This is a genomic window from Achromobacter sp. (assembly GCF_032113835.1).
Classification (GTDB): domain Bacteria; phylum Pseudomonadota; class Gammaproteobacteria; order Burkholderiales; family Burkholderiaceae_B; genus Achromobacter.
In genome coordinates, this window is record NZ_DAMCTG010000002.1 from 1 (window position 1) to 55,175 (window position 55,175).

Annotated in this window: 55 protein-coding genes and 2 pseudogenes (1 of these 57 running past the window's edge); 32 read left to right on the top strand and 25 right to left on the bottom strand. The window is 65.0% G+C overall.

Translation table 11 applies throughout. The features are described 5' to 3' along the window. Positions 1-1,466: amidohydrolase (locus RT697_RS00940; RefSeq protein ID WP_313696574.1), on the top strand; the 1,466-nt coding region annotated here is incomplete at its 5' end. Between the two features lie 75 nt (positions 1,467-1,541). Here the strand turns inward: RT697_RS00940 and RT697_RS00945 are convergent. The 9 genes and pseudogenes from RT697_RS00945 to RT697_RS00985 all read right to left on the bottom strand — a co-directional run bounded on the left by RT697_RS00945 (position 1,542) and on the right by RT697_RS00985 (position 12,167). Beyond that, entirely contained in the window at positions 1,542-2,552 is a 1,011-nt protein-coding gene (locus tag RT697_RS00945) for a tripartite tricarboxylate transporter substrate binding protein (RefSeq protein WP_313696575.1), read from the bottom strand. 140 nt (positions 2,553-2,692) lie between these two features. Further along, positions 2,693-3,013, bottom strand: a pseudogene (locus RT697_RS00950) (DUF6708 domain-containing protein); the annotation flags it as partial. Further along, positions 2,935-3,489 carry a DUF6708 domain-containing protein gene (locus tag RT697_RS00955; RefSeq protein WP_313696576.1) on the bottom strand — a complete coding sequence of 185 codons (555 nt, stop codon included), beginning with the start codon at positions 3,487-3,489 and terminating at the stop codon, positions 2,935-2,937. The pseudogene RT697_RS00950 and the gene RT697_RS00955, both read right to left, overlap by 79 nt. Positions 3,490-3,582: 93 nt before the next feature. Then, a complete protein-coding gene (locus RT697_RS00960; protein WP_313696577.1) occupies positions 3,583-4,449 on the bottom strand; it encodes a DUF6708 domain-containing protein in 867 nt (288 codons plus the stop codon). A gap of 27 nt (positions 4,450-4,476) precedes the next feature. After that, positions 4,477-5,298 carry a DUF6708 domain-containing protein gene (locus RT697_RS00965; RefSeq protein WP_313696578.1) on the bottom strand — a complete coding sequence of 274 codons (822 nt, stop codon included), beginning with the start codon at positions 5,296-5,298 and terminating at the stop codon, positions 4,477-4,479. Further along, a complete protein-coding gene (locus tag RT697_RS00970) occupies positions 5,298-8,573 on the bottom strand; it encodes a T6SS effector BTH_I2691 family protein (RefSeq protein ID WP_313696579.1) in 3,276 nt (1,091 codons plus the stop codon). The genes RT697_RS00965 and RT697_RS00970 overlap by 1 nt, the downstream gene beginning before the upstream one ends. Positions 8,574-8,932: 359 nt before the next feature. Next, positions 8,933-10,045 (bottom strand): cyclic nucleotide-binding domain-containing protein, encoded by a 1,113-nt coding sequence (locus tag RT697_RS00975; RefSeq protein WP_313696580.1) that lies wholly within the window; start codon positions 10,043-10,045, stop codon positions 8,933-8,935. Between the two features lie 165 nt (positions 10,046-10,210). Continuing rightward, positions 10,211-11,137: an AraC family transcriptional regulator gene (locus RT697_RS00980; protein WP_313696581.1), complete on the bottom strand. Its 927-nt coding sequence runs from the start codon at positions 11,135-11,137 to the stop codon at positions 10,211-10,213. A gap of 130 nt (positions 11,138-11,267) precedes the next feature. After that, positions 11,268-12,167: an alpha/beta hydrolase gene (locus tag RT697_RS00985; RefSeq protein ID WP_313696582.1), complete on the bottom strand. Its 900-nt coding sequence runs from the start codon at positions 12,165-12,167 to the stop codon at positions 11,268-11,270. Positions 12,168-12,257: 90 nt separating this feature from the next. On the opposite strand from RT697_RS00985, the gene RT697_RS00990 reads away from it, so the two are divergent. The 4 genes from RT697_RS00990 to RT697_RS01005 are packed head-to-tail and all read left to right on the top strand — an operon-like array spanning position 12,258 to position 15,626. Next, on the top strand, positions 12,258-12,644 hold the full coding sequence (locus tag RT697_RS00990) for a MerR family transcriptional regulator (RefSeq protein WP_313696583.1): 387 nt from the start codon (positions 12,258-12,260) through the stop codon (positions 12,642-12,644). Positions 12,645-12,694: 50 nt separating this feature from the next. Beyond that, positions 12,695-14,443 carry a sulfate permease gene (locus tag RT697_RS00995; protein WP_313696584.1) on the top strand — a complete coding sequence of 583 codons (1,749 nt, stop codon included), beginning with the start codon at positions 12,695-12,697 and terminating at the stop codon, positions 14,441-14,443. After that, positions 14,440-14,916, top strand: coding sequence for a DUF1801 domain-containing protein (locus RT697_RS01000; protein ID WP_313696585.1), 477 nt, complete (start codon positions 14,440-14,442; stop codon positions 14,914-14,916). Before RT697_RS00995 ends, RT697_RS01000 begins: the two co-directional genes overlap by 4 nt. Positions 14,917-14,951: 35 nt before the next feature. After that, complete coding sequence (locus RT697_RS01005; RefSeq protein WP_313696586.1) at positions 14,952-15,626, top strand: HD domain-containing protein; 675 nt, start codon at positions 14,952-14,954, stop codon at positions 15,624-15,626. Between the two features lie 55 nt (positions 15,627-15,681). Here RT697_RS01005 and RT697_RS01010 read toward each other — a convergent pair whose 3' ends face one another. Next, positions 15,682-16,176 carry an OmpA family protein gene (locus RT697_RS01010; protein ID WP_313696587.1) on the bottom strand — a complete coding sequence of 165 codons (495 nt, stop codon included), beginning with the start codon at positions 16,174-16,176 and terminating at the stop codon, positions 15,682-15,684. 273 nt (positions 16,177-16,449) lie between these two features. Between RT697_RS01010 and RT697_RS01015 the strand changes: the two genes are divergently transcribed. From RT697_RS01015 to RT697_RS01030, 4 genes and pseudogenes are all read left to right on the top strand, one after another. Next, positions 16,450-16,821: a helix-turn-helix transcriptional regulator gene (locus RT697_RS01015; protein WP_313696588.1), complete on the top strand. Its 372-nt coding sequence runs from the start codon at positions 16,450-16,452 to the stop codon at positions 16,819-16,821. A 331-nt stretch (positions 16,822-17,152) separates the two neighbouring features. Further along, positions 17,153-17,662 (top strand): annotated as a pseudogene (locus RT697_RS01020) (aromatic alcohol reductase); the annotation flags it as partial. 171 nt (positions 17,663-17,833) lie between these two features. Next, positions 17,834-19,099, top strand: a complete 1,266-nt coding sequence (locus RT697_RS01025) for a sulfite oxidase (protein ID WP_313696589.1) — start codon at positions 17,834-17,836, stop codon at positions 19,097-19,099. A gap of 14 nt (positions 19,100-19,113) precedes the next feature. Then, positions 19,114-19,491 carry a cytochrome c gene (locus RT697_RS01030; RefSeq protein WP_313696590.1) on the top strand — a complete coding sequence of 126 codons (378 nt, stop codon included), beginning with the start codon at positions 19,114-19,116 and terminating at the stop codon, positions 19,489-19,491. Between the two features lie 66 nt (positions 19,492-19,557). Here RT697_RS01030 and RT697_RS01035 read toward each other — a convergent pair whose 3' ends face one another. Then, complete coding sequence (locus RT697_RS01035; RefSeq protein ID WP_313696591.1) at positions 19,558-19,935, bottom strand: VOC family protein; 378 nt, start codon at positions 19,933-19,935, stop codon at positions 19,558-19,560. A gap of 241 nt (positions 19,936-20,176) precedes the next feature. On the opposite strand from RT697_RS01035, the gene RT697_RS01040 reads away from it, so the two are divergent. Then, entirely contained in the window at positions 20,177-20,833 is a 657-nt protein-coding gene (locus RT697_RS01040; RefSeq protein WP_313696592.1) for a hypothetical protein, read from the top strand. A 6-nt stretch (positions 20,834-20,839) separates the two neighbouring features. Here RT697_RS01040 and RT697_RS01045 read toward each other — a convergent pair whose 3' ends face one another. After that, positions 20,840-21,169, bottom strand: coding sequence for a YciI family protein (locus RT697_RS01045; protein ID WP_312428980.1), 330 nt, complete (start codon positions 21,167-21,169; stop codon positions 20,840-20,842). 203 nt (positions 21,170-21,372) lie between these two features. Between RT697_RS01045 and RT697_RS01050 the strand changes: the two genes are divergently transcribed. Both RT697_RS01050 and RT697_RS01055 read left to right on the top strand, forming a co-directional pair. Then, positions 21,373-21,978, top strand: a complete 606-nt coding sequence (locus RT697_RS01050; RefSeq protein WP_313696593.1) for a hypothetical protein — start codon at positions 21,373-21,375, stop codon at positions 21,976-21,978. Positions 21,979-21,983: 5 nt separating this feature from the next. Next, a complete protein-coding gene (locus RT697_RS01055; RefSeq protein WP_313696594.1) occupies positions 21,984-22,802 on the top strand; it encodes an alpha/beta hydrolase in 819 nt (272 codons plus the stop codon). Between the two features lie 13 nt (positions 22,803-22,815). On the opposite strand, the gene RT697_RS01060 is transcribed toward RT697_RS01055, so the two are convergent. Together RT697_RS01060 and RT697_RS01065 are read right to left on the bottom strand one after the other, a co-directional pair. Then, positions 22,816-23,367 carry a sugar O-acetyltransferase gene (locus tag RT697_RS01060; RefSeq protein ID WP_313696595.1) on the bottom strand — a complete coding sequence of 184 codons (552 nt, stop codon included), beginning with the start codon at positions 23,365-23,367 and terminating at the stop codon, positions 22,816-22,818. 46 nt (positions 23,368-23,413) lie between these two features. Continuing rightward, a complete protein-coding gene (locus RT697_RS01065) occupies positions 23,414-24,556 on the bottom strand; it encodes a citrate/2-methylcitrate synthase (protein ID WP_313696596.1) in 1,143 nt (380 codons plus the stop codon). Between the two features lie 130 nt (positions 24,557-24,686). Between RT697_RS01065 and RT697_RS01070 the strand changes: the two genes are divergently transcribed. From RT697_RS01070 to RT697_RS01085, 4 genes are all read left to right on the top strand, one after another. Beyond that, the gene (locus tag RT697_RS01070) at positions 24,687-25,640 is read left to right on the top strand and encodes a 2-hydroxyacid dehydrogenase (protein WP_313696597.1); all 954 of its coding nucleotides are present in this window, start codon (positions 24,687-24,689) and stop codon (positions 25,638-25,640) included. Between the two features lie 27 nt (positions 25,641-25,667). Then, positions 25,668-26,366: a fumarylacetoacetate hydrolase family protein gene (locus tag RT697_RS01075; RefSeq protein ID WP_313696598.1), complete on the top strand. Its 699-nt coding sequence runs from the start codon at positions 25,668-25,670 to the stop codon at positions 26,364-26,366. A gap of 58 nt (positions 26,367-26,424) precedes the next feature. Then, entirely contained in the window at positions 26,425-27,189 is a 765-nt protein-coding gene (locus RT697_RS01080) for an SDR family oxidoreductase (RefSeq protein ID WP_313696599.1), read from the top strand. A gap of 82 nt (positions 27,190-27,271) precedes the next feature. Further along, entirely contained in the window at positions 27,272-28,246 is a 975-nt protein-coding gene (locus RT697_RS01085; protein ID WP_313696600.1) for a tripartite tricarboxylate transporter substrate binding protein, read from the top strand. Between the two features lie 121 nt (positions 28,247-28,367). Here RT697_RS01085 and RT697_RS01090 read toward each other — a convergent pair whose 3' ends face one another. Next, the gene (locus RT697_RS01090) at positions 28,368-29,111 is read right to left on the bottom strand and encodes an IclR family transcriptional regulator (RefSeq protein ID WP_409517387.1); all 744 of its coding nucleotides are present in this window, start codon (positions 29,109-29,111) and stop codon (positions 28,368-28,370) included. A gap of 94 nt (positions 29,112-29,205) precedes the next feature. Here RT697_RS01090 and RT697_RS01095 point away from each other — a divergent pair, with 94 nt between their 5' ends. The 8 genes from RT697_RS01095 (at position 29,206) to RT697_RS01130 (ending at position 37,101) form a co-directional block, all read left to right on the top strand. Then, positions 29,206-30,174: a tripartite tricarboxylate transporter substrate binding protein gene (locus RT697_RS01095; protein WP_313696602.1), complete on the top strand. Its 969-nt coding sequence runs from the start codon at positions 29,206-29,208 to the stop codon at positions 30,172-30,174. A gap of 6 nt (positions 30,175-30,180) precedes the next feature. Then, complete coding sequence (locus RT697_RS01100) at positions 30,181-31,047, top strand: amidohydrolase family protein (RefSeq protein WP_313696603.1); 867 nt, start codon at positions 30,181-30,183, stop codon at positions 31,045-31,047. 26 nt (positions 31,048-31,073) lie between these two features. Next, a complete protein-coding gene (locus tag RT697_RS01105) occupies positions 31,074-32,069 on the top strand; it encodes a tripartite tricarboxylate transporter substrate binding protein (protein ID WP_313696604.1) in 996 nt (331 codons plus the stop codon). A gap of 40 nt (positions 32,070-32,109) precedes the next feature. Further along, a complete protein-coding gene (locus tag RT697_RS01110; protein WP_313696605.1) occupies positions 32,110-32,793 on the top strand; it encodes an RraA family protein in 684 nt (227 codons plus the stop codon). Continuing rightward, positions 32,790-33,737 (top strand): NAD(P)-dependent oxidoreductase, encoded by a 948-nt coding sequence (locus RT697_RS01115; RefSeq protein ID WP_313696606.1) that lies wholly within the window; start codon positions 32,790-32,792, stop codon positions 33,735-33,737. Before RT697_RS01110 ends, RT697_RS01115 begins: the two co-directional genes overlap by 4 nt. 77 nt (positions 33,738-33,814) lie before the next feature. Further along, positions 33,815-34,822 carry a tripartite tricarboxylate transporter substrate binding protein gene (locus tag RT697_RS01120; RefSeq protein ID WP_313696607.1) on the top strand — a complete coding sequence of 336 codons (1,008 nt, stop codon included), beginning with the start codon at positions 33,815-33,817 and terminating at the stop codon, positions 34,820-34,822. Between the two features lie 15 nt (positions 34,823-34,837). Beyond that, positions 34,838-35,752, top strand: coding sequence for an SMP-30/gluconolactonase/LRE family protein (locus RT697_RS01125; protein WP_313696608.1), 915 nt, complete (start codon positions 34,838-34,840; stop codon positions 35,750-35,752). Between the two features lie 443 nt (positions 35,753-36,195). Further along, a complete protein-coding gene (locus RT697_RS01130; protein ID WP_409517390.1) occupies positions 36,196-37,101 on the top strand; it encodes a hypothetical protein in 906 nt (301 codons plus the stop codon). A 35-nt stretch (positions 37,102-37,136) separates the two neighbouring features. Here the strand turns inward: RT697_RS01130 and RT697_RS01135 are convergent, their stop codons facing one another. The 4 genes from RT697_RS01135 to proP form a co-directional block, all read right to left on the bottom strand. Continuing rightward, positions 37,137-38,300 (bottom strand): GGDEF domain-containing protein, encoded by a 1,164-nt coding sequence (locus RT697_RS01135; RefSeq protein ID WP_313696610.1) that lies wholly within the window; start codon positions 38,298-38,300, stop codon positions 37,137-37,139. 242 nt (positions 38,301-38,542) lie between these two features. After that, positions 38,543-39,022: a VOC family protein gene (locus RT697_RS01140; RefSeq protein WP_312429000.1), complete on the bottom strand. Its 480-nt coding sequence runs from the start codon at positions 39,020-39,022 to the stop codon at positions 38,543-38,545. Between the two features lie 121 nt (positions 39,023-39,143). Further along, positions 39,144-40,022: a PhzF family phenazine biosynthesis protein gene (locus RT697_RS01145; RefSeq protein ID WP_313696611.1), complete on the bottom strand. Its 879-nt coding sequence runs from the start codon at positions 40,020-40,022 to the stop codon at positions 39,144-39,146. Between the two features lie 11 nt (positions 40,023-40,033). After that, on the bottom strand, positions 40,034-41,566 hold the full coding sequence (gene proP / locus RT697_RS01150; RefSeq protein WP_313696612.1) for a glycine betaine/L-proline transporter ProP: 1,533 nt from the start codon (positions 41,564-41,566) through the stop codon (positions 40,034-40,036). A 134-nt stretch (positions 41,567-41,700) separates the two neighbouring features. On the opposite strand from proP, the gene RT697_RS01155 reads away from it, so the two are divergent. After that, positions 41,701-42,159, top strand: a complete 459-nt coding sequence (locus RT697_RS01155) for a MaoC family dehydratase (protein ID WP_313696613.1) — start codon at positions 41,701-41,703, stop codon at positions 42,157-42,159. A gap of 47 nt (positions 42,160-42,206) precedes the next feature. Here the strand turns inward: RT697_RS01155 and RT697_RS01160 are convergent, their stop codons facing one another. Beyond that, entirely contained in the window at positions 42,207-42,611 is a 405-nt protein-coding gene (locus RT697_RS01160; protein WP_313696614.1) for a RidA family protein, read from the bottom strand. A gap of 144 nt (positions 42,612-42,755) precedes the next feature. Between RT697_RS01160 and RT697_RS01165 the strand changes: the two genes are divergently transcribed. Beyond that, positions 42,756-43,673, top strand: a complete 918-nt coding sequence (locus tag RT697_RS01165) for a LysR family transcriptional regulator (protein WP_313696615.1) — start codon at positions 42,756-42,758, stop codon at positions 43,671-43,673. 24 nt (positions 43,674-43,697) lie between these two features. Here the strand turns inward: RT697_RS01165 and RT697_RS01170 are convergent, their stop codons facing one another. Next, entirely contained in the window at positions 43,698-44,582 is an 885-nt protein-coding gene (locus RT697_RS01170) for a LysR family transcriptional regulator (protein ID WP_313696616.1), read from the bottom strand. Between the two features lie 156 nt (positions 44,583-44,738). Between RT697_RS01170 and RT697_RS01175 the strand changes: the two genes are divergently transcribed. Continuing rightward, complete coding sequence (locus tag RT697_RS01175; RefSeq protein ID WP_313696617.1) at positions 44,739-45,725, top strand: tripartite tricarboxylate transporter substrate binding protein; 987 nt, start codon at positions 44,739-44,741, stop codon at positions 45,723-45,725. A 65-nt stretch (positions 45,726-45,790) separates the two neighbouring features. Further along, complete coding sequence (locus RT697_RS01180; protein ID WP_313696618.1) at positions 45,791-46,123, top strand: cupin domain-containing protein; 333 nt, start codon at positions 45,791-45,793, stop codon at positions 46,121-46,123. Between the two features lie 78 nt (positions 46,124-46,201). On the opposite strand, the gene RT697_RS01185 is transcribed toward RT697_RS01180, so the two are convergent. Beyond that, positions 46,202-46,768: a type 1 glutamine amidotransferase domain-containing protein gene (locus tag RT697_RS01185; RefSeq protein ID WP_313696619.1), complete on the bottom strand. Its 567-nt coding sequence runs from the start codon at positions 46,766-46,768 to the stop codon at positions 46,202-46,204. Positions 46,769-46,956: 188 nt separating this feature from the next. Here RT697_RS01185 and RT697_RS01190 point away from each other — a divergent pair, with 188 nt between their 5' ends. Then, entirely contained in the window at positions 46,957-47,271 is a 315-nt protein-coding gene (locus RT697_RS01190; RefSeq protein ID WP_313696620.1) for a hypothetical protein, read from the top strand. A gap of 19 nt (positions 47,272-47,290) precedes the next feature. On the opposite strand, the gene RT697_RS01195 is transcribed toward RT697_RS01190, so the two are convergent. From RT697_RS01195 to RT697_RS01205, 3 genes are all read right to left on the bottom strand, one after another. Next, positions 47,291-48,622, bottom strand: a complete 1,332-nt coding sequence (locus RT697_RS01195) for a sorbosone dehydrogenase family protein (RefSeq protein ID WP_313696621.1) — start codon at positions 48,620-48,622, stop codon at positions 47,291-47,293. Then, the gene (locus RT697_RS01200) at positions 48,619-49,047 is read right to left on the bottom strand and encodes a DUF2231 domain-containing protein (RefSeq protein ID WP_313696622.1); all 429 of its coding nucleotides are present in this window, start codon (positions 49,045-49,047) and stop codon (positions 48,619-48,621) included. Before RT697_RS01200 ends, RT697_RS01195 begins: the two co-directional genes overlap by 4 nt. A gap of 98 nt (positions 49,048-49,145) precedes the next feature. Further along, positions 49,146-50,600 carry an efflux transporter outer membrane subunit gene (locus RT697_RS01205; protein ID WP_313696623.1) on the bottom strand — a complete coding sequence of 485 codons (1,455 nt, stop codon included), beginning with the start codon at positions 50,598-50,600 and terminating at the stop codon, positions 49,146-49,148. A gap of 89 nt (positions 50,601-50,689) precedes the next feature. Here RT697_RS01205 and RT697_RS01210 point away from each other — a divergent pair, with 89 nt between their 5' ends. From RT697_RS01210 to RT697_RS01220, 3 genes are all read left to right on the top strand, one after another. Beyond that, positions 50,690-51,307 carry a TetR/AcrR family transcriptional regulator gene (locus RT697_RS01210; RefSeq protein ID WP_175121340.1) on the top strand — a complete coding sequence of 206 codons (618 nt, stop codon included), beginning with the start codon at positions 50,690-50,692 and terminating at the stop codon, positions 51,305-51,307. A 74-nt stretch (positions 51,308-51,381) separates the two neighbouring features. Next, on the top strand, positions 51,382-52,488 hold the full coding sequence (locus RT697_RS01215) for an efflux RND transporter periplasmic adaptor subunit (protein WP_313696624.1): 1,107 nt from the start codon (positions 51,382-51,384) through the stop codon (positions 52,486-52,488). After that, positions 52,488-55,175 carry the 5' portion of an efflux RND transporter permease subunit gene (locus RT697_RS01220; protein WP_313696625.1) on the top strand. The gene runs 417 nt beyond the window's last position, so the window shows 2,688 of its 3,105 coding nt (coding positions 1-2,688); it begins with the start codon at positions 52,488-52,490; its stop codon lies beyond the right edge, outside the window. Before RT697_RS01215 ends, RT697_RS01220 begins: the two co-directional genes overlap by 1 nt.

A 55,175-nucleotide genomic window follows, 5' to 3' on the forward strand; every position in this document is an offset into this window, starting at 1 on the left:
CGCCTGTGTTCATCCTGCACCTGTACGACCGCGCCCTGCTCAACGCCGCCGCCCTGCGCGCGGTCGGCTACGACAAGAACACCCCCGCGCCTCCCGGCGGCGAGATCGTGCGGGACTCGGCCGGCAATCCGACCGGGCTGCTGCTTGCCAAGCCCAACGCATCGATCCTGTACGCCACGCTGGCCAAGGGTCCCAAGCTGCCCTTCGAATACCAGGTCAATTCCACGCGCCATTTCATGCGCGACCTGAACCGCCTGGGCGTCACCGGCGCCATCGATGCGGGCGGCGGTAACCAGAACTACCCCGAGGACTATCAGGTCATCCAGCAACTGGCCGACGCCGACCAGCTGACGATCCGCCTGGCCTACAACCTCTTCACCCAGAAGCCCAAGCAGGAAAAGGAAGACTTCCTGAACTGGACGGCCACCTCGCAGTACAAGCAAGGCACCGACTACTTCCGCCACAACGGCGCAGGCGAAATGCTGGTGTTTTCGGCGGCCGACTTCGAAGATTTCCGCCAGCCACGGCCCGAGATGGGGCCCGAGATGGAAGGCGACCTCGAGGAAGTCGTGCGCATCCTGGCGCAGAACCGCTGGCCCTGGCGCATGCACGCCACCTATGACGAAACCATCTCGCGCTCGCTGGACGTCTTCGAGCGCGTGAACAAGGACGTGCCGCTGGCCGGGCTGAACTGGTTCTTCGACCACGCCGAGACGATCTCGGAACGCTCCATCGACCGTATCGCCGCGCTGGGCGGCGGCGTGGCCGTGCAGCACCGCATGGCCTACCAGGGCGAATACTTCGTCGAACGCTACGGCGCCGGGGCTGCCGAGGCCACGCCGCCCGTCAAACGCATGCTTGAGAAAGGCGTCAACGTATCGGCGGGCACCGATGCCACCCGCGTTGCCTCCTACAACCCGTGGGTGTCGCTGTCGTGGTTGATCACGGGCAAGACGGTGGGCGGCCTGCGCCTGACCCCGCAACGCAACTGCCTGGACCGCGACGCCGCCCTGCGCATGTGGACCGAGAACGTCACCTGGTTCTCGAACGAACAGGGCAAAAAGGGCCGCATCGCCGTCGGCCAGCTTGCCGACCTGATCGTGCCCGATCGCGATTTCTTCTCGTGCCCCGAATCCGACATCGCCGACACCAGCAGCCTGCTTACCGTCGTGGGCGGCAAGGTAGTCTGGGGCGCGGGCGAATTCTCCGAACACGACGAGGCGGCCCCGCCGCCCGCCATGCCCGACTGGTCGCCCACGCGCCTGTTCGGCGGCTACGGCGCCTGGGGCGACAACGAGGGCAAGCCTTTGCAAGCCACCCTGCGCGAAGCGGCCGCCGCCTGCGCGTGCGCCAACGACTGCAATGTCCACGGCCACCAGCACGCCGGCGCCTGGGCCAGCAAGCTGCCCATCTCCGACCTGAAGGGGTTCTGGGGCGCGCTGGGCTGCGCCTGCTGGGCCGTCTGACGATGCATTGCGCGGCCGGGGCATGCCCTCGGCCGCGTCGACTTTTTCAGGACGTCCGGGTCATGCTGCTTCCCGCTAATTGACCGTGATGCCGCCCTCACGGATGACCTTTGCCCACTGCTCGATCTCGGCGTTCAGACGCGCCTTCGACGCTTCCACATCAAGCGCGTCAGCGTAAACGCCCTGCTGCAGCAACTGCGCCTTCGCATCATCCTTGGACAGCGCCGTAGTCAGCGCCTTGTTGATCTTGGCAACGATGGGAGCCGGCGTGCCAGCCGGCGCCATCACACCGAAGAGCGAACTGACGTTGAAGCCGCTGAACCCTTGTTCCTCGGCAGTGGGAATGTCTGGCAGCATCGAGACGCGTTGGGGCGTGAGCACGGCCAACGGACGCAACTGGCCTGATTTGATAAACGAGATTGCGGCGGGAACCGTCTCGGTCATCGTCTCGACCTGGCCCCCGACAAGATCCGTCATGGCCGGACCGCTGCCGCGATAGGCCACGTGCACAATGTTGACACCCGCGATCTGCTTGAACAGCTCCATCGCCATGCGCTGCGGCGCGCCGGCGCCCGACGAGGCGAAGTTGAGCTTCCCCGGATTCGCCTTGGCGTAGGTCACCAGTTCGGACAGCGATTTGATCGGCAGCTTGGGATTGACCACGGCCACCAGCGGCACGAAGCCAACCACGCCGGCGGGCGCGAAGTCCTTGCGCAGGTCGTATGGGATGGTGTCCTTCTCAAGGGTCGCCATGACCGAGTGCGAGGTCAGCGCGCCCATCAGGAGGGTGTAGCCGTCGGGCGCGGCCCGCGCCACCTCGGCAGCGCCAATGTTTCCGCCAGCGCCGCCCCGGTTCTCGATCACAACCTGGCCGCCGATCTCATCGCTCAGGCGCTGGCCCACGATGCGCCCGATCACGTCGGTCGCGCCTCCCGGCGGGTACGGAATGATCAGGCGGATGGGTTTGCTGGGGTAGCTGTCGGCGGCCTGCGCGGAGGCAAAGCTGGGGACGGCGAATGCGGCAGCCGCGATGAAAGTAGCCGCGACAATGTTGATGCGCCTGCGCACAGCGTGCTTACAGATCATGATTGTCTCCCGATGCGTTCTTATGGCTGAAAGCTTTAGACGCATATTCGCAAACTCTCGCCTGCGCAAAGAGAAAAAACTTTATGGTCTGTCCACAAAATCCTTGCGGGTCTTAGGGCATTTGGATGAGGAGAGGCGCCTTAGGGTGCGGTGCGCGACTCGAGATCCATATCAGCCGGCCATTGGACTTTGGGCGCTAGCCGCAGGCCCGGGTCTAAAGTCGGAACTTCATTGTTCCAATCACGCGGTGGGTACGGATACTTCGGCAATGCCTCGGCCCCCAGATTCATGTACGCGCGAGCCATGGCCCACATGTGTTCACCATTGGCGTTGCTGCCAGCCAGTTGGAAACGGTCAACGACGTGATTGGTGCCCGGCGCGACTACGGCCACATCAACGCCCCAGGCGAACATCGGCACACCGCTGGGACTCGGGGCCATGCGACTCCACGCTTCTGCTCGGAGATCTTTCCAATTGAAGACGCTTGGAAAGACCCGCCACCCTTTCCAGTTATAGGCCCGCCGCGGTGAAAACGATAGACGTAGACTTTGCCGCGCTTGCGATTGAAGCGGACTGGTTCGCCCCGAGGGGGAGCAGTGCCGGTGCGCACCATTCCGATGCTCCCGAGTACCGTTCCAATTGCCAAGAGTGTCATAAAAATAAACAAAACTGGCTGGCTAGCGAATGCGCGGCTCCCAAGGTCAATGAAGAATATCTTTACGGTAGCAACCACTATAAAAAATGTTAGTAGAGCAAACATAAAAATTACTGTTCGATTCAAGTTCCGCGAACCGCTTAACTCGAAATAAGTTTCGTTCACGAAATTTGGGCAGCGCCCCGTATGGTGAAGTGGGAGTTCAGGTAGTACCTGCGGCAGCGGGAGGTCGGCTTTCCAACCCTCGGTTGGCTTGTCCAACAGTTTTGAAATACCGGCCATTATTTTTTTTCGATCTTCTCTTTATCTATAAAGTTCGCTCTATGCCCATTCGTGCCCCTGGTTGAACCGCGCAGCGCCAAATCAACGGTGTGCTCAACCATTCTCAGATTGCACCGGGCATGGCGCGGTCCGAGACTCCCTGTCCATATCTTCAGGCCATTGGACTTTGGGCGCTAAACGCAAGGCCAAGTGGTAGGACGGCACATCGTTGTTCCAATCACGAGGCGGATTTGGATACTGGGGTAATGCCTCCGGCCCCTGGTTCATGAAGCCGCGCGCCATGGCCCACATGTGTTCGCCGTTGGCGTTGCTGCCGGCAAGCTGGAAGCGGTCAATGACGCGATTGGTGTGCGGTGCCACCACAGCAATATCCACGCCCCATGCGAAGATCGGCACACCGCTGGGACTCGGTGCCTTGCGGCTCCAGGCTTCGGCTCGGAGGTCATTCCAGTCGAAAGCCTCCGGGCGAACACCCCAACCTTTTCGACTGATCGGTCCGCCGCTGTGAAAGCGGTACACGTAAACTCTGCCGCGCTTGCGATTGAATCGAATGGGTTCGTCTCGCGGGCGCAGAATGCCCGATCGGAGCATCCCAATGCCGCCGATCACAATGCCAATTGCGAGGATTAAAGTCAGAAAAAACCAAAATGGTTCTGTTTTGAGTTCTCTCGTGCTCAACGTCATGATCAAAGCGATCGAACATGGAAACACGCCAAGCGCGGAAAGAACTACAACGGTTCGATTCAACAGTCTTGAAGTGTGAAGCTCCAGGCAGATGTCGTTGGCGAAATTGGGAGGAAACCCGATAGTTGGCAAAGGTTCATTCGGCGGAGATGCCGGTGGAGGCAGATCGGCTTTCCACCCCTTGGTTGGCTTGTCCAACAGCTTTTTTGAAATACCGGCTATTGATTTTTTCACGCCCTTTTCTTTATCAATAAAGTTCGATTTATGCCCATCCATGCCCCTGGTTGATTGCGGATCACCATATCAACGGGGTGCGCAACCATTCTGAGATTGCACCGCGCCAGGCGCGGTCCGAGACTCCTTGTCCATATCTTCAGGCCATTGGACTTTGGGCGCCAAGCGCAAGGCCAAGTGGTAGGACGGCACATCGTTGTTCCAATCACGAGGCGGATTTGGATACTGGGGTAACGCCTCCGGCCCCTGGTTCATGAAAGCGCGCGCCATGGCCCACATGTGTTCGCCATCGGCATTGCTTCCAGCCAATTGAAAGCGGTCAATGACTTGATTGGTTCCGGGAGCCACCACTGCGAGATCAACACCCCGGGCAAAAATAGGCACCCCGCTTGGCGTTGGGCTTATCCGGCTCCACGCTTCCGCGCGCAAGTCTTCCCAATTGAAGACGATGGGATGGATTCCCCAACCTTTGCGGCTTATCGGTCCGCCGCTGTGAAATCGATACACATAGACCTTGCCGCGCTTTCGATTGAAGCGAATCGGTTCGTCCCGTGGGGGTGCAATGCCTGTACGAAGCATTGCGACAGCACCGAGGCCCATGCCGAAGGCCATGCTCAGAGTCAGAAGAAAACTAAGTGGATTTGTTTTGAGTTCTCTTACACTCAACGTCATAAGTAAAACAATTGCACATGGAACGACAGCAAAGGCGCAGAGCACTACTATTGTGCGGTTTATGAGCCGTGAAGTATGCAACTCTAAACAGATATCGCTAGCGAAATTGGGAGGTTTACCGATGGGCGGCAGCTTTTCAGTCGGAGGGCAACAAGGTGGTGGCAAATCGGCGCGCCAACCTGTAGTGGGCTTATCCAATTGAGGTTTAGTTGCTCTCATTATTTAACCACCACAATTTCCATTTGCGCCATCATCTCGGGGTCGTAGTCGTGTGGAAAATAATCAACTAACACTTTCGCAGCATCCATATCATTAACTATTGATAATTCTATGTTCCCCTCAATAATCAAGAAATTTGTTTTGTTTCCATCCGCAGCCGTAATCTCCTTCTCAGTGATGGTTGGATGCGTGCTTTCAGGAAGGTAATCCAATCGCCTCAATCGGGTGCTCATCTCGTCCGATTTCGGAACGCCGTTCGGTTGACCACCAGAGGCCAGCACTTGCTCGCCTGAGTAGCGCTTTACGCTAAGTTGCCACCTGTAAGCCGCTCGGGACGACTCAAATCTGGGAAGGACTATTCGATATTTCAGGCGCGGAATAACCGCGGGTCCCGCGTCCATGCCTCCCATGGCGGCCGCCATTCCCTCGTAGTGCGTTAAACGCACTTCCCAGTCAAAAGCCAGATATACATCTACGCCAATGACAGCGGCGTTCAATGCGGCCACTGCAGAATTTGCATCGGCAAACTTGTGGTTCTTAGCCATTCCAAAGTAACTGTAATAACTCCATCGCTCCAGAGGAGACGACTCGTCCTCCTCGCCGTATTTCCAGAATACATACGCTAGTACGCCGGCAAGAATCGCCCATCCGACGGGTCCGAGAATCCATACTGAACTCAAGATCGCTGTTGAACCAGCGTAAACCGCGTACGACGTGATAACGGCGCCAAACGTATATAGAGCGAAAGCTTTGAAATACGATTTTTGAGCCGATATCCCGCCCGCAGCTGCTGCGCGTCCTGCAGCCTTCCAGGTGGCGATTGCATCAATGAATCCGGAGAACGCGCCCAGTATTCCTCCAAGACGCGACAGTGCCGTACCAGCATTAGCGATCCGGCTGATGGCACCGCTCCCGGCCGCAGGCGCGCGCAGGACCTTCCTCGCTTGTTCAGCACTGCCATTCATCGCGATTCCCGCCGCCTCAATACTTCCCCCCAACACCCCGAGCGACGCCGAATACACCGCCAGCACGGCTTCCTCGTGTTTGGCTCCGAAAGTGACATCCACGGCCTCAACCGATTTGCGCAAACCCTGCGATAGCAGGTACGTGCCGCCAACGGCAATCAGAAGTTCAGCGCTTCCGACCGTTCCGCGGGCAATCGCGGCAGCGCTCCGCGCGCCCCTCAATCCGGTCCGCGCGAGCTCGCCAGCCCGCAACGCGCTAAGCTGAACACCAGCTAATGCCTTGCGTGCCCCCGGCTCCAGCGTGCCCGCGAGCACCTTGAGTTCGCTCAGCGCTTCGCCGGCCCGGCGCGTAGCGTCTCCGATAACCTTCCCCGTTTGCTGGGAGGCATCCTTGACGACGTCGCCGAAGCGCGCTCGCAAGTCACTGGCCTTGCCTTCGACCCAGAACACGACTTCAACCATCTGTTCCGCGAGTTTCGGATCGCTCAGGGCCAGACTGAGGACGCCCGCTGTCAGCACAGATCGCACCTGCTTGTGCGCCTTTCCGGTCGCCTGCGCGATGGCAGCCGCAAGCCTGTTGCGGTCTTCCCCGATCTGCTTGCACATCAATGTGTAGAACTCGCCCAGCTTCATCTGAACGGCGACCTGGGTCATGTACGTGCGCGAGTACAGCAAGAGCGATGCGCTGTTGACACGCGTGGCGACGTTGCGCACGCCGGCATCGACCTTCAGTTCCAGTCGGCTCACCGCACTGTTGTAAGCCGCCAGCACACTGGCGATCGCGTCCTGGACGTTGGGCCAGATGAGTTTTTCACCCAGGTCGCTACTGTTGATGATCTTGGTGACCGGGGCGTAGAGCTTCCCGAAGTCGTTCCAATCCAGTTCGCCCTGATTGCTGAACGTGGGAACCAGGCTTTGCATCAGGTCTTTGTCGAGCGCGAGCAGCGTTTTGAAGACGATGCTTTCACCATCCTTGATCCAGGCTTCCCAAGCGCGCGCCGACGGCCCGGTGACCGGTTGAATGTTGCCCTCGGAATCGGGTTTGGGCGTTGCTTCGGTGATGCCGCCGCTCAGGCACAGCTCCATCGTGCGGATGTAACCCAATACTGAGTACGCGTTTTGCGCATCGTAGTCAAAGTGCTCCGCCACACGGAACATCGCGTTGTTGAGGATCTGGTCTGTGTAGAGTTCGGCCAGCTTATCTACTTGCGTCTGCAACAGCGCCTTGTGCGCTTCGAACGCCGTCTCCCAACTGGCGCGCGCGGCCTCGTCATATCGCTCATCAAGGCGCGCAAGCAGTTTTTCAGCCTTGTGCTCGACCTGTTCGGCTCGCTCGAGAGCGGGATCGCGGTATACGGGCGGCCCGGGCGTTCCACCGTGGTCAGCATAGGGACTGTCGGCGACGGCGTTGTCCGCGGCCACCTTGCAGAGTTCGCGCAGGCGTTTGAGGCTTTCGGAGGTGAAGAACTTGTAGTTGTTGAGCGGCTCTGCCTCGTAAGCCTGTCGCTCCCTTTGCCAGCCCAGGCGCTGATGATTGATTTCCTGGACCAACCCAATTGGGTCTGGCAGGACCAGCGCCAACACGCCATTCGGCAACTGCTCTTGCTGTGTCTGAGTTCGGACGAAACCCTGCAGCGCGTTCAAGCGATGATTGCGCGAGCAAAAGCCGTGCACGCTCACAAAATCGCCGATGGTGGGCGTGGCGTATTCCAGCACCTGCTGATCGACGAGAAGCCTCTGCTCCGTCATCGCGATGCCTACTTTCGCGGGATCCTCGCGAGCAGTCTTTAAATCCAGTTCATGGAACCTGGCACCCACTGGCGACTTTTCGTCCGCGGAGCTTTGAAGATAGCGGTTCAATACCCGGTCGGACCATGGATCGCTGGAGAAAGCTATCCACGCGGTCTTGAACAGTTTGGTATCGATGTTGATGAACGAAGCGGGGACGTCGTGGTCCCGGTGTATGCATTTTTCGCTCAACGCTTCAGGGGCTGCCCGCGGCATGGAAAATGGGTTGAACTGGCGAAGCGCCCCTTCGGGCGTCACCTGATAGGCCTGCCACTCCCGCTTGTCGAGCAGGACATAGAGATACCCTTCGCGCAGCGTACGCGGCTGGTCCAGCCGCATCGGTACGGCAACCAGATCGCCGCCGCCGGCAAACGGCCGCTTTGATGTAGCGGTGGGCGTGGGCGCATAGGCAGATCGCAGCGGAAGAATCGGCAGGCCGGTACGCTCGCAGGCTTTGCATGTGTCCGTAGGGTTGGGGACAGCATGGCGCATCGCCTGGCCCAAGGTCGTGCTGACGCTCATAAGTTCCTTTGCTTGGCGCAGTGTGGCAGTTGTCGGTGATGACCTATCGCCTCAATGCAAACCCTGTGCCAACTTGCAAGCGTCTTTTCCGTTGTTCTTTCTTATCAACCGCTTATGCGTGCTTCATCGACAAACATGGCGATCTCTACGTCGCAGTAGCAGCGAAAGTGTTTTTATCAACGGAAGTTCGGGCCATTTGTGGCCCGTTATTCATTAGTGGTTTGAAAACAAACAAAAAAAAACGGGCCAGATTTGGCCCGGATGAGCCAAAGTTGGCCCGATCATCCATATCGAGACGCGTCGCAGATCTGCTGTGCCGCACGCCTTTTCATCCTGGCGAAAGTCGATCCGCCCCGCCCTCAATGCGCCGACGCATCCAAAAACCGATGCACCACCCGCACGGCAGCGGCGCCCTCGGCAATGCTCGCCAGCACATGCTTCACCGACCCAGCACGCGCCGCCCCCACCGCAAACACGCCCGGCTGCGAGCTTTCGTAATCCCGAGCCTGCATCGACCCCGCTGCGGCACGGCCCGTATGGATACAGCCTTGGTCGTCCGTGTCCAGCCACCCGTCCAGCCAGGCGGTATTGGCTTGAAAAGTCACCCCATCCGAAGCGCCTTCCTGCCCCCCCGTTGCCACGATGAGGCTGCGCGCCTCGACCAGCCGTCCGTCGTCCAGCCACACCCGATAGGGATAACAGCCGCCGTCGAACCGGCTGACCGTGCGCAGCGGCAGCACGTGGGCACCGAAGCGCTTGCTCTGATCCTCGGCGCGGCGCAGCAGCGGGCCTTCGCATAATCCGCTGATCGTGCCCGGGAAGCCCTTCAACACGTCCAGCCCGGGCGCGTCGCCACAGGCCAGCGAGCCGCCCACCAGCAATGTCTGAAGCCCCTCGGAGGCGGCATAGGCGGCGGCTGCCAACCCAGCCGGCCCGCCGCCGATTACCGCCAGGTCCATGACGGGATCTTCCTGCGTGCCTCTCGTCACTGAGCGCAGGATGGCGCCCCCGTACGGCCGCCGCCGCAGATACCCGATACGTCGCAGCATGAACGCGCGCAGGATGATCTCCGCCAGCGGCCGTTCGGTGAGGATCAGCGCTTCGAGTGCTGCGCGGCTCAGCCGCAGCAGGCGGCTGGCGGTGTTGGCGCGCACCGTGACCGCATTCGGCCGGTCGGTGAAGAGGTCCAGGCTGCCCGTGAATTCGCCATCTCGATGAATGAGCAAACTGCGCAACGCGCCGCCAGCTTCGGCCTCCAGCACTTCGGCATAACCCTGGAGCAGGATGTAGAACGCGGCTTCGCGATCACCGCTGTTGAGCAGAACACGGCCCGGCTCGGCCGACATTTCTTCGCCGTAGGGCGCGGCGCGTTCGATCAGCGCGCGTGGCAGCATCGGAAACGCCTGCGCATGCAGGGCGGCCAGATCGGGCGGAAGGTTGGCTGGCGCGGCGCCGGCGGCAAGAACACGCATGGAACGCTTTCGGAACATCCGGGATGGGTGGAAGGTATTCCATCAAGATAGCGCCGCGGCGCGGGCACGTCTTGCCCACTTGCGTCCTGCTTTGTATGAAAGCGCACCGGCCGCGTCCGCGCCAGCGTGCTGCGCCCTGCCGGTTGCCGGCGTCCGAGCGCTACTTCAGGCCCCGTATTCCCTGCGCCACGCCCCCGGCGCCACCCCCACCACACTGGTGAAAACGCGCGTCATATGCGCCTGGTCGGCAAAGCCGCACAAGAGCGCAACGTCGGTGATCGATCGGCCCGGCGACCGCAGCAGCTCCTGCGCCTTCTGCACCCGCTGCTCCAGCAGCCACCGATGCGGCGTGGTGCCCACCGTCTGACGGAACGCCTTGATGAAGTAACTGCGGGACAGATTGCAGGCCTCGGCGATGTCCGCAATGGAAGCGTCCTCGCGCAGCGACGCCAGCAGCATGTCCTTGGCCCGCGCCTCCAGTTTGCGGGACAGCACGCGGGCTCCGCCCGAGTCCGCCCAGCCGCTGGTTGCCCCGGCCCCGTATTGCGTCAGCAGATGCGTGCCGAGGGCCAGACTCAAATGATCCACGAAGAGGCCGCTCGTCTGCGAGGGGTCGGCCACGACGCCCGCCAACACCTGCGACAGATGGCCCAGCACCGGATCCGGCTGCCCATTGCGTGGCAACAGGCTGCTGACACGCGGACCGCCCTTCTCGTCGTTGATGCGTTCGATGAACGCGCGGGACATCTCGACCAGAAGGAAATCGAAGCCGCCTTGCAGGTCGGCGCGGTAATCGTCGGTGAAGTCTCGGATGTAGATCGAGCCCGCGTCAAAATCGTGCGTCGACGCATGATTGCCCTGCAGGATGCGGCGTCTATGGCCGCCTCGCAGCGCCACGCCCACGAGAAACCCGCGGTCCGACGCCGGCGTTTCCACGCTGCCGAACTGAGCGGATTCGGTGCGCTTGCGGTAGAACGTCAGTCCGCCTCCGTGGAACTCCTGATTCACGGCCAGCTTGCTGGCCGAGCAGCCCAGCGTGTCGGTGGACCGCGCGGGCGTGGGTTCGGGAATCAGGAGCTGGGAGGCGGGCATTAAAGCGGTCCAAATCGGGGCAAACGCATTTCGGGGTCGAAGATAGCAGGCGATGCTGCTACGCAACAAGCAACATTTGGCAAAAGCGCCAGGTGCGAGCGCAGCCAGCCCCCCGAGGCCATCCGACCCGTCAGCGTGTCACGACGCTGTCAACAAACGCAGCCAGATCCCGGTTGAACCTGTCCGCCTCCTCCATGAACGGCGCGTGCCCGGATGCCGCATAGACCTTGCTGCGCACGTGCGGGTTCAGTTCCCTTGCCCGTTCGATCGAGGGTGACGGCTGCACCAGCGCGTCCTTCGCACCGTAGATCAGCAGCAAAGGCTTGCGCGCCGAGCCGAGGCCGCGCGCCGCCGCGACTGTCATCGACTGCACGGCGGCCTGCATGTCGAATGACGCCACGGCGGCATTGGCCAGAAGCCGTTGGAACGTGACGTCATCGGGCCGTTGCGCAAAACACAGACCGATGAATTCACGCTCCGCGTCCAGGTGGGTTTTCAGGTCGGACGACACCATGTCCCGGTATAGCGCGGGATGCGGCGCGATCTGCTTGGCGTCCAGCTCGATCACGCCCCCCACATAGACGGCCCCCGCAATCTGCGCATCGCCGTAGGCGGCCAGATAGTTGGTCGTCACCGCGGCGCCCAGCGACCAGCCGACGACGACGGGATTTCGCGCGCCGGTCGCTTTGATCACCGCGGCCAGATCGTCCGCCCAGCGCTGGCCGTCGGTGTACGCCGCCGCATCCACCGGCTTGCCCGACAGGCCGTGGCCCCGCAGGTCATAGGTGATCAGCCGATATCGTTGCAGCGCCGGGCTGGCGAGCTGGGCCGCCCAATTGAGGTGGCTGCCCAGCAGCCCGTGCACGAAGACGACCGGCGGGCCATCGGCATTGCCGGCCTCCTGGACGGCGAGCGTCACGCCATCCGGCGCCGTCACGGTGTACTGCCGGGACTGGGCGTGCGCGGCCGCCGAGAGCGCGATGAACAAGGCCGCCGCCGCGACGTGGCGGAAAAAGGTTCTGCGTTGCATGGATGTGGCATCCGGAGGATTGGAGGGAGCGCCAGTTTCAACCCTCACACCTATGTCAAGGTCAAGCGCCAATCTGCTACGCTTTCCCGCATGAAAACGCCCGCGCCTCAAACCCCCATGTCAATCGGCGAGCTTGCCCGCAAAACGGGCGCAAGCCTGCGTTCGCTGCGCCACTACGACGACCAGGGCCTGCTTGCATCGGGCCGGGCGGACAACGGGTATCGCACCTTTCCCGCCGCCGCCATCACGCAGGTCCGGCAGATCCAGCGCCTGATCGCTTCCGGCTTCACGCTGGCGGAAATCCGCGGGTTTCCCGATTGCATGCGTCTGATCGAAGGCGCGGCGGCCTGCCCGGAAACGTCCGAGGTGCAGCGCCGGCGGTTGGCGTCCGTGGAACGCCAGATCGCCGACCTCGAGCGCCGCCGCGCACGGCTGCGCGAGATGCTGGAAGATACCGCCCCCCCTTCCCCGCCATGATGCGCGGCGAAGCCCCCAACCCGTAGCGCACGCGTTCATACCGGGATTCCATGGCTACCTCGACGCCCCGCTCCCCCGCCAGACATGCGCCGCACTGGCTACGCTGGCTGCCCGGCCTGGCGCTGCTGAAGTCCTACCAGGCCGCCTGGCTGCCCAAGGACATCGCGGCCGGCCTCGTGCTGACGACCATGCTCGTGCCGGTCGGCATCGCCTACGCCGAAGCCTCGGGCGTTCCTGGCGTCTACGGACTGTACGCCACCATCATTCCCATGCTGGCCTACGCGCTGTTCGGCCCGAGCCGCATCCTGGTGCTCGGGCCCGATTCCGCGTTGGCCGCGCCCATCCTGGCGGTCGTGCTCAGCGTATCCAACGGCGACCCGATGCGCGCCATCGCCGCAGCCAGCATGATGGCCGTCGTCTCGGGACTGTTCTGCATCGTGCTGGGGTTGATGCGGTTGGGGTTCATCACCGAACTGCTGTCCAAGCCCATCCGCTACGGCTATATGAACGGCATCGCATTGACCGTGCTGGTCAGCCAGCTGCCCAAGCTGTTCGACATCTCCATCGACGACGCCGGTCCGCTGCAGGAAATGCAGCAACTGGCGCTGGCCATCGCCGACGGTCAGACCCATTGGCCAAGCTTCGCGATCGGCGCGGCAAGCCTGGCCGTGATTCTGCTGCTCAAGCGCTTCGATCGCATACCGGGCATCCTGATTGCCGTGATCCTCGCCACGCTCGCGGTCCAGCTGTTCAGCCTGGACGCCGAAGGCGTGAAGGTGCTGGGCGAGATTCCGCAGGGATTGCCCAGCTTCGCCTGGCCTTGGCTCAGCAACGCCGACCTCGTCAAGATCGTGCTGGGCGGCTGCGCGGTGGCGCTGATTGCCTTTGCCGACACCAGCGTGCTGTCACGCACCTATGCCGCACGCACCCACACGCGGGTGGATCCGAACCAGGAGATGGTGGGTCTGGGCGTGGCGAACCTGGCCGCAGGCTTTTTCCAGGGCTTTCCGATCAGCAGCAGCGCGTCGCGCACGCCCGTGGCCGAAGCGGCCGGTTCGCGCACGCAGCTTACCGGCGTCGTCGGCGCACTGGCCGTGGCCGCGCTGCTGATCGCCGCGCCGAACCTGCTGCGCCATCTGCCCAACAGCGCGCTGGCCGCAGTCGTGATCGCCGCCGCGATCGGCCTGTTCGAATTCAAGGACCTGCGGCGCATCTACCGCATCCAGCAATGGGAGTTCTGGCTTTCCATGCTGTGCTTTGCCGCGGTCGCGGTATTCGGCGCGATTCCGGGCATCTGCCTGGCGGTGGTCATCGCGGTCATCGAATTCTTGTGGGACGGCTGGCGTCCGCACTTCGCGGTGCTGGGCCGCGTGCCCAACCTTCGCGGCTATCACGACCTGAAGCGCTACCCGAATGCCGCGCTGATCGACGGACTGGTGCTGTTCCGCTGGGATGCGCCGCTCTTCTTCGCCAACGCCGAACTCTTCCAGCAGCGCCTGCTCGAAGCCGTGGAGGCATCGCCCACGCCCGTGCGGCGCGTGGTTGTAGCCGCCGAACCGGTCACCAGCGTCGACGTGACCTCCGCCGACATGCTGCGCGAACTGTGCGAGACACTGTCGCGCGAAGGCATCGCGCTGCATTTCGCGGAAATGAAGGATCCCGTGCGGGATAAGCTCAAGCGTTTTGAGCTGTCCCGCCTGTTCAGCGACGACCATTTTCATCCGACGATCGGCAGCGCGGTAGACGACTATCTGGGGCGGGAAGACCCGTTCCCGGACCACAAGGAGCGCCATCCATGACGCAAGACGCCAAATCCGCACCGGCCCGAAAGACCGGCAAGCCGCGCAAAGCCGAAACGCAAGCGGCGCCCGGCGGCGTCGTCCTGCTCTCGGGCGGCAACCCTCAGATTCCGAAGGGCGATGGCGACGAACCCGTGCAGGCCTACATCGCCGCCTTGCCCGGCTGGAAATCGCCCATCGGCAAACGCATCGACGCCCTGGTCGAAGCGGCTGTCCCGGGCGTCGCCAAGGCGGTCAAATGGAATTCGCCTTTCTACGGGCGCCCGGGCGAAGGCTGGTTCCTGAGCCTGCACTGCTTCACCAAGTACATCAAGGTGACGTTCTTTCAGGGCGCATCGCTGCAGCCCACCCCAACTGGCAATTCGAAGTATCCGCAGGTGCGCTACCTGGACATACACGAAGGTGAATTCGACGAAGCGCAGTTTTCGGACTGGGTCCGGCAAGCCAGCAACTTGCCGGGCGAAAAATTGTGAATGGCGCCGTGCCGCGCCCAGACGGACCCAAGAAGATGTTGAACCCCGTACCAACCGGCAGACTGGAAAAGCAACTCGCCTTCCTGCGCGAGATCGATCGGCTCAAAACGGTAGTGCGTCAATCGCCGCTGCTGGACAAGAGCCGCAAGGAAAACTCCGCTGAACATTCGTGGCATCTCGCGATGTACGCGCTTGTCTTGAGCGAATACGCCAGCGGCGCCGTGGACACGACGCGCGTCATGCAGATGCTGCTGTTGCACGACATTGTCGAGATCGACGTCGGGGATGTCCCCCTCAACGGCGCGACCGGCCACGACATCCAGGCCGCCAAGGAATCCGAGGCCGCGGCGCGCCTGTTCGGCCTGCTGCCCGCGCCGCAGGGCAAGGCCTTCCTGACGCTGTGGCACGAGTTCGAGCGGGCCGAGACCGACGACGCCAGATTCGCCAAGGCGCTGGACCGCTTTCAGCCCTTGCTGATCAACGTCTTCACGGAAGGCGGGACGTGGACCGAAAGCGGTGTTTCGTTGGAACAGGTCTTTGCGCGATATGGCCCGGCCATCCAGCGTGGCGCCCCGCAACTATGGGCGGTGTGCGAGGAATGGGTGACGCGGCACTTTGCGGCGGACGGGTCGCGCGGCGCCGCGACTGGTACGCCCGGAACGGTCCAGGTGCCCTGCCCCACATGCAACGGCACCGGCAAGATCGAGTGACCCCGCTGCGCGACGTGCGGCGTAGCGGGCAAGGTCGTGCCGCGCGAGAGCCGCGCTAGGGCCTGCCCGCCGCTGTGATCACGATCTCCACGCGCCGGTTCTTGGCCCGGCCTTCCGGGGTCGAGTTGCTGGCCACCGGCCGCGCCTCGCCGAACCCGTCCGCGGAAACCGAATTTGGCGATATGCCCTTGGCGATCAGATAACGCGCCACGTTATCCGCCCGCGCGGATGACAGTTCGAGATTGGAGGGAAACTGCCGCTTCAATGCCGGCCCGATGGGCTCGTTGTCGGTGAACCCTTCGACGACGATCTGCTTGCCCTGCAGATTTGAAAGCGTGGGCGCAATCTTGGCCAGCGTCCTCTCGCCGCCGGGACTGAGACTCCACCCGCCTTCGGGAAACAGAATCTCGTTCACCATGGTGACCTTCAGTTCGTTCTGCAATTGCGTAATCTGCACTTGGTCGCCGCGCAGTTCGGCCGAGAGCTGCTTATTGAGGGCGGAGTATTCCGCTGCCAGCTGCGCCTCTTTGTCGTAGGTCTGCTTCGTCACGCAACCCGAAACCGCCAATACTACGCACAGCGCCAGGAGAGTTTTGTGTAGTCTCATTGCGATTCTCCGTCAGGTTTGTAAGCCAAATAAAAAGAGGCCTCTCCTTCCGTTGGCTTAGGTAATATCCGAAGGCACATCACTCCGATTTCTGCCAGGCAGGAAGCGCGCTAGCAGATTCTCGCAACTACCCGCGAAGAATAAGCACAAGTGAATGACGCCACTACTCATATGACGCCAACCCCGGTCCCGCCCGACAGGCTTCCCGGCGTACAAGTGCCTGCAGCGGAATCAGACGCGGGCACGGACAGCGATTATCTGGCCGCCGTCATCTCGCACATACGCGTCCAGATGCAGGCCGGCGCCGTCTCGATCGACCGCACGGCCAAGGCGATGGGCACCAGCGTGCGCACGTTGCAGCGCGTGCTGCGCCGCGACGGCGGCGTCAGTTTTCGTGAGTTGTCCAATACCGCGCGCCTGCGTCTTGCTCAAGACCTGCTGCGCGAAAGCACCGTTTCCATCACGCAGATCGCCATGGACTCTGGTTATTCCACACCGGCTAATTTTTCCCGGGCGTTTAGGAAAGCGAGCGGCGTCGCGCCGCACGAGTACCGGCAGGACGCGATGGCGAGTACTGTCGCCCCGTGACGATCATCACGCCGCCAACACGGGCCGGCTGCTATCCAGCACCCACTGCACGAACGCCTTCACCGCCGCTGTCGCACGCGCCTGGGGATAGACAATCGAAAGCAGCACCGGCTCGCACCGCGTCCGCCAAGACCTCACGCAAGCGGCCGCTGCGCAGATGCGGAGACGCCGCCAGCGCTGACAGTTGAATCAGGCCCAGCCCCTCCAGGCCGCAATGCAGATACGCCTCGGTCTCGTTGACCGCATAGCGGCTTGGCAAAACCATGGACACGTTTTCACCGTCGACTCGGAAATTTGTCCATGAGCCAATCCCGACGATAGATCTTGCGCCGACCTGTTGCGTGCGCAGCGCACCACCGAATGGATCATCATTTCGACCGGCATGTTCACCAGCTTCCTGTTCGAGCCCGCATTCGGCGTGGTGGATCTGGCCAACAATACGGTGAACGCGCTGGGCAGCCTGGACAATGGGGTCACGCTGACCACGGCCGAAGACATCGGCGCGCTTACCGCCGAGATCCTGTGCACACAGCCCCGCATCGCCAACCAGGTCGTGCATGTCGCGGGCGACACCGTCACGTATCGCGAGGTCGCGGATGCCTTGGACCGCTTACTGGAGGGCAAGGTCACGCGGTGCGAATGGCCGGTGCCGGAACTTCTGCGCGCACTGGCGGCTGAGCCCGGCGATGCGATGCGCAAGTATCGCGCGGTGTTCGCACCGGGCCGTGGCGTGGCATGGGACAAGGCGCGAACCTTCAATGCCGCGCGCGGCATTGCAGTTTGCAGCGTCGAACAATGGCTGCGTGAACACCGGGACGACATCCGTTCTGCGCAGTCCTGAACCCAATATCCGAAACTCTTATATCTGAAAAGACCGTAAACCTATAGTTCTTTAGAACCCGTTGACATAAAGAGGGGCTTTGCCGATGATGCGGAAGGCCGCAAGCGCTGGGCCGCCATAAGCACAACACCGCGCTCGCGCTGCGGGACGCGGCAACCAGAGAGGCAAGCCATGGAGACAACCCCACGTAACCCCGCACGGCGCCGCCTGTTGGCCGGCAGCGCCAGCGCCCTGGCCGCGGCCGGTCTGGGCGCCACCGGCATCGCGCGCGCCAGCGATGCGCCCGCCAAACCCGCCGCCGCACCCGCAGCTGCGGCCGCAGCCAAACCCGCGGCCGCATCCACGGCCAAGCCGCTGCCGCCTTACGCGGCGTGGAAGGACGCCGACAGCGTCATCGTGCACAGCGCCAACACCATCGAGACGCGCCGCAGCGCCTTTGGCGACGGCATCATCACACCGTCGCGCCAGCTCTATGTGCGCAACAACCTGCCGCCGCCGGACGCGGCCATCCTGGACGACCGTGACGGCTGGAAGGTCGAAATCCAGGGCGTCAAGCAGCCGCGCACGCTGACCGTGGGCGACCTGAAGACGCTGGGCGTGGAATCGATTGCGACGGTGCTGCAGTGTTCAGGCAACGGCCGGGGCTTCTTCCCCCACAAACCCAGCGGCACGCCGTGGGAAGTGGGTGCGGCAGGCTGCGTGATGTGGACGGGGGTGCCGGTGCGCACGCTCGTGGAATATCTGGGCGGGCTTGATGGCACGCCCGCCTTCATGACGGGCACCGGCGGCGAAGTGCTGCCCGAAGGCCTGGATCCGAAATCGCTGCTGGTGGAACGCTCGGTCCCGCGCGAGGCCATGCAGGACGCCATGCTGGCCTGGGAGATGAACGGCGAACCGCTGTCGCTGGCGCACGGCGGCCCGTTGCGGCTCATCGTGCCGGGCTACACCGGCGTGAACAACGTCAAGTACATCAAGCGGCTGGCGTTCACCGCCGAGCAAAGTCCCGCAAAGATCCAGCAGACCGGTTATCGCCTGACGCCGATGGACGCCAAGCCCAGCCCCGATCAACCCTCGGTCTGGGCGATGGAACCCAAGTCGTGGATCAACGCGCCGGGCGCAAACGGTCAGGCATTGAAGGCCGGACGCGTGGTGGTGCGCGGCGTGGCGTTTGGAGGCATGCACGCGGTCAAGCGCGTGGATGTGTCCATCGATGGCGGCAAGACCTGGAAGCAGGCCGCGCTGATCGGACCGGATCTCGGCAAATATGCATGGCGCCAGTTCGCGCTGCCGGTGGAGCTGACAGCGGGCCAGCACATGCTGGTCAGCCGCGTCGAAGACACGCAAGGCAACGTGCAGGTGGAGAACCGGTTCGAGAACGCGCCGGGCTACATCAACAGCAGTTGGCGCGACCACGGTCTGGCCATCAACGTGTCTTGAGGATGGCGGAATCGATGCACAACCGTTTCTTCAAGCCGAACCCCGCATCCCGCCGCCTGACCGGGCGGCGGACGCGCAACCTCTGCGCGGCGGGCCTGTCGTTGATTGCGGGCGCCACGGCTTGGGCGGCGGAACCGCCCAATGCCGAGGCGGGCCGCGCCCTGTTCCTGAAGTCGACCACCCCGGCCTGTGCCGTCTGTCACACCTTGGCCGATGCCGGCGCAGCCGGGACCATCGGGCCCAACCTCGATGAACTGAAACCCGACGCCAACCGCGTCACGCAGGCCGTGCGCAACGGGATCGGCGTCATGCCGGCTTACGAGGCGTTAAGTGACGCGGAGGTGCAGGCGTTGGCGCAGTATGTGTCGGCCGCCACCGGAGCGGCGCAGTAGCCGGCGCGCAAGCTACCGCAGAAACACCGCCGGGCAGCCCTGCGCTGCCCGGCTCCGGTGAGCGTGTCAGATCACCTGACCCACATCGATGCGATTGCCGTCCGGGTCCTCGAACACGAACGCCCTCAGGCCGTAATCCTTGTCCTGCAGGCTTTTCACGATCCGTAAGCCGTACTGCTGGCACACGGCAAACAGCGCATCGACGTCGTCGACCATCATGTGGGCCACATTGAACTTTGCGGCTTGATGGCCGGGCTGCAAGGTCAGATGCAGCTCGCCCTGATCGCGCTTCAGGATCATGAAGCCGACGGGACTGCCGTTCTCGAAGGTTTTGGTGAAGCCCAGGACGTTGGTGTAGAAATCGTGGGCGCGGCGCATGTCCTTGACGGGCAGCATTGCTGCAATCCGTCCAAAGCGGACACCGTGGTTGACGTTTTGGGTCATGGTGAAGACTCTGGTTGCGAAGCCGCACTCACCTCCAGACGGTGCTGGTCAAAATTCACGCGCTTCAAGGTTTGGATCAGCAGGACGGTGCCCACGACGCGCAATCTATCCGCATCCCGCGTCCTGCGCAACCGTGCGGCTTGCGCAGCGATGAACGCAGCCGCCGCCATGGTAGGCTCTTTGCCTGCCAGACCTCGCCGGCCACACAGCCCGGCCGGCCTCCTCCGACAAAGCGATCCTCATGATGCTGCGACCGTTCCATCTGCTGCTTGCCGCGCTGGCGCTATCGCCCGCCCTCCATGCCCAACCCGCTGAAAAAGGCTCCGCCTGGACGCCCCCTGGCCCCACCGCATGCCGCTTTTCGGGCTGGACGACCAATGACAAGCCGGCCATCCCGGTGCGCGCATCGGCGACCGCCAGCGGCAAGCAGGTTGGCGCGCTGCCCACGACGCGTGGCGACAGTCCGGATCCCGAGGTTGACCTGTACAGCGTCACCTTCGACGTGACCGAGGCGCGCGATGGTTGGCTGAAAATCAAGAACGCCAGCGACGCCATGAGCGGCAGCGACCGCAGCCCGCCGCGGCCCGTCTATCAGGGCGAAGGCTGGATCGCCGCCAGGGACGCGCAGGTCGGCATCCAATCGGCGCGGGGTTACGCCCGCCCGGACGCCGGCAGCGAACGGCTGCTGGACCTGGGCGACGACTGGTTGACCGAACGCGCCACCTTGCGCGGCATCGTGGCCTGCGACGGCGAATGGCTGCTGCTCGATTACGAGATGCGCAACAGCGCCACATGGGAACGCCTGGCCGAAAAAGACCGCACGCGCGGACGCGCATGGTTTCGCGGCGTGTGCGCGTCGTCCGAGACGACTTGCGACATGCGGTCGGTCGATCAGTAACGGACGCTACCGCCGTTCCAGCGGCCACACTTCCACGACGCCGTGCGCCACCGCACACGGCGTGCGGGACACCTTCTCGATGGCCTCGGCCAAATCGGCCGCTTCGATGACGGCAAAGCCTGCGAGCGGCAGCGGCGCGTTCAGGTACGGTCCCTGCGCCGTTTCGACGCCCGCCGCGTCCGGATTGCGCACCTGCACCGGCGTCCCCGCAACGCCCATCAGCACGCCCGCGTCCTGCAGGGCGGCATCGTGCGCATGGGCAGCATCGCGAATGGCTTTGTCCGTGCGGTCATAGCCCTGCTGATCGCCATAACCGATCGTGATGAACATTGGCATGGTCTTCTCCTGTGACGTGGCGGGCGCGCTCCGCCCGTCCCGCAGGTTTTAACACTGCCCCAATGCATGCGTGTCCGGCCGCCGCGCGGGTCGCAAGCGCTGCGCGACCCGTTCGGCATTACCCGTCATCCGGGCTGTTTCAGCCTTGACACGTTACCGACCAACCAATAGATTGGCCCGACGCTTAGCCTAGTCAGACGCCCATGCTCCCTACCCCGATCGCCCCAACAGGCGCAGCCAGAACCGACAATGCCGGGGATGCGTACCGCACCGAACGCGTGGGCGCCCAACTGCGGGCGGATCGCGTCGCGCGCACGCCGCCGACGCCGTTCCAGCGCATCTACGCCACGCGCGCCCCGGCCCTGCCGGCCAGTGCCGCGCAACGCCCCCGGGTTCCCGCAGATCACAACGTAGCGCCGCCAGCGGAACTGCTGCACGACGACTACACGGCGCACTGCTTGAAGCTTGCCGTCCAGGCGTTTCACGCGCAGCTGGCAAGGCTGGACGCGCGGACGGCTGCGGCGAATCAGGCCGTGAAAGACGAACAGACCCGCCTTGAAGCGCGTGCCGAGGCGGAGCACGATCTGGGCACGATCGACGCGCTGCTGCTGCTCCAGTCGTATCGGAATGCCGCCGGGATCCCTGCCGTGCTCGCGCCCGCGCTGCCGGCCGTCACGGGCGCATCGCCGCTGACAGTCGCGCCGGTTGCCGCGGCCGCCAAGGCACGGAGCGCAGCGGAACATGCCGGCGTCGCCGACTACACGCCCCGCAGGCCACGCAAGCCCATCCCTGACGACCTGTCCCGATAGCCTTTATGCTCGAACTCCCCCACACCTTTCTCATCGAAGGCAACGCCATCCGGTGGAGCAAGCTTGGCAACGGTCCCCCGCTGGTCGCCATCCATGGCACGCCGTTCTCGTCACAGGTGTGGCGCAGGATCATCCCGCTGCTCGCCGACCGCAGAACCGTCTATTACTTTGATTTGGCGGGCTACGGCGCCTCCGAGATGCGGGACGGCCAGGACGTGTCGCTGGGTGTGCAGAACCGGATACTGGCGGCGCTATTCAACGAATGGCAACTGGACCGCCCGGATGTCCTGGCCCACGACTTCGGCGGTGCGACGGCGCTGCGCGCGTACTACCTGAACGGGCTGCGCTACGCATCGCTGACGATCTTCGATGCGGTGGCGCTGGCGCCGTGGGGTTCGCCCTTTGTGCAGCATTTCCGCCAGCACGAGGCCGCGTTTTCCGGCATGCCGGATTACATGCACCGGGCGCTGTTGAAAGCCTACCTGCAGACGGCCGCGCACAATCCGTTATCGGATGAGGCGCTGGACGTGTACAGCCACCCGTGGCTGGGACCCGTCGGCCAGCCGGCGTTCTACCGGCAGATCGCGCAAATGGATCAGAAGTACACCGACGAGGTGCAGGGTCTGTACGGTCGCATGGATTGCCCGGTGCAGGTGCTGTGGGGCGAAGAGGACGCGTGGATCCCGCACGAGCGCGGCGAAACCCTGGCGGCATTGATTTCGGACCGGCCGTTGATATCCGTGCCGAATGCCGGTCATCTTGTGCAGGAAGACCGTCCCGAAGCCATCGTGGCCGCGGTATTCAAGCAGCTTGGCGAGCGCTGAGCGGAGCGTCCTCCTACCCCCTCACCCGCGCCGGATTTCCCACCACCTTCGCCCCTGCCGGCACGTCGCGCGTGACCACGCTGCCCGCGCCGATGATGGCGTCATCCCCTACCGTGACCCCCGGCAGGATGATCGCGCCGCCGCCAATCCACACCTGTTTGCCGATGTGCACGGGACGCCCGAACTCCAGCATCGCGCGGCGCTGCTCGGCGTCGTGCGGATGGTCTGCCGTGTAGATCTGCACGGCCGGGCCGATCTGCGTGCCATCGCCGATCGTGACTTGCACGACGTCAAGGATCACGCAGTTGAAATTCATGAAGACGTTCGTGCCCAGCGAGATGTTGTAGCCGTAATCGCAATGAAACGGCGGGCGGATCAACGCGCCCTCGCCCACGCTGGCAAGGCGTTCGCGCAGGAGCGCGTGCCATTGTTCGGGCGGCTCGCCCAGCAAGGCGTTGTACCGCTTCATCCATGCGCTGGCGGCAAGCTGGTCCGCCTGGATCTCGTCGTCGGCAGCCGTGTAGAGGTCTCCTGCCAGCATCCTTTGCTTCTGTGTACGTGTCATGGTTGATCTCCTGTCCGGATCAGCCAGCATACCGAAGATCGCCGGCCTAGGCCGCCTGCGGCACGACACCCACGTAACGTCCGCGCGGCCGGATGACTTGCGCCACGCTGAGCTGCTCCAGGCAATGCGCCAGCAGGCCGATGCTGCGCGCGGTGGCAAACAGCCCGAAGGCCGCGTCGTCCGGCAGTCCGCAGTGCGCCGCCAGCGCGGCCAGCGCCACGTCGATGTTGGGATGCAGGCCAGTCAGTTGCGTGGCCTTGCCGATGAAGCGCGTAATGACCTCGGCTGGTTCGAACAAGGCCAGCAGCGCCGCCGCGCGCGGATCGCCATCCGGATACAGATGATGGCCGAAGCCCGCCAACGGCAATCCCGTGGACAGGTAATGCGCGATCACCTGATCCTCGCCCTGGCGCGCCACGTCGTCGAACAGCGCCTTGACGCGGCCGGAAGCGTCGCCATGCAACGGCCCGGACAAGGTGGTCAGCCCCGACAACAGGCACGCCGGCAGCGATGCGCCGGTGGATGCCGCAATGCGCGCGGCAAACGCGGAGCTGGTCAGTTCGTGGTCCACCAAAAGGACCATCGCGGTGCGCAGCAGTTCGGCAGCCTGCGGCGACAGCTTCCAGGCCTGCGCAAACCGCAGATGCAGCGGCCGCTTGCCGGGTTGCGCGCCAAAGGCGTTGGCCAGCTGTCCGACCAGGCTCTGGCATTCGGTGTGCAGAACGCGTGTCATGCGGCCGTGCGTGGAGTGGCCGGTGGCGGCCAACGCGGCCAGTGACGTGAACGCCGCGACGCGGCCCGGCGATGCCACGCGCGCCGTACAAGAAAAATCCGCCTGCTGGTCCGAGCTCCACAGCAATTGCGCAGCCTCTTCCAGACTGGCCGAACCGGCCAGCGTGACCGCGTCATGGCCGCGGTAGTACAGGCGTTGACGATGAAAGGTGGAGATTGCGGTGGGAATGCTGGGCTCGGCGCCAAACAGCGTGTTGGTGGCCAGCGTTTCGTGCTTGCGGCCAGCCTGCTTGCGCTTGGCCAGCCCCGCGACGTCTTCGGCGCGGTAAAGGCTGCGGCGAGTGTCGGCCGGGTCCGCCATGACCTCCAGCTTGCCGCGGCTGACGTAGGCGTAGATGGTCTGCGGCCGCACGCCCAGCTGGCTGCACGCTTCGGCCATTGAAATCCAGGTGCCCATGATCTTCTGTAGCAAAGTTTATATGTTGATTTTATAGATCAATATTGCTTTACAAATCAATCATTAAATACCATGGACTCCATGTTCAACGCGGACCCGCAGCCGGTCCCCCCATCAGAGCCGAACCAATATGAAGCCTCAGGTCCTGCAACTCAATCCCATCCTGATCCCGGCGGTCAATGACGAGCTTGCCTCGCTGTACCAGGTGCACAAGTTCTTCGAAGTTTCCGATCAGGCCGCCTGGCTGCGCGAGCACGGCGCTCACATCCAAGCCGTCATCACCGGCGGCCACACCGGCATCTCGCGCGACATGCTGGAACAGCTTCCCGGCGTGAAGGTGGTGGCGGTCAATGGCGTGGGCACCGACGCGGTGGACCTGGCGTATTGTCGCGGCCGCGGCCTGCCGGTCACCGCCACGCTGGGCGCGTTGACCGAAGACGTCGCCGACCTGGCGATCGGCCTGCTGATCGCCGCCTGCCGCAACCTCTGCGCGGGCGATCGCTTCGTGCGCGAGGGCCTGTGGGAGCAGTTTCCCTCGCCCAGCGCCATTCCGCTGGCGCGCCGCTTCAGCGGCATGCGCGTGGGCATCGTGGGCATGGGCCGCGTAGGCCGCGCCGTCGCCACGCGGGCGGCGGCCTTCGGCTGCCAGATCCGCTACACCGACCTGCGCGCCATGGACGACGTGCCGCATGAATTCGTACCGGACCTGATCGCACTGGCCCGCGCGTCGGACGCGCTGGTGCTGTGCGCCGCCGCCGACAAGGCCGAGGGCATCGTCAATGCCGCCGTGCTGGACGCGCTGGGTCCGCAGGGCTTCGTGGTCAACGTCGCGCGCGGCCGGTTGGTCAACGAGGCCGATCTGACCGAGGCGCTGGTCGCCGGCCGCATCGCGGGCGCGGGACTGGACGTCTTTGTGGACGAGCCCCGCGTGCCGCAGGCGCTGCGCCAGTCCGATCGCACCACGCTGCAGGCGCACCGCGCCAGCGCCACGTGGGAGACGCGCGCCGCGATGGGCCAGATGGTGCTGGACAGCATCGCGCAAGCCCTGGCCGGCGAGCGCCCGGCGATGAGCCTGACGACCTGAGCCACCCGGCGCGCATAGAAGATGTCCATGACAGACCTCGCCTTTCCCGTCCTCGCGCCGACCACGTTGCCGATCGCCGGCAGCGCAGCGCGCTTTCCCGTCGCGCGCGTGTTCTGCATCGGCCGCAACTATCGCTGGCTGCCTGACGAACCGCGCCCGGCCGAGATGCCGGCGTGGTTCATGAAGCCCGCCAGCGCGGTGTTCCCGGCCAGCGGCGCATTGCCCTATCCCGCGGACACGGCGGACTACTGCCATGAGATCGAGCTGGTCGTGGCGATTGGCCGCGGCGGCAAGGACATCGCTGCCGATGACGTCGAAGCCCGCCATATCTGGGGTTACGCAGCGGGGCTGGACATGACGCGACGCGATCTGCAGCAGCAGGCCAAGCGCGCGGGCGGTCCGTGGGAGCCCGCCAAGGCCTTCGATCATTCCGCGCCGTGCACCGCCATTGTGCCTGCTGACGCGTGCGGCCATCCGCGCGAAGGCGCGCTGTGGTTGTCCGTCAATGGAGAAGACCGCCAGCGCGCCGACGTAGCCGGCCTGCTGTGGTCCGTGCCAGAGCTGGTGGCGATGCTGTCGCGATCCGTGGCCCTGGCGCCGGGTGACCTGGTCTTCACCGGCACGCCCGCAGGCGTCGGTTCTTTGGCGCCGGGCGACGTCGTCAGCGCGGGCGTGACCGGCATCGGGGACCTGACCATGACCGTTGCCGCGCCCCGCGACGCCTGACACGTATTCCGATTCTTTCCACATCAACCGCCATCCAATCCGCCCGAGGAGCCATCCCTTGAACGACAGCACCACCCAGAAAATTGCGCTTGTCACCGGCGCCGGCAGCGGCGTCGGCCGCGTCACCGCCATCGCCTTGCTGAACGACGGCTGGACCGTCGTGCTGGCCGGCCGCCGCGCCGATCCCCTGCAGTCGCTGCAGGCCGAGGCCACCGCGCGCGGCCAGACCGCGCTGGCCGTGCCCACTGACGTCACCCGCCCCGAAAGCGTCGAAGCGCTGTTCAACACCATCGAAAGCCGCTTCGGCCGGCTGGACCTGCTGTTCAACAACGCCGGCGTCAACGCGCCCGCCGTGCCGATGGACGAACTGCCGCTGGAAAAGTGGTTCAACGCCATCAACACCAATGTGACGGGCGTCTATCTGTGCGCGCGCGCCGCCTTCAAGCTCATGCGCCGCCAGACGCCGCAGGGCGGCCGCATCATCAACAACGGCTCCATTTCCGCGCACACGCCGCGTCCCTTTACCGCGCCCTACACCGCCAGCAAGCATGCGGTCACGGGCCTGACCAAGTCGCTCGCGCTGGACGGCCGCGCCTACAACATCGTGGCCGGCCAGATCGACATCGGCAACGCGATGACGGAGCTGTCCGAGCGCATGACGCGCGGCGTGCTGCAAGCCAATGGCACGGTGGCGCCGGAACCCATGATGGACGCCGTCCACGTCGCGAAAGCCGTGCGCCACATGGCGTCGCTGCCCCTGGACGCCAACGTCCTGACCATGACCGTCATGGCCAGCGCCATGCCCTTCGCCGGGCGCGGCTGAGGCCTTATCCGCGCCCCGGGGTGCAGCACACCCGGGGCGCCTCACAGAGTTGACTGAAGTTGACCACCCCGAGGAGACAAGCATGACCTTCACCACGCTGGCCAAGACCCTGGCCTTTTCGGCAGCCCTTGCCGCCGTGCCCGGCCTGGCCGCGGCGCAGAACTACCCCACCCGTCCCATCAGCATCATCGTGCCGGCCCCGCCGGGCGGCGGCATCGACATGATTGCGCGCGTCGTCGGCGAAAAGCTGTCGCAGTCGCTCGGCCAGCCCGTCATCGTCGACAACCGGCCGGGCGCCTCCAACAACCTGGGCACCGCGCTGCTCGCCAACGCCAAGCCCGACGGCTACACCATCGGCATCGTGGGCGGCAGCCACAACATCAACAAGTACCTGTTCAAGAATCTGGGCTGGGATCCGCAAAAGAGCTTCGAGCCCATCGTCTACACCCATGAAATTCCGCTGGTGTTCTCGGTCTATCCCAAGATCCCGCCCAAGACGCTGCCGGAACTGGTGGACTGGATGAAGGCGCATCCCGACGAAGCCAAGGTCGCCACGTCGGGCCGCGGCAGCGCGCAGGAAATGGCCGCCGAGATGTTCCGCATGGTCAGCGGCGCGCCGATGCTGCTGATCCCGTACAAGGGCTCGTCCGCCGCGCACCCCGACCTGCTGGCCGGCCGCACGGTGCTGTACATCGACACGCTGAGCGCCATGCAGGAACAGGTCAAGGCCGGCAACGTGCGCGCCGTCGCGGTGTCGACGGCCAATCGCACCAAGGCCCTGCCCGACGTGCCGACCGCGCAGGAGCAAGGCCTGAAGGGTTACGACGCCAACACCAATGGCGGCTTCCTTGCGCCGGCAGGTACGCCCAAGGAGATCGTCGCCAAGCTCAACGCCGAGATCAACGCGGTCCTCAAGCAGCCGGCCGTGCGCGCCAAGCTGGAAGCCGCGGGCATCGAAGTCCAGGGCGGCACGCCGCAGGAGTACGCGGCGGTCATCCAGTCGGACCTGGACAAGTGGGGCAAGGTGGTGAAGGAAGCGAAGATCGAGGCAGAGTGATATCCGCCACGCATGCAAACGGGCGCGGCTAAGCCGTTGCCCTTTGCGTGTGCAGGGACGCGGTCCGATGGAGCCCGGATCGCGTCCTTTCTGTTTTTGGCGCAAGAACCCCGGGCTGGCACTACGCCGTCCGCCGCAATCCCATCAGCGACCGTGACAGCCGGCTCGCCGCCGCAAGCACCGGCTCCTTGAGATCAAGCAGCACGCTTTCGGTCAGGCGCGAGATCGGCCCCGAGATGCAGATGGCGCCCTGCAGCGTCCAGTTGATGCCGTAGACCGGCGCCGAAATGCTGGAGACCTCGGCATCGCGCTCGCCCAGCGAAATCATGTAGCCCGCGCGGCGCACGGATTCATAGGGCTCGCCCGGTTCGCCGGAAAACGCCAGCAGCACCCGCCCCGGACTGCCCAGCTCAAGCGGCAGCGCCGCCCCCACCCGCACGTGATGCCGGATGGACTTGGGGCCTTCAACCCGCGCCATGCAGATGCGCTGCTTGCCCTCGCGCACGTAGAACGTGGCGCTTTCTCCCGTAGCCGCCGACAGCTCGCGCAGCACCGGCTGCACGATCTCCGCAATGTTGAACGTGGCCTGGTAGCAGGCGCCCAGCCATCCGGCCGCGCGCGCCAGGCGCCATGTGCCGTCCTCCCGTTGCGCCAGGTAGTCGTCCATGGCCAGGGTGCGCGCCAGACGCAACACGGTTGAGCGATGGCAGCCGGTCCGCCGGCTGAGTTCGGCCAGCGACAGGTGCGTGTCGTCCACGCCGAACGCGGCAAGGATGCTCATTGCGCGGCGCACCGCCACAACGCCTTCTTCTACCGGGGCGTCGTCCGGGTTTCCGCCCGGATTCGGAGCCGATTCATCGTTCATGGTACGCAACATGTTCCGCTATACGAACCTACATTGTATTGAGCGGAACACGAATTCACAATGCCTCCACCAAAACAATTATTCGGAGACAACGATGAAGCAGATCGCGCGCGTCCTGTCGGGCCTGGCCCTGGTGTGCATGAGCAGCCTGAGCGCCGCTCAGGACTATCCCAACAAACCCATCCGCCTGATCGTCCCCTTCCCGCCCGGCGGCGGCACCGATGTGCTGGCGCGCGAGGCCGCGATCAAGGTCGGCGCCAACACCGGCTGGAACATCGTCACGGAAAACCGCCCGGGATCGGGCGGCAACATCGGGGTCGACACGGTGGCCAAGGCGGCGCCGGACGGCTACACGCTCGTGTTGGGACAGACCAGCAACCTGGCGATCAACCCGACCCTGTACGCCAAGCTGCCCTACGACCCCGAAAAAGACCTCGCCGCCATCGGGCTGGTCGCGGACGCGCCGCTGGTGATCGTGGTGCCGGCGACCTCGCCGCTCAAGTCTTTCGAGGACATGATCGCCGCCGCCAAAGCCAAGCCCGGCGCGTTGAACTACGCCAGCTCGGGCAACGGCACCGTGGCGCATCTGGCGGCCGTGCAGTTGCAGAATGCGGCCGGCATCAAGCTCACCCACATTCCGTACAAGGGCGCGGCGCAGGCCTCCAATGATCTGATCGGCGGGCAGATCGACATGTACTTGTCGTCGGTACCCACGCTGATTGGCCACGTGCGCAACGGCAAGATGCGGGCGCTGGCGGTGACCTCGACGCAGCGCGTGCCTGACATGCCCGACGTACCCACCGTCGCCGAGCGCGGCTTTCCCGGCTTTGAGGCGGTGACCTGGTTCGGCCTGGCGGCGCCCGCCGGCACGCCGGCCGACATCGTGCAGCGCCTGAATGCGGAGTTCAACAAGGCGCTGCAGGCCAAAGACCTGAGCCTGAAGTACCAGGAGCAAGGCGCGCGGGTGCTGACCAGTTCGCCCGAGGCATTCGCCACGCTGATCCACGACGACCGCATCCGCTGGGGCAAGATCGTCAAGGACTCGGGCGCGAAGGTCGAGTGATCCGCCATGCAAGCCCGCTACCCGTATTCCAGCGGCGCGTCGCGCTCCGCCATTGCCGTGCCGGACGGCGCGTGCGACTGCCACATCCACGCGTATGACGCGCGCTACCCCGCCGCGCCCGGCGCAAGGTTGTCGCCGCCGGACGCCACGATGGCGCAGTACCGCGAGATCCAGGCCCGGTTGGGAACGCAGCGGGCCGTGCTGGTCACGCCTTCCACCTACGGGGCGGACAACCGTCCGATGCTGGACGCGATGGCGCAGTTGGGCGGGCAGGCGCGCGGGGTGGCGGTGATCGATGGCAGCGAGACCGATGCGCAGCTTCAGGCCATGCGCGACGCGGGCGTGCGCGGCATCCGTCTCAATCTTTCCCTGGGCGTGACCAGTTCCGCCAGCCAGATCGTGCCGCTGGCGCAACGCGTCGCACCGCTGGGTTGGCATCTGCAACTGCTGATGGCGCCCGACCAGCTGGCAGAGCTGGCGCCGGTACTGCAGGACCTGCCCGCACCCATCGTGTTCGACCACATGGCGCGGCTTGCGCCGCACGATGCCGGCGCGCATCCGGCCCACGCCCTGGTGCTGCGGCTGCTCGAACGCGGCCGCGCGTGGATCAAGCTGTCCGGCGGCTACATCGTCAGCCCGCGGCATTCCGTTGAAGACCCGGCGCTGGACGCGCTGGCCCGCAGTTATCTGGACGCCAATCTCGAGCGCGTGGTGTGGGGCAGCGACTGGCCGCATGCCTCGGCGTCGGCCGGCATGCAGCCCATGCCCGACGACGCGCGCCAGCTAGAACGGCTGGCCGAGTGGACCGGCCGCGAACAACTGAGCCGGGTCCTCGTGCACAACCCGGCAGCCCTGTACGGCTTTCCGGCATGAACAAAAAGCATCATCGGAGACAAACCATGCGAGACCCCCACACCCTCACCCGCCGCAGCTTCCTGGCCGCCACCGCGGCGCTGGCGGCGAGCGCCGCCTTCGGCGTGCGCGCCTCGCAGGAATGGCCCGGCGGCAAGACCATCACCTGGGTGGTGCCGTATCCGGCGGGTGGCAGCACCGACGTGCTGGGCCGCGCCATCGCGCAGCAGCTCGATGCCTTGCTCTCGACGCGCGTCATCGTCGACAACCGCCCGGGCGCCACCGGCACCATCGGCGCGGCCCGCGTGGCACGCGCCGAAGCGGACGGCCTGACCTTGCTGGGCACGTCGATCGGTCCGCAGGCCATCGCGCCGCACGTCATGGGCAAGCTCACGTATGACCCCGTCGCCGACTTCGCGCCGGTCATCATGATCGGCACCATTCCTCACCTGCTGGTCGTGGGCAAGGCGCAGCCCTACAAGACCGTGGCCGAGCTGATCGCCGCGGCGAAAAAGGCGCCGGAAAGCCTGGCCTATGCGTCGGGCGGCACCGGGACCATCCTGCACATGCAGGGTGAACTGCTGCAGCAAAAGACCGGCGCCCGCTTTCTGCACGTGCCCTACAAGGGCGACACCCCCGCCTTGCAGGACACATTGGCCGGCCAGGTGCAGTTCGCCTTCATTCCGGCCGCCGCCGCGTTGCCGCATGTGCAGACCGGCGCGCTGCGCGCGCTGGCCGTCACGTCCGCGCAGCGCCTGCCAGCGGTTGCCGACGTGCCGACCATGGCGCAAGCCGGTTTCGACGATTTCGTGGTCGAGCAATGGCAGGCGGTCTTTGCGCCGGCCGCGACCCCGGCCCCGGTGATCGCGCGGCTCAACACCGACATCGGCCGCGCGCTGCAAAGTCCCGCGCTGCTTGCGCTGGCCGAACAGCTTGGCATCACGCTGGCCGGCGGCACGCCGCAGGCCCTGGACCAGACGCGCAAGGCGGACTTCGACAAGTGGGGCAAGGTCATCCGCGACGCCGGCATCAAGCCCGCCTGACCGCCCCCGCATCCCTCTTCACCTTTTGACAGGAACACTCATGACCACTCCGGACATCATCAAGGACTTCCCCCGCGTCAGCGCCGATATCGTGCGCCGCGCCGCGGAACTGCAACCCGCCATCCTGGCCGACGTGGCCGGCCGGCGCGGCGCACTGAACGGCCGCATCCGTCCGCTGCATCCCGGCATGAAGGTCGCCGGGACCGCGTTGACGGTCGAGGTGCGCCCCGGCGACAACCTCATGATCCACGCCGCGATTTCGCTGGCCAAGCCGGGCGACGTGCTGGTCATCGACGGCAAGGGCGACCTCAGCGCCGCGCTGATGGGCACCATCATGATGAACGCCTGCCGCAAGCTGGGCATCGCCGGCGTGGTGATGGACGGCGCCGCGCGCGACACGGTCGAGATCATCGAGATGGACTACCCGGTGTTTGCCGCCGGCACCAATCCCAACGGCCCGACCAAGAACGTGCCCGGCCGCATCGGGCATCCGATATCCGTGGGCGGCGTGACGGTCAATCCGGGCGACTTCATCATTGGCGACGCCGACGGCGTGGTGGTGGTCGAGCGCGAGAAGATCGAAGGCCTGCTGCCCGCCGCCGAAAAGAAGGTGCGCGACGAAGCCGCGCGCATCGCCGCGATCCAGGCGGGCGACACGGAAGCGAAGTGGCTCAGCGCCGCGCTGCGCGCTGCCGGCGTCCTGAAGGAAGGAGAGTCGCTGTGAACACCGCTGCCACGGGCAAGCCGGCACTGGTCGTGACCGCGGCGGATCTGGCGCCGGAGGCGCTGGCGCTGCTGCAGGACTTCTCATTGATCTTCGCCGGCAAGACACCCACTGAAGACGACATCGTGGCGCTGTGCCGCGAGCACAACCCGGTCGCCATCATCGTGCGCTACAGCAAGGTGGGCGCCGCGGCGATGGACGCAGCCCCCGCGCTGCGCGTGATTTCCAAGCACGGCAGCGGCACCGACACCATCGACAAGACCGCCGCCGCCGAGCGCGGCATCCAGGTCGTGGCCGCGGTGGGCGTGAACGCCGCCGCCGTCGCCGAACAGGCGCTGGCCCTGCTGCTGGCCTGCGCGAAGTCGGTGGTTGGTCTGGACGAACGCATGCGCGCCGGCCATTGGGACAAGTCCACGCACAAGAGCCTGGAACTGGGCGGCAAGACCATCGGCCTGATCGGTCTGGGCGCCATCGGCCGGCGCATGGCGGCCATGGCGCACGGGATGGACATGCAGGTGATCGGCTTCGACCCGTACGCCAAGGACCTGCCGGACTACATCCGTACCGTGGACCTCGATGCAATCTGGCGCGAGGCCGACGTGGTGTCGCTGCACTGCCCGCTGACCGACGACAACCGCGGCATGGTCAACGCGCAGACGTTGGCGCAGTGCAAGCCCGGCGTGATCGTGGTGAACACGGCGCGCGGCGGCCTGGTGGACGAGGACGCGCTGCTGGCCGCCGTGCGTTCGGGCCAGGTGCGGGCCGCGGGCCTGGACAGCTTTGCGGTCGAACCCATGTCGGCAGGCCATCCGTTCCAGACGGAGCCGCGCATCATCCTGAGCCCGCACATCGGCGGCGTGACCAGCGCCGCCTACGTGAACATGGGCGTGGCCGCCGCGCGCAACGTGCTGGACGTGCTGGGCCGCGCCGGGTCGGCTGCCTGAGTACTCGCCCAGTCCGCAACGACGGAGAACCTGGGCATGAAAGCGGAATAATCCATACAAAACAAGAGAGGAAGACAATGACGCAACAACTTCGCACCCAGCTTCGCCTGCGCCGCGCGGCCTTGGCGCTTGCCGCCGCCCTGCCGCTGCTGGCGAGCGGTCTCGCCCAAGCTGCGGATGCCGCTGACACGTGGCCCAGCCGTCCGGTGCGCGTCGTCGTGCCCTACGGCCCCGGCGGTGCGGTCGATGTGGCGACGCGCAAGATGGCGCAGATGCTTTCGACGCAGACCGGCCAGAGCTTCATCGTGGAAAACAAGCCGGGCGCCACGGGCACCATTGGCGTGAATCAGGTGGCCCGCGCCGCGCCCGACGGCTATACGCTCGTGGCCAACGACACGACTTATTCGCTGCTGCCGCACATCTTCAAGCAGTTGCCCTTCGATCCGGCCAAGGACCTGCAGCCGGTCTCGGCCTTCGTGTTTGCGCCGATGGCGTTGGCCGTGTCCAACGACAGCCCATACCGCAAGCTCGATGACCTGATCGCCCAGGCCCGCGCGAAGCCCGACATGATCACCTACGGCTCCGGCGGGCCGGGCACGACGCCGCACTTTGCCGCCGAAGGGCTGGCGCTGGCCACGAAGGTCAAGTTCATGCACGTGCCGTTCAAGGGCGCGGCGGAGGCCACGCAGGCGGTGCTGGGCAAGGTGATCGACTTTCAGTTCGCCTCCACCACCGGCGTGATGGGCGCCGTGCAAGGCGGCCAGCTTCGTCTGCTGGCTATCAGCGGCGACAAGCGGCTGGCGGTGCTGCCCAACGTGCCGACCTTCACCGAAGCTGGCGTGAAGGATTTTGGCGTGGTCAACTGGACCGGCCTGTGGGCGCCCAAGGGCACGCCGCCGGCGGTCACCGAGCGGCTGCAACGCGAGATCGCCCGCGCCATGGCGTCGGAAGAAATGCAGACGTTCGCCACCAAGATGGGCGCCGAGCCGCGCGTGACCGATGCCGCCGAGTTCGGCCGCATCCTGGCCGACAGCGGCGTGATGTGGGGCAACGTGGCGCGCAACATCGGTTACGACGCCAAATAAGAACAGGGAGACACCATGTTTTTTCTGCAAGCGCCTCAGGTCGAGTCGTTCGAGGTCTGGTCGCCCATGCCCGACCGGTTTCGGCGTGCCGAACGCAGCGACTGGGCCGATGCCAACCGCGGTGGCGCCATTGCCGACTCGTTCCTGGAAGGCCCGGTGTTCGACCGTAGCGGCAATCTCTACGTGACCGACATCCCGTGGGGCCGCGTCTTTCGCATCGCCCCGGACCGCGAATGGTCGCTCGTGGCGGAATACGACGGCGAGCCCAACGGCATGAAGTTCCTGGATGACCGGCGGCTGCTGATCACCGACTACAAGAACGGGCTGATGGCGCTGGACGTCGCCACCGGCACAATCACGCCCCATCTCGCGCGCCGCAACAGTGAGCGATTCAAAGGCGTGAACGATCTGATCTTCGACGCGCAGGGCAATCTTTACTTCACCGACCAGGGTCAGAGCGGCCTGCATGATCCTTCGGGGCGTCTGTACCGCCTGCGCCCGGACGGGCAGCTCGATTGCCTGCTGGACAACGTGCCCAGTCCCAACGGCGTCGCGCTGTCGCCCGACGGCAAGGTGCTGTACCTGGCGGTGACGCGCGGCAACTGCGTATGGCGCGTGCCGCTGATGGCGGACGGCAGCGTCAGCAAGGTGAGCCAGTTCTTCACGTCGTACGGCCCAAGCGGCCCGGACGGCCTGGCGGTCGATAGCGAGGGCAACCTGCTCGTATGCAATCCCGGCCTGGGTTATGTGTGGCAGCTCAATCACCGCGCCGAACCCGTGACGGTGTGGCGCAGTCCGAAAGGCATGTCGACCACCAACCTCGCCTTTGGCGGTGAAGACAGGCGGACCCTGTTCTGCACGGAATCGGTTAGCGGCACGATCCTGGTCGCGCGTGCGCCGCATGCCGGAACGGCGCTGTTCCAGCCGTAATCCCTTCCCGGCCGTAACCCCGAATATTGCCAAGGTAACAGGGCGTTAAGCGCCCTCTTACCCCGTCCTTCGGCGTACGTTGCAGGAAAATGCGGGGATTCTCGGGCGCGGGCGCAAACATCTCTGCGAATCGCGGGGCGACGGCTTCGTTACACGGCCGCCGTCCCGGCCACACTTGCCTTGACACTGTTTGCGCCCCCCTTCTATGGTCGAGGCCGCCAACGATTTGGCACCCGAAATCCCCGTGCAGCCCATCTTGCGGCGCAGGTAAGCGCCCCAAGCAATGGCGCGCGCCGGCCGCATCCGCCGATGGCTGCACATCGCGACAGAGAGAGAAGAAGGACATGGCGTCTACGCGCAAGTCAGAAGGAAAAGGTTTGCGGACGGGCAACGCAGCGGCCGCCGCGTTGCTGGTGACGGCGATCACGGCCGCGTTCGCGGCGATGAGCCCGACGCCGGGCAACGCCGCGCAGGAGAAGGCAGCGCCGGCTGCCGCAGCACCGGCAGCCGCAGCATCGGCAGCCCCAGCGCCGACCGCAGCAAACCCTGCCGCCGCCACGCCCTCAGTCAACGCGCCCGCGCCTGCCGCCGCCACCGCTGCCAGGGTTGCGCCGCCCGACGCCACCGCGGTCATCTACGCCATCCATCAAGTGGACAGCAAGGGCGAACCGTCCGCCAACGTCGCCAACGGCAGCATCGCCACCTACTGGTTCGGACATGCGTTCGAACTGGAAGGCACGCCCTATTACACCGGCTTCATCTGGGAAACCGCGGAACGCTACGGCAAGCCGGGCGAGGACGACGTCGGTCCCATGACGACCGTGAATTTGGCCGAAGCCACCTTCATCCGCGACCCGGCAGCGCCGAAAAGCCCGTGGAAATTCCGTGGCATGGAGCCGACCATCGGCGAATTCGGCGCGTACGAAAGGCCGCCGGAAGTCGACACGCAGCGCAAGCCGCTGGAGTACCGCACGGCATCGGGCAAGTTGATGCTCGCAGTGCCCACCGAGACCTTCGAGAACGGCATCACGATCAGCGGCTACACCCTGCTCGTCTTCACGCCCCCGGAAAAACGCCAGGACGAAACGGGCAATGTGTGGGCCTACGTGGGCAACGTGATCGCAGGCGAGGACAACGGACCGGCCTGTGCGGATGGCGACGTCATGCCGTGTACGCGCAGCGAAGGCGAACTGGTCTTCAGCGCCACCGCTACTGCCGACCTGCCGCGCGTGACGGTGCAGTTCACGGGCAACACGATCTCGGGTCCCGGCAAGACCCGCAAGCTGGGCTCCGGCGACGCCGTCATCTACGCCTACGACGCCACGCGCAAGCAATACGTCGCGCAGTAGCCGACACCACCGCCATCCCGAAGCAACGCGGCCGCTCAGGCCGCAGCTTGCACCTTTGACCCCGCCACTTCCAGCCGATTGCCGCCCAGCGATTTGGCGCGGTAGAGCGCCTGGTCCGCAATTGCCAGCGCGTCCATGATGGTGGGCGTGTCGCCGTCGAAACGCGCAAGCCCGATGCTGACCGTTGCGGCAATGCCGATGTTGTCCATACGGTTCGAGACGGTCACGGCAAAGCGCTCGGCCATCGCCTTGCCCAACGTGTGTGCGCCCTTCGCATCGTCGCCCCAGAGCAGCGCGGCGAATTCCTCGCCCCCGATGCGCGCAAGTATGGTGTCGTGGCCCAGCACCTCGCGTGCGGTTTCGGCGAAGGACTTGAGCACCTGATCGCCCGCCGCGTGTCCATAGCGGTCATTGATGGACTTGAAGTGATCCAGGTCTAACGCCAGCACCGACACCGCGCCGCGCCCTTCCTTGCCGTCCAGGATGCGCGCGCCCTGCTCGAAGAACCAGCGCCGGTTGCCCAGGCGGGTCAGATAGTCGGTCTGCGATTCCAGCAGTAGTTGGCGGTGCGTTTCGTCGCGGATGAGCTTGAGCAGCGTCATCGGCAGCACCACGGAATACAGCACACCCTCGTAGATGGTGAGCTTGCCGGCCAGCGCCAGGACGGGTTGAGAGGCGAACCAGGGCAGGATGAACGCCCGGCTGGCATAAAGGGCCGTATGCACCCCGGCAACGGCCATGACAATGTGGCGCGAGCGCCGCGGCTTGAGCGCCTGGCAGCGGTACACCTCCCAGGCCGTCAGTCCGCTGACCAGCGCAATCGGCACCGAGCTCACATACGTCCACATCACGTCCAGCCAACGCACGCCCCCGATCACCCAGGTCAGCCCCATGCCGATCAGCACGCAGAGCGACGTGCGCACGTAGCGCCGTCCGCTCAATGCGGCGACGCCGTTGAGCACAAGCAGATAGCCGCCGAGGATGACGAGGTTGCTGAGGGCCGCGCCGCTGACGCCGGGCAGGTCGCGACGATACAAGGCCGCCGCGCAGCCGAGGGCCAGCGTGGCGAAGCCTGAAGCCAGGATGCGTAATTCCTTGCTGCGCGTGGGGTTGGCCCGCTGTTCCCAGAACATGAGGCCGGCGCTGACAAGCAGTGTTCCGACTGCCAGCAGGTACAGAGTGAGAAGATCGACGTACATCTCGAAAGTCAGGAGATTTCGCCGAAAACTCGCGGCGGCTGCGGGATTTTACGGTGAAAACGTGTCATTTCACCTTTTCCGGATGCGCTTTTGCGTCATGCCGGGAGGCGCCCGGCCGCGCGCCATCCGGCCCCAAAAATTTGTCCCGTGGACAGATCATTTCCTGATCCGCCCCCCACGCCGACTGACTTCCGATCGCCGGAACTTGCGCGGGCGTCAATCAGCGTGGGCCAGCTGCGCAATCATCCCCGCCGCGCCGCTTCGATCGTCGCGATATCGATCTTCTGCATCGTCATCATGGCCTCGAACGCGCGCTTGGCCGCCGCCTGATCAAGGTCTGTGACCGCCGCCAGCAGCGCCCGCGGCGTGATCTGCCAGGACAGTCCCCATTTATCCTTGCACCAGCCGCAATCGCTCTCCTGGCCACCGTTCGAGACGATCGCGTCCCACAGACGGTCGGTCTCGGCCTGATCGTCGGTGGCGACCTGGAAGGAAAACGATTCGTTGTGTTGAAAGGCGTCGCCGCCATTGAGCCCGACACAGGGAATGCCCATGACGGTGAAGTCGACCATCAGGATGTCGCCCTGCTGGCCCGAGGGATAGTCGCCGGGCGCGCGGTGGACCGTGCCCACCTTGCTGTCCGGAAACGTCTTTGCATAAAAGGTCGCCGCCTCCAGGGCGTCGCCGTCGTACCACAGGCAAACGGTGTTTTTGCTGGCCATCTTGCTCCTCCTTGGCAGGAAAGTGATGCGCTCAAACAGTGCTGCAATGCGCGACGTTCAAGCATAGTTCACGCTGCGCCCGCAGAAAATCGGGCACGCATCGCAGTCGTGCGGGCCCGTGTCAAACGACGATGCGCCCGTCGATGCAGGTCACGGACTGCCCGCCCACGCGAATGCTGCCGCTCGCATCGAACGAGATGCTTAACCTGCCCGACCGCCCGACCACGGCGCCCTGCGTGCTGAGGTATTCCGTGCCGAACTGCGGCACCTGCCCCGCGTCGCGGATGAATGCGGCCACCGAGCCGTTGCCGCTGCCGCATACCGGGTCTTCGTTCGCGCCCAGGCTGGGCGCAAAGGCCCGGACCTCGATGGCCGCCTCCGCGCCTTCGCCATAGGCGCCGTACACGACGATGCCCGCGGCATTGTTGCGGCGGTCGAAGTCGGCCATGCGTGCAAAGTCCGGCCGCAGCGTCAGCACCGCCTGCGCGCTGGGCAATTGCGCAATCGTCCACACCGGGCCCACGTTGACGAGCTTGGGCGCAGGATCGTGCAGCACCGCCGAGCCCAGAATCGCTTCCATTTCATCGACCAGATCCGCGCCAAGCTCGGTGAGGCTGGGCTCCGGCAGTGTGAAGGCAATGAGCGGGCTGCCGCCAGGCGCGTCGGTGACCGACAGTTCGATCAGACCGGCTGCACATTCCTGCACCAGCCTGCCGTCACGAGCCGTGACGATGCCGGCTTCGAGCAGCGCATGGGCAGTGCCCAGCGTGGGATGCCCCGCGAAGGGCAGCTCGGCCTGCGGCGTGAAGATGCGCACCAGGTAATCGGCGCCGGGCTGCGTCGCCGGCAGCACGAAGGTGGTCTCAGACAGATTCGTCCAGTTGGCGATGCGCCGCATCTGCTCGTCCGACAGTCCCTGCCCTTGCAGCACCACCGCGACGGGATTGCCGCGATAGGGTTCACTCGTGAAAACATCGACCTGCTTGAATGGCACGCTCATATCCCGCTCCCTTATTCAATGTCCGGATGCCTGTCGGCCAGCCGTTGGCGGCGCACGCGCAGCGCCTCGAGTTTTTCCTCCAGCGCCGCGATCTCGGCATCGACGTCCTGCACGCTTTGCTCGATGTGCTCGTACGCCTGCTGCAACAGCACCTTGGCCTCCTTGCGGCTGGAGGCCGTCGGCGTTTCGCCGCGCAGCGGCCGGTTGGCCGTTTCGGGCAGGAAGAACGACGTGATAAGCCCAATGACCGACGCCACCATCAGGTAGTACGCGGGCATCATCAGGTTCTCGGTCTCTTCCACCAGCCACGCAGCGACCGTGGGCGTCAGGCCGGCAAAGATGATGGCCACGTTGAACGAACTGGCCAGCGCGCTGTAGCGGATGCGCGTCGGAAACAGCGCGGGCAGCGTGGACGCCATGATGCCGATCAGGCAGTTCAGGAAAACGGCGATCAGCAGCAGTCCCAGAAAGATCAACGCCGTGTTGTCGCTGGCGATGAGAAAGAACGACGGGATCGCCGTGACCAGCAGGCCCAGGCTGCCGGCAAGCAGGAACGGCTTGCGGCCGATCTTGTCGCTGATGAAACCCACCACGGGCTGCACGAACAGCATGCCCACCATCACGACGACGATGATGAGCACGCCATGCCCTTCGGTGTAGCCCAGGCTGCCCGACAGATACGTGGGCATGTAGGTCAGCAGCATGTAGTAAGTGACGTTGGTCACCAGGACCATGCCGATGCTGACCAGCAAGGCACGGCGGTACTTGCTGAAGATCTCGCGGAACGACACCGTCGGCTTTTCCTGCACGGCGTCGCGGTCTTCCTTTTCCATCCGTTCAAGCTGCTGCGTGAAGGCCGGCGTTTCCTCGGCCGCGTGGCGCAGATACAAGCCCAACAGGCCCAGCGGTCCGGCCACAAAGAACGGAATGCGCCAGCCCCAGTCAAGGAACGTCTGCTCGCCCAGCATGGTCTGCAGCAGCACGACCATGCCCGCGCCCACGACGAATCCGGCGATCGAGCCGAAGTCCAGCCAGCTTCCCAGAAAGCCGCGTTGCCTGTCGGGCGCGTACTCGGCCACGAACACGGCCGCGCCGGTGTATTCACCGCCCACGGAAAAGCCCTGCGCCAATTTGCACGCCAAGAGAAGAATCGGCGCCCAGATGCCGATCGTGGCGTACGCGGGAATCAGGCCGATGCAGAACGTGCTGATGGCCATGATGATGATGGTGAGCGACAGCACCTTCTGGCGCCCGAAGCGGTCGCCCATGACGCCGAAGAACACGCCGCCCAGCGGCCGCACGAGGAAAGGCACGGAAAACGTGCCCAGCGCGGCGATGGTCTGCACGGCCGGCGAGGCATCAGGGAAGAACACCTTGCCCAGCGCGAAGGCAACAAAGCCGTAGACGCCGAAATCAAACCATTCCATCGCATTGCCAAGCGCCGCGGCCGTCACGGCCTTCTTGAGCTTGGTGTTGTCGATGACGGTGATGTCGCCGATCTCCAGCGGACGGATCTCTTGCGACGACGTGGGAGTTTCTGCCATGGTGCGACATCCATAAAACGGGACATGCCGATTATGGACCCGATTTTGGCGACGGTCATCGCCCCTCTGCATTGCGGGAGTGGCAGGCGCGCGCCCATAATGCCCCACCCACCTGACGCTCGCCGGAGCCCGCCATGACCGATACCCACCAGCCGCCACTGATCTATCTTGAAGACCTGTCCGTTGGAGACGTCTTCGTCAGCAAGACCCACGCCCTGGACGCGGCGCAGATCATTGCCTTTGCCTCGCAGTTCGACCCGCAGCCCTTTCACCTGGATCCGGACGCGGCGCGCGACACGCTGTTCCAGGGCCTGGCGGCCAGCGGCTGGCATACGGCGGCGCTGACCATGAAGCTGCTGGTCGAAAGCTTTCCCGTGGCGCGCGGCGTCATCGGCGCCGGCGCCGAAGTGGTCTGGCCGCAGCCCACCCGCCCCGACGACGTGGTAAAGGTAACCAGCACGGTGCTGAGCATCACGCCGTCCCGCTCCAAACCCGACCGCGCCATCGTGGTCGTGGAATCGGTCACGTCGAACGAGCGGGACGAGGCGCTGCAGAAACTGACGAGCAAGGTCGTCGTGTTCCGCCGGTCATGATCCCGTCATGAGCCGGCCATGACCCGGCCAGCGGTCCGGCCGCACGCTTATGCCGCCGCGCCCTCCGGCAGCTTGGCGATGACCTTGATCTCGAACTGGAATCCATAGAGCCAGGTCACGCCCACCGCCGTGATGTTCGGGAACGGCGCCTCGCCCCAGAACTCGGGCACCACTTCCCACATGGTCTCGAACTGCGACTGCGGATCCACCATGAAGACGGTCACGTCGACCACGTCGTCGAACGACGCGCCTGCCGCGTGCAGGATGGCGTTCAGGTTCTGGAATGCCAACCGCACCTGCTGACGCAGATCGGGCTCGGGCGAACCGTCGTCGCGGCTGCCGACCTGGCCGGATACGAACAAAAAGCCGTTGGAACGCACGGCCGGCGAGTAACGGTTGCGCTCGTAGAGCGCGTGGCGATGAGGAGGAAAAACGACGTCACGGTTGTTCATGGGGATTCTCCAAGTGATGGGGCTTCAGACCGCCCGCGTTGACATAGGCAAACTGTAAAAGCGCCCGCCGCGTGGATAAACGGCCAACTTCATCCATCACTATTTGTAGAATCCAAACAATCCCCCCTGCCTACCGGAGCACCCATGGACCGATTTGATGCAATGACCGCGTTTGCGCGCGTGGTGGAGACCGGCAGCTTCACCAAGGCGGCCGAAACGCTGCACATGAGCAAGACCAGCGTCACGCAGCTCGTGCAGCAGCTCGAGGCGCGGCTGCGCGTGCGTCTGTTGAACCGCACCACGCGCAAGGTCAACGTCACGGCGGACGGCGTGGCGTACTACGAGCGCGTCATCAAGTTGCTGGCCGACATGGACGACGCCGAGACCAGCCTGTCCAGCGCCGCGGAAGCGCCGCGCGGCCGCCTGCGCGTGGACGTGCCCAGTCCGCTGGCGCGCATGGTGCTGGTGCCGGCCCTGCCCGCCTTCCACGCGCGCTATCCCGACATCCAGCTCGACATGGGCGTCAGCGACCGCATCGTCGACCTGATCGGCGAGAACGTCGACTGCGTGGTGCGCGGCGGCGAGCTGACCGACCAATCGCTGATGGCCCGCCGCGTCGGCGACCTGCGATTGGGCGTCTATGCCGCGCCCTCTTACCTGAAGCTGGCCGGCAAGCCGGCGCATCCGCGCGAACTTGAAGACACGCACCATCGCATCGTCGGGTTCCTGTGGCAACGCACGGGCCGCGCACTGCCCTACGCCATGCGCCGCGGCAACGAAGTCGTCAACGTGCACGGCCGCTATGTGCTGGCCGTGGACGACGGCAACGCGTATCTTGCAGCCGGGTTGGCCGGCATGGGCGTGATGTGGCTGCCGGATTACATGTCCGCGCCGCATCTTGCGCAAGGCGAACTGGTTCCGGTCTTCGAGGACTGGCGGATGGACCCGATGCCCATGTACGTGGCGTTCCCGCCCAACCGCCACGTCAGCGCCAAACTGCGCGCCTTTATCGACTGGATCATCGAACTGGTGGGCGCGTATTCGCCGGCGGCGGCGAAATAGCGACGTAAGCCGCGCCCGCCGGCGCTAGTTTTTGGCAAGCTCACCCGCCAGTTCGAGCGCGCGCGCCAGGAACACCGACGCGTCATCCTTGCGGTAGCTGACGATCACGGGCGATACGAACGCGTCGGCTTCGATCCGCACATGCGCGACGTCCTGGCGTTGCAGGCGCTGCACGGACGCGGGCACCACCGTGACGCCCAGGCCCGCCGCAACCAGCCCGATGGCGGTCTGCAATTCGTTCGCCTCTTGCGCCACCTGCAACGAATGGCCGGCGGCGCGAAAAAGCCCCAGTACGTGATCCGCATAGTTGGGCCGCGGCCGAGCCGGATACAGGACGAAGGGCTCGCGCGCCAGCCGGTCCACCGAGGCGCTGCCCTGGCCCGCCAGCGGATGATGCAGCGGCACGGCGGCCAACAAGGGTTCGGTCATCAGCACGCGGCGCTCGATTGCCGGATCGTCCAGCAGGATGCGGCCGATGCCCAGGTCGATGCGGCCCGCCTTCAGCGCTTCGAGCTGCGGCAAGGTGTTCATTTCCATCAGGCCCACTTCGACCCGTTCGTCCGCGCTGCGCAACAGCCGGATCAGTTCCGGCACGAAGCCGTACAGCGTGGATGGCACGAAACCGATGCCGAACCAGCGCCGCTCGGTCTGACCCAATCGGCGCGTACCTTCCAGCACCTCGTCCAGCCGGGCGGTCAACAGGCGCGATTGCTCGAGCAGAAAACGGCCCGCCTCCGTCAGACGCAGCGCGCGCGTGGTGCGCTCGAACAGCAGCACGCCCAGTTCTTCCTCGAGCTGCTTGATCTGGCGGCTGAGCGGCGGCTGCGCGATGTGCAGCCGCGCGGCCGCCTGCGTGAAACTGCCGGCTTCGGCCACGGCCTGGAAGTAGCGCAAATGCCTGAGTTCCATGACGATTAAGACCCTGGAGGTATCAATTGAAACCCATATAGTCTTGGACGCCTTGGAAAAATGCAAGCGATACTGCGTCCATCGTTCGGGCGCGTCCGGTTAGAGTATGAATCGAGCCGGCATCGCCACCAATAATTCAAGAAACACGGAGACACCATGCGCTTGCGCCCTGTATTCAAACCCTTCGCCCGCGCCTTGCTGGCCGCGTCGCTGCTGACCGGAGCGGCCGTCGCGCACGCCGATGCCTATCCCGACCGCCCGGTGAAGTGGATCGTGCCCTTCCCGCCGGGCGGCGCCATGGACAGCATCGCGCGCACGCTGGGCGAATCCATGGGCAAGCAGCTCAACACGTCGTTCATCGTGGAGAACCGCGCGGGCGCGGGCGGCAATATCGGCGCGGCGGCCGTGGCGCGCGCCAAGCCGGACGGCTACACCATCCTGATCGTGGCCAACGGCATGGCCGTCAATCCCGCGCTGTACCAGGATCTGAACTACGACCCCATCAAGGACTTCGCGCCGATCTCGCTGTTGGCCGTGGTTCCCAATGTGCTGGTCACCAACCCGGCACGCACCGGCGCGACGAGCGTCCAGGACGTCATCACCAAGGCGAAGGCGCAGCCCAATCACTACACGTACGCCTCCGCGGGCGTCGGCACGTCGATCCATCTGGCCGGCGAGATGTTCGTGTCGATGACGGGCGTGGACATGCTGCATGTGCCGTATAAGGGCAGCGGCCCGGCCGTCGCCGACCTGCTGGGCGGGCAGGTCGACTACATGTTCGACAGCATCACGTCCGCCAAGCCGCACATCGCGAGCGGCAAGCTGCGCGCGCTGGGCGTCACCACCACCAAACGTTCCGCCGCCCTGCCCGACGTGCCGACCATGCAGGAAGCGGGCGTGCCGGGCTACGAGCTGATGCCGTGGTTCGCCGCCTTCGCCCCCGCGGGCACGCCGCCGGACGTGGTGACCAAGCTGAACGACGCCATGCGCACGGCGCTGGCGGATCCGAAAGTGAAGGCGACGCTCGACTCGATCGGGGCCGAATCCATCGGCAGCACGCCGGACGCGCTGCGCGACCACCTGGCCAAGGAAACGGCGCAATGGAAGGACCTGGTCAAGGAACGCGGCATCAAGATCAACTGACCGGCCGCGCGGCGCACGCCTGGGGTATCGTTGGACCTTCCCCTCCCCAGCGAAGGAAGTCCATCATGGCTTTGAAACACGCGGATCCCGGGCAAGTCATCGACCTGAAGCCCTACGGCGCGGCGCTTGCGCAGAAGCAGTCGGTTGCGCTCTTCAAGTCCGAGGATCTTGAGGTCATGCGCCTCGTGCTGCTGGCGGGCAAGACGATGCCCTCGCATGACGTCGAGGGCGAAATCACCCTGCAATGCCTGGAGGGCAATGTGGAGGTTTCCGCTGGCGGCGCCACGCACATCCTGGACGCGGGACACCTGATGTACCTGCCAGGCCGCGCGCCGCATTCGCTGTTTGCGCTGGAGAACGCATCGGTGCTGGTGACGGTGGCATTGAAGCGCGCGTAACGCCAACCGGCGCAGGCGCCCTGCCGTGCGACGTCCAGGGCGCCTTCTCTCTCCGCTGCGCGGTTGCCAATCGTCAGCCTAGTTACGCGCACGCCCCTCGACCGCCTTGCGCAGCACGCCGATGAAGGCCTCGTTGAACGCGGGAATATCGTCAGGCTTGCGGCTCGACACCAACACGCCGTCGACGACGGTCTCCTCATCCACCCAATCAACGCCCGCATTGCGCAGGTCGTCCTGCAGCGATGGCCAACTGGTCATCCTGCGGCCCTTGACCACGCCGGCGGAAATCAGCAGCCAGGCGCCGTGGCAGATGACCGCAACCGGCTTGCCCGCGTCAAAGCACGCGCGCACCAGATCCTGCGCCTTGGGCTGCATGCGGATTTCATCGGCATTGACCACGCCGCCGGGCAACAGCAAGGCGTCAAAGACCTCCGGCTCCGACGCGGCCTGCAAAAACGTAAGGTCCACCGGAAACCGATCACCGGGCTTGTCGTGATGAAAGCCTTGGATCGGGTCGGTGCGGGCGGACACGAGCACCGTACGCGCGCCCTCCTCGTGCAGACGGTGACGCGGGCCAGTGAGCTCGACCTGCTCGAAACCATCGACGGCCAGGATGGCGATGTTGACGTCTTGAAGAGTTGCCATGGTTGCTCCTGTTTAGTGGGCCCAGGGTTTGGACACGTCGATCAGAATCCCGGGGCGCGACGCACACGGGCAGCAAGTGCCATGCCGCGTCGGCGGCGGGTGCGCGTATGATTGCCACCCGGCAAGGCGCACATCCCGCCCCGCCGACCTGAAGATTCGATCAGGTTCCATTCGTCGTGAGGCTGGATATGCGTTTGGTGCTGTGGTTGACGTTATTGCTTTTTTCGGCGGCAGCTAGCGCTGCCAATTACCCGTGCTCCGGAAAGAAGGGAGGCGTGGAGCGCTGCGTGGGCGAACAGTTTCTTTGCCGCGATGGGTCCATCAGCGCGTCGAAGCGAATCTGCTCTAGTCCGGACAGCAGCGCCTCGTCTCTCACATCGAAGGCGCCGGCCGCCAGCGCGACCGGCTCCTGCAATTGCCGCGACGGCCAGTATTGCACCGGCCCGCGCGGCGGCACGTTCTGCTATTCGGACAGCGGCAAGAAGTCCTATCTCAGAAAGTAGACGCTGCGCTCGCTGATCGCTAAGGCCGCGCCGCAGCGACCGGTTTCGGCGGCTGCGCGGGTTGCGCCGGTTGCGCGGGGGTGACTCGCCAGATCGTGTTCGACAGGTCGTCGGCCACGATAAGCGCACCCTTCGGATCCACCGTCACGCCTACCGGGCGGCCGCGCGTCGTGCCGTCGTTGTCGCGAAAGCCTGCGACGAAGTCGATGGGCGGGCCGGATGGCCGGCCGTCCGTGAACGGGACGAAGACCACCTTGTAGCCAACCGGATCCTTGCGGTTCCAGCTTCCGTGCTCGCCGACGAAGACGCCGTTGGCAAAACGATCCCCCATCGAAGCCTCCGAGAAATCGACGCCCAGCGCCGCGACGTGCGAGCCCAGGGCGTAATCCGGCGCGATGGCCGACGCGACCTTGGCGGGATCCTGCGGCCGGACGCGGTCGTCCACGTTCTTGCCCCAGTAGCTGTAGGGCCAGCCGTAGAAGGCGCCTTCCTTGACCGTGGTCAGGTAGTCGGGCACCAGGTCCGGACCAAGTTCATCGCGCTCGTTGACCACGGCCCACAGTTGACCGGTGTCGGGCTGGATCGTGAGCGCGGTCGGGTTGCGCAGGCCGGTGGCGTACGTCTTGTATTCGCCGGTGCTGGCATTCACACGCCAGACCCGTGCGCGGTCGACTTCCGCCGTCATCCCGCGTTCGGTGATGTTGCTGTTCGAGCCGATGCCGACGTACAGGTATTGCCCGTCCGCGCTGGCGGTCAGCGCCTTGGTCCAGTGATGGTTGATCTCCGACGGCAGCGGCGTGACGACTTCAGGCGGCCCACTCGCCTTGGACTGCCCGGGCTGATACTCGAACCGCACCAGCGCGTCCTGGTTGGCCACATAAAGCTGGTTCCCGATCAGCGCCAACCCGTACGGCGCGTTGAGGTTCTCGGCAAAGACGGAGGCCTCGTAGGTGCCATCGCCTTCCGGGTCGCGCAGCAGCGTCAGGCGGTTGCCGCCCTTGACCGGGCTGGTGCCGCGTGCCTTGATGACGGCGGCGATCACGTCCTTGGGCTTGAGGTCGGGCGCGCTGCCGCCGCGGCCCTCGGCCACCAGAATGTCGCCATTGGGCAGGACGAGTGTCTGCCGGGGGATCTTCAAGTCGGTCGCGATGGCCGAAATCTTGTAGCCCTCGGGAACGGTGGGCAGCTTATCGCCCCACGAGGCAGGCTTGGCTATGACCATGTCGGGCAACAGGCCACGTTCGGGTTTGGGCAGATCAGGCGAAGGCCCATATTGGCCTCCGGCCTGCGCGCTGCACACCCCTGCCATCACCAGCAAGGGAATTCCGGCAATCAGTCGTAGGTGATTCATAGCGGCCCCCTGATGTGCGGGGTGCGGAAGCCCAGCCAGAGCGCCAGAAGCGCCAGCACTGTGCCGACTGCAGACAGAATCAGTGCGGTGGGCATGCTCGCCCAAGCGTCGCGGGCGTGCAGAAATGCATTGAACAGGCCTACCAGCCAGGCCGCCAGCAGCACGACGGCATAAGGAACGATTCCGCGCGCGCGCTGGGTAGCCCTGAACAGGTCCACGATGGCAAACAGCAGCGCAATCGCGCCAAACAGGAGTCCACCGACCAGCAGCCAGGACGCGAAATTGTTCCATTGGATGTGAAAAGTCTGCGCATAGGCAGCATCCGCGAGTGCCGCGCCGAGGAACAAGGGAAACATCCCGGCCAGGAATACCGCCGGCATGGGGCGCACGGTAAGGGCGTACCGATTTTCGATGAGTTGGGTCACTGGATCGCCTCGTGAGTTGCAGGCCCGAGCAGATGCCCGAGAAGCGCAACGCAGCAAGTCGTGTTCCTGTGTCCGTGCCGAGGCCCGCGCGCTTCGGTTCAGCGCGTGGCGACCTGCGCCGGTGTATCCGGACGCCAGCCTCCGCCCAGCGCCTTGTATGCCGCCACCGCTGCGCGAGCGGTTTCTGCTTGGGCCTGCGCCCGGTCGTCAGAAGCCTGCAAGAGCGAGGCGTCCGCATACAGCACGTCGACCAGACTGGCGGCGCCGCGCTTGTAGGCCGCGAACGACGACGCTCGCGCCTGCGTCAGCGCGTCTTCGCCGCGGGTCAGCACCGCCGACTGTTCGGCACCGTGGATCAGTGCGGAAAACGCGTTCTCGACATCTTCCGTGGCATGCAGGACCGCCAGGCGATATGCCGCCAGCGCCTCGGCCTCTTGGCCCTTCGCCCCTTCGATCTGCGCGTTGATGCGGCCAAAGTCGAACAGCCGCCAACGCAGTCCCAACACGCCCGTGGACTGGCTTGCGCCGGCGGAGAACAGATTGCCGCTGGACACGGCCGTGGCGCTGCCCAGCAAGCCGCTCAACGAGAACTTCGGGTAGAACTCGGAGATGGCCTCGCCAATACGGGCGTTGGCGGCCGCCAGCCGGCGTTCGGCCGCAATCAGATCGGGCCGGCGCTGGAGCAGATCCGCGGGAGCGCCCATTTCCTCGATCCGAGGCGCGGCGGGTATCGGCGCGTGCGCCGCCAGTTCGGCGCGATGCGTGCCGGGCGCGGCCCCCAGCATGACGTCCAAAGCGTTCATGGCCGCATCGAGCCCACTCTGCAAACGTGGAACGGTTGCCTGTACTTGCGACAGCGCGCCATCCGCCTGACGCACCTGGTAGTGCGCAGCCAGCCCGCGTTCGTGCAGCAGCGCGACCTTGGCAACAAGGTCCTGCTGCGTCCTGACCTGCCGCTGTGCGATGTCCAAACGCGCCTGAAGGCTGCGGATCACAATGTATGTGTCCGCGGTTTGCGCGGCCACCGCAAGCTGCGTGGCCATCGCCGCCGCTTCCGAGGCCTGAAATCTAGCGATGGCCGCCTCACGGCCACGCCGCAGGCCGCCGAACAGATCGACTTCCCAGCTGGCCTCAAGATTGGCTTCGTACTGGTTGCCCCAGCGGTCGTAACCGGGCATCGTACTGGCCACTTGTCCCAGTGGCGTCTCACGCGACTGATGCGACCTCGCGGCCAGGCCGCGCACCGAGGCCGACGGCAGCAAGGCCGCGTTGGCCGCGCCCAGCCCCGCACGCGCCTGCGTCACGCGTGCCGCCGCCTGCGCCAGGGCCAGGTTCTGCGCGATTGCCAACGACACGTATCGCGCCAGCATCGGGTCGTCAAATTGGCGCCACCACGTATCGAGGCCTTGCACGGCCCCCGATCCGGCTTGCCGGCCCGGGGCCTGCGAGTAGTGAGTGGGAACCGGCGCCTCGGGCCGGTGGTAATCAGGGCCTGCCGCGCACCCGGCCAGCACGCTGGCGCAGAGCAAGACAAAGGAATGACGGGCAAGCATGGGAATCCTTCAGGCGGTTAATTTTTGGTGACTATAATACGTTTTGGTCACTTGTTGTCAACAAAAATGCACCGGGTTAAGCTGCACGCATGACGAAAGCAACATCCCCCGCCCTTCAGCCGCGAGGCCCCTCCGATCACGACGTCCGCGATCAGATCGTCGAAGCCGCCACCGAATATTTCGGCCTGTACGGTTTCGACAAGACCACAGTCTCGGACCTGGCCAAGGCCATCGGATTCTCCAAGGCCTATATCTACAAGTTCTTCGACTCCAAGCAGGCAATCGGCGAGGTCATCTGCGCCAACCGCCTGAACACGATCATGGTGGCCGTCGACGCGGCGGTCGCCGACGCGCGGTCCGCGCCAGACCGGCTGCGGCGCATGTTCAAGGCCCTGGTGGAAGCCGGCAGCCAGCTCTTCTTCCACGACAGCAAGCTGTACGACATTGCGCGAACCTCGGCCAGCGAGTCGTGGCCTTCCGCGCAAGCCTATGAGGCGCACATCAAGGGCCTCATCCTGCAGGTAATTCGCGAGGGCCGGGAAGCCGGCGACTTCGAACGCAAGACGCCCCTCGATGAAACGGCAGACGCCATCTACCTCGTCATGCGGCCGTATATCAATCCCTTGCTCCTGCAGCACAATCTGGCCAATGGCGCGGAAGCCACGGTGCAGTTGTCGAACCTGATCTTGCGTAGCCTGGCGCCGTAAATTTTCTTTTGTGACCATTGACCTTATTGGTCACTTGTATAAAATGGGGACCTTCTTTGTGAGGATGGTCTCCCATGCTTTGGCGTCCGCTTGCCCCAATTGCCCTCTGCCTGTTGCCTGTCGCCCTTGCGGCATGCGGCGATAGCCCCCCGTCAGATCCCCGCGTCGACCCACCACTTGTCAGAGTCGGCGTGGCGCAGATCACATCCGCGCCCGCACGCTCCTTTTCGGGTGTCGTGGCGGCGCGCGTGCAAAGCGACCTGGGATTCCGCGTGTCCGGGAAAGTGCTGGAGCGACTGGTCGACACCGGTCAATCGGTGACCCGCGGCCAGCCGCTCATGCGCCTGGATCCGGAAGATCTGGGCCTGCAGGCCCGTGCGCAGATTGAAGCCGTGGCCTCCGCGCGTGCGCGCGCAAAACAGGCTGTCGACGACGACGCCCGCTATCGCGGCCTGGTGGCAGAAGGCGCCGTGTCAGCGTCGGCCTATGCGCAGATCAAGGCCGCGGCCGACTCGGCGCGTGCCGATCTGAAGGCGGCCGAAGCGCGGGCCGACGTCGCGAAAAACGCGTCGAGCTATGCGGTGCTGGTGGCGGACGCGGACGGCGTCGTCGTGGACACGCTGGCCGAACCCGGACAGGTCGTTGCCGCCGGGCAGTCCGTCGTGCGGCTGGCGCGCGCCGGCCAGCGCGAAGCCATCGTGCACCTTCCCGAAACACTACGGCCATCCGTGGGCTCCGCCGCCCGGGCGATGTTGTACGGCGACCGCCAATCCCCCGCCCCGGCCACGCTGCGGCAACTGTCGGATGCGGCGGATCGGGTCACGCGGACGTTCGAGGCCAGGTATGTGCTGGAAGGCGCGCTGGCTCGCGCCCCGTTGGGGGCCACCGTCACGATCGACATTCCGCAGTCGCCGGACGGCACGCCCCTGCTGCAGGTGCCGATAGGCGCGGTCTTCGACACCGGCGCCGGTCCGGGCGTCTGGGTGGTGGTGGATGGCGCCCCGGCCCAGGTGGCGCGGCGGCCCGTCCAGGTGCACGGCCTGAGCGACGATGCGGCGCGTGTCGCCGGCGATCTCAAGGCCGGCGAACGTGTCGTGTCCTTGGGCGCGCATCTGCTGCATGAAGGCGAGCCGGTCAGGCTCGGGGAGCAGAACGCCGCCGCCCTCGTGGGAGCGCGTTGATGAGCGAAGGCCGCTTCAATCTGTCTGCGCTCGCCGTGCGCGAGCGCTCGATCACGCTGTTCCTGATTCTTCTCGTCTCCGTCGCCGGGATTCTCGCGTTCTTCCAATTGGGCCGTGCTGAAGATCCGCCCTTCACCATCAAGCAGATGACCGTCGTCACCGCATGGCCCGGCGCGACCGCACAGGAGATGCAGGACCAGGTCGCCGAACCGCTGGAGAAGCGGCTGCAGGAGTTGCGGTGGTACGACCGAACTGAAACCTTCACGCGGCCCGGCCTGGCATTCACCATGGTGTCGCTGCTGGACAGCACACCGCCCCAGGCGGTGCAGGAAGAGTTTTATCAAGCGCGCAAGAAGCTCGCCGACGAAGCCGGACGTCTGCCTCCCGGCGTAGTCGGGCCCATGGTCAATGACGAGTACGCGGACGTCACGTTCGCCCTCTACGCGCTCAAGGCGAAGGGCGAGTCCCAGCGTCTGCTCGCCCGCGATGCCGAGGCCCTGCGCCAGCAATTGCTGCACGTGCCGGGCGTCAAGAAAGTGAACATTATCGGCGAGCAGCCCGAGCGCATCTTCGTGTCGTTCTCCCATGACCGCCTGGCTACGCTCGGCGTCGATCCGCAATCCATTTTTGCCGCGCTCAACGCGCAGAACGTCCTGACGCCTGCCGGGTCGATCGAGACCAAGGGTCCCCAGGTGTTCCTGCGCGTAGACGGCGCGTTCGATAGCCTGGACAAGATCCGCCAGACGCCCATCACCGCCCGGGGACGCACACTGAAGCTTGCCGACGTGGCGACCGTGGAACGCGGCTATGAAGACCCGGCCACGTTTCTGGTGCGAAATAAAGGCGAGCCCGCGCTGCTCTTGGGCGTGGTCATGCGCGACGAATGGAACGGGCTCGATCTGGGCAGCGCGCTCGAGAAGGAGGTCGGCAAGATCAACACCGCATTGCCGCTCGGGATGAGCCTGACCAAGGTCACCGACCAGGCAGTGAACATCAGCGCGGCCGTGGACGAGTTCATGGTCAAGTTCTTCGTCGCACTACTTGTCGTGATGCTGGTGTGCTTTATCAGCATGGGGTGGCGCGTCGGGATCGTGGTCGCCGCCGCCGTGCCCCTGACCCTTGCGGCGGTGTTCGTGATCATGGCGGCCTCGGGCAAGAACTTCGATCGCATCACGCTTGGCTCGTTGATTTTGGCGCTCGGCCTGCTGGTGGACGACGCCATCATTGCCATCGAAATGATGGTGGTCAAGATGGAAGAAGGCTACAGCCGGATCGCAGCGTCGGCGTATGCGTGGAGCCACACGGCCGCCCCAATGCTGTCCGGCACGCTCGTCACCGCAGTTGGTTTCATGCCGAACGGTTTCGCGCGTTCCACCGCGGGCGAGTACACCAGCAACATGTTCTGGATCGTCGGCATTGCGCTGATCGCGTCCTGGGTGGTGGCGGTGTTCTTCACGCCGTATCTGGGCGTGAAGATGCTGCCGGACATCAAGAAGGTTGAAGGCGGACACCACGCCATCTACGACACCCGCCATTACAACCGGTTCCGGCGTCTGCTCCGGCACGTCATCGGCCGCAAATGGCTGGTGGCGGGCTCGGTGGTTGCGGTCTTTGCGCTGGCCGTGGTTGGCATGGGCCTGGTCAACAAACAGTTCTTTCCCACTTCGGATCGGCCCGAGGTGCTCGTTGAAGTGCAGATGCCGTACGGCACGTCCATTGAACAAACCAGCGAGGCCGCTGCGACAGTCGAAGCGTGGCTGGCCAAGCAGGCGGAGGCCAGGATCGTCACCGCGTACATCGGACAAGGCGCGCCGCGCTTCTTTCTTGCCATGGCGCCCGAGCTGCCGGACCCGTCATTCGCCAAGATCGTAGTGCTGACGGGAAACGACAAAGAACGCGAAGCGCTCAAGTTCCGGCTTCGCCAGGCCATCGCCGACGGCTTGGCGCCGCAGGCGCAGGTCCGCGTCACCCAGATCGTGTTTGGCCCGCCCTCGCCGTTCCCGGTCGCCTATCGCGTCATGGGGCCTGATGCCAGCCAGTTGCGCGCGATTGCCGCGCGCGTCCAGTCGATCATGCGCGCCGATCCCATGATGCGCACCGTAAACACCGATTGGGGCGCGCGGGTTCCCGCCCTGCACTTTACGCTGGACCAGGACCGGCTTCAGGCGGTGGGACTGACCTCCAGCTCGGTCGCCTTACAGTTGCAGTTCCTGTTGAGTGGCGTACCCCTCACCAACGTTCGCGAGGACATCCGCTCGGTTGAAGTGGTCGGCCGCGCGGCCGGTGACGTCCGCCTGGATCCAGCCAAGATCGCCGGCCTGACGCTGGTGGGGGCCGACGGCCAACGCGTGCCGCTGTCGCAGGTTGGCACGGTGGATGTGCAAATGGAGGATCCGATCCTGCGGCGCCGTGACCGCACGCCGACCATTACGGTGCGCGGCGACATCGCGGAAGGCCTTCAGCCGCCTGACGTTTCCGCCGCGATCTTCAAGCAACTGCAACCGGTCATCAACGATCTGCCAGCGGGATATCGCATCGAACAGGCTGGTTCCATCGAGGAATCTGCGAAGGCAAGCACTGCCATGCTGCCGCTGTTTCCGATCATGATTGCCATCACCCTGCTGATCATCATCCTGCAGGTGCGATCCATCGCCGCCATGGTGATGGTTTTTGCGACCAGCCCGCTC

What these genes read in the sequence shown, in the direction of transcription:
- RT697_RS00945 (WP_313696575.1), bottom strand. Translation starts at nt 2,552, where the DNA reads ATGATCTGTAAGCACGCTGTGCGCAGGCGCATCAACATTGTCGCGGCT.
- RT697_RS00955 (WP_313696576.1), bottom strand. Translation starts at nt 3,489, where the DNA reads ATGGCCGGTATTTCAAAACTGTTGGACAAGCCAACCGAGGGTTGGAAA.
- RT697_RS00960 (WP_313696577.1), bottom strand. Translation starts at nt 4,449, where the DNA reads ATGGATGGGCATAAATCGAACTTTATTGATAAAGAAAAGGGCGTGAAA.
- RT697_RS00965 (WP_313696578.1), bottom strand. Translation starts at nt 5,298, where the DNA reads ATGAGAGCAACTAAACCTCAATTGGATAAGCCCACTACAGGTTGGCGC.
- RT697_RS00970 (WP_313696579.1), bottom strand. Translation starts at nt 8,573, where the DNA reads ATGAGCGTCAGCACGACCTTGGGCCAGGCGATGCGCCATGCTGTCCCC.
- RT697_RS00975 (WP_313696580.1), bottom strand. Translation starts at nt 10,045, where the DNA reads ATGCGTGTTCTTGCCGCCGGCGCCGCGCCAGCCAACCTTCCGCCCGAT.
- RT697_RS00980 (WP_313696581.1), bottom strand. Translation starts at nt 11,137, where the DNA reads ATGCCCGCCTCCCAGCTCCTGATTCCCGAACCCACGCCCGCGCGGTCC.
- RT697_RS00985 (WP_313696582.1), bottom strand. Translation starts at nt 12,167, where the DNA reads ATGCAACGCAGAACCTTTTTCCGCCACGTCGCGGCGGCGGCCTTGTTC.
- RT697_RS00990 (WP_313696583.1), top strand. Translation starts at nt 12,258, where the DNA reads ATGAAAACGCCCGCGCCTCAAACCCCCATGTCAATCGGCGAGCTTGCC.
- RT697_RS00995 (WP_313696584.1), top strand. Translation starts at nt 12,695, where the DNA reads ATGGCTACCTCGACGCCCCGCTCCCCCGCCAGACATGCGCCGCACTGG.
- RT697_RS01000 (WP_313696585.1), top strand. Translation starts at nt 14,440, where the DNA reads ATGACGCAAGACGCCAAATCCGCACCGGCCCGAAAGACCGGCAAGCCG.
- RT697_RS01005 (WP_313696586.1), top strand. Translation starts at nt 14,952, where the DNA reads ATGTTGAACCCCGTACCAACCGGCAGACTGGAAAAGCAACTCGCCTTC.
- RT697_RS01025 (WP_313696589.1), top strand. Translation starts at nt 17,834, where the DNA reads ATGGAGACAACCCCACGTAACCCCGCACGGCGCCGCCTGTTGGCCGGC.
- RT697_RS01030 (WP_313696590.1), top strand. Translation starts at nt 19,114, where the DNA reads ATGCACAACCGTTTCTTCAAGCCGAACCCCGCATCCCGCCGCCTGACC.
- RT697_RS01035 (WP_313696591.1), bottom strand. Translation starts at nt 19,935, where the DNA reads ATGACCCAAAACGTCAACCACGGTGTCCGCTTTGGACGGATTGCAGCA.
- RT697_RS01040 (WP_313696592.1), top strand. Translation starts at nt 20,177, where the DNA reads ATGATGCTGCGACCGTTCCATCTGCTGCTTGCCGCGCTGGCGCTATCG.
- RT697_RS01045 (WP_312428980.1), bottom strand. Translation starts at nt 21,169, where the DNA reads ATGCCAATGTTCATCACGATCGGTTATGGCGATCAGCAGGGCTATGAC.
- RT697_RS01050 (WP_313696593.1), top strand. Translation starts at nt 21,373, where the DNA reads ATGCTCCCTACCCCGATCGCCCCAACAGGCGCAGCCAGAACCGACAAT.
- RT697_RS01055 (WP_313696594.1), top strand. Translation starts at nt 21,984, where the DNA reads ATGCTCGAACTCCCCCACACCTTTCTCATCGAAGGCAACGCCATCCGG.
- RT697_RS01060 (WP_313696595.1), bottom strand. Translation starts at nt 23,367, where the DNA reads ATGACACGTACACAGAAGCAAAGGATGCTGGCAGGAGACCTCTACACG.
- RT697_RS01065 (WP_313696596.1), bottom strand. Translation starts at nt 24,556, where the DNA reads ATGGGCACCTGGATTTCAATGGCCGAAGCGTGCAGCCAGCTGGGCGTG.
- RT697_RS01070 (WP_313696597.1), top strand. Translation starts at nt 24,687, where the DNA reads ATGAAGCCTCAGGTCCTGCAACTCAATCCCATCCTGATCCCGGCGGTC.
- RT697_RS01075 (WP_313696598.1), top strand. Translation starts at nt 25,668, where the DNA reads ATGACAGACCTCGCCTTTCCCGTCCTCGCGCCGACCACGTTGCCGATC.
- RT697_RS01085 (WP_313696600.1), top strand. Translation starts at nt 27,272, where the DNA reads ATGACCTTCACCACGCTGGCCAAGACCCTGGCCTTTTCGGCAGCCCTT.
- RT697_RS01090 (WP_409517387.1), bottom strand. Translation starts at nt 29,111, where the DNA reads ATGAACGATGAATCGGCTCCGAATCCGGGCGGAAACCCGGACGACGCC.
- RT697_RS01095 (WP_313696602.1), top strand. Translation starts at nt 29,206, where the DNA reads ATGAAGCAGATCGCGCGCGTCCTGTCGGGCCTGGCCCTGGTGTGCATG.
- RT697_RS01100 (WP_313696603.1), top strand. Translation starts at nt 30,181, where the DNA reads ATGCAAGCCCGCTACCCGTATTCCAGCGGCGCGTCGCGCTCCGCCATT.
- RT697_RS01105 (WP_313696604.1), top strand. Translation starts at nt 31,074, where the DNA reads ATGCGAGACCCCCACACCCTCACCCGCCGCAGCTTCCTGGCCGCCACC.
- RT697_RS01110 (WP_313696605.1), top strand. Translation starts at nt 32,110, where the DNA reads ATGACCACTCCGGACATCATCAAGGACTTCCCCCGCGTCAGCGCCGAT.
- RT697_RS01120 (WP_313696607.1), top strand. Translation starts at nt 33,815, where the DNA reads ATGACGCAACAACTTCGCACCCAGCTTCGCCTGCGCCGCGCGGCCTTG.
- RT697_RS01125 (WP_313696608.1), top strand. Translation starts at nt 34,838, where the DNA reads ATGTTTTTTCTGCAAGCGCCTCAGGTCGAGTCGTTCGAGGTCTGGTCG.
- RT697_RS01130 (WP_409517390.1), top strand. Translation starts at nt 36,196, where the DNA reads ATGAGCCCGACGCCGGGCAACGCCGCGCAGGAGAAGGCAGCGCCGGCT.
- RT697_RS01135 (WP_313696610.1), bottom strand. Translation starts at nt 38,300, where the DNA reads ATGTACGTCGATCTTCTCACTCTGTACCTGCTGGCAGTCGGAACACTG.
- RT697_RS01140 (WP_312429000.1), bottom strand. Translation starts at nt 39,022, where the DNA reads ATGGCCAGCAAAAACACCGTTTGCCTGTGGTACGACGGCGACGCCCTG.
- RT697_RS01145 (WP_313696611.1), bottom strand. Translation starts at nt 40,022, where the DNA reads ATGAGCGTGCCATTCAAGCAGGTCGATGTTTTCACGAGTGAACCCTAT.
- proP (WP_313696612.1), bottom strand. Translation starts at nt 41,566, where the DNA reads ATGGCAGAAACTCCCACGTCGTCGCAAGAGATCCGTCCGCTGGAGATC.
- RT697_RS01155 (WP_313696613.1), top strand. Translation starts at nt 41,701, where the DNA reads ATGACCGATACCCACCAGCCGCCACTGATCTATCTTGAAGACCTGTCC.
- RT697_RS01160 (WP_313696614.1), bottom strand. Translation starts at nt 42,611, where the DNA reads ATGAACAACCGTGACGTCGTTTTTCCTCCTCATCGCCACGCGCTCTAC.
- RT697_RS01165 (WP_313696615.1), top strand. Translation starts at nt 42,756, where the DNA reads ATGGACCGATTTGATGCAATGACCGCGTTTGCGCGCGTGGTGGAGACC.
- RT697_RS01170 (WP_313696616.1), bottom strand. Translation starts at nt 44,582, where the DNA reads ATGGAACTCAGGCATTTGCGCTACTTCCAGGCCGTGGCCGAAGCCGGC.
- RT697_RS01175 (WP_313696617.1), top strand. Translation starts at nt 44,739, where the DNA reads ATGCGCTTGCGCCCTGTATTCAAACCCTTCGCCCGCGCCTTGCTGGCC.
- RT697_RS01180 (WP_313696618.1), top strand. Translation starts at nt 45,791, where the DNA reads ATGGCTTTGAAACACGCGGATCCCGGGCAAGTCATCGACCTGAAGCCC.
- RT697_RS01185 (WP_313696619.1), bottom strand. Translation starts at nt 46,768, where the DNA reads ATGGCAACTCTTCAAGACGTCAACATCGCCATCCTGGCCGTCGATGGT.
- RT697_RS01190 (WP_313696620.1), top strand. Translation starts at nt 46,957, where the DNA reads ATGCGTTTGGTGCTGTGGTTGACGTTATTGCTTTTTTCGGCGGCAGCT.
- RT697_RS01195 (WP_313696621.1), bottom strand. Translation starts at nt 48,622, where the DNA reads ATGAATCACCTACGACTGATTGCCGGAATTCCCTTGCTGGTGATGGCA.
- RT697_RS01205 (WP_313696623.1), bottom strand. Translation starts at nt 50,600, where the DNA reads ATGCTTGCCCGTCATTCCTTTGTCTTGCTCTGCGCCAGCGTGCTGGCC.
- RT697_RS01210 (WP_175121340.1), top strand. Translation starts at nt 50,690, where the DNA reads ATGACGAAAGCAACATCCCCCGCCCTTCAGCCGCGAGGCCCCTCCGAT.
- RT697_RS01215 (WP_313696624.1), top strand. Translation starts at nt 51,382, where the DNA reads ATGCTTTGGCGTCCGCTTGCCCCAATTGCCCTCTGCCTGTTGCCTGTC.